At 37.5% G+C, this 48,476-nt stretch carries 23 protein-coding genes and 1 pseudogene; 5 read left to right on the top strand and 19 right to left on the bottom strand.

The features are described 5' to 3' along the window. Positions 1–194 precede the first annotated feature (194 nt). A complete protein-coding gene (locus DMB71_RS01140; RefSeq protein WP_111362940.1) occupies positions 195–2,126 on the bottom strand; it encodes a glycoside hydrolase family 97 protein in 1,932 nt (643 codons plus the stop codon). A 36-nt stretch (positions 2,127–2,162) separates the two neighbouring features. Then, positions 2,163–3,185 (bottom strand): aldose epimerase family protein, encoded by a 1,023-nt coding sequence (locus DMB71_RS01135; protein ID WP_111362938.1) that lies wholly within the window; start codon positions 3,183–3,185, stop codon positions 2,163–2,165. 138 nt (positions 3,186–3,323) lie between these two features. On the opposite strand from DMB71_RS01135, the gene DMB71_RS01130 reads away from it, so the two are divergent. The 3 genes from DMB71_RS01130 (at position 3,324) to DMB71_RS01120 (ending at position 9,102) form a co-directional block, all read left to right on the top strand. Further along, positions 3,324–4,232 (top strand): AraC family transcriptional regulator, encoded by a 909-nt coding sequence (locus tag DMB71_RS01130; protein WP_111362936.1) that lies wholly within the window; start codon positions 3,324–3,326, stop codon positions 4,230–4,232. A 127-nt stretch (positions 4,233–4,359) separates the two neighbouring features. After that, positions 4,360–5,769 carry a sugar porter family MFS transporter gene (locus DMB71_RS01125; protein WP_111362934.1) on the top strand — a complete coding sequence of 470 codons (1,410 nt, stop codon included), beginning with the start codon at positions 4,360–4,362 and terminating at the stop codon, positions 5,767–5,769. An 18-nt stretch (positions 5,770–5,787) separates the two neighbouring features. Further along, complete coding sequence (locus DMB71_RS01120; RefSeq protein WP_111362933.1) at positions 5,788–9,102, top strand: DUF5107 domain-containing protein; 3,315 nt, start codon at positions 5,788–5,790, stop codon at positions 9,100–9,102. Between the two features lie 163 nt (positions 9,103–9,265). Here the strand turns inward: DMB71_RS01120 and DMB71_RS01115 are convergent, their stop codons facing one another. The 11 genes from DMB71_RS01115 to DMB71_RS01060 all read right to left on the bottom strand — a co-directional run bounded on the left by DMB71_RS01115 (position 9,266) and on the right by DMB71_RS01060 (position 34,205). Continuing rightward, complete coding sequence (locus tag DMB71_RS01115; protein ID WP_204251754.1) at positions 9,266–11,533, bottom strand: GH92 family glycosyl hydrolase; 2,268 nt, start codon at positions 11,531–11,533, stop codon at positions 9,266–9,268. Positions 11,534–11,617: 84 nt separating this feature from the next. Further along, a complete protein-coding gene (locus tag DMB71_RS01110) occupies positions 11,618–13,957 on the bottom strand; it encodes a glycoside hydrolase family 95 protein (protein WP_111362929.1) in 2,340 nt (779 codons plus the stop codon). A gap of 79 nt (positions 13,958–14,036) precedes the next feature. Then, positions 14,037–16,985: a discoidin domain-containing protein gene (locus tag DMB71_RS01105; RefSeq protein WP_111362927.1), complete on the bottom strand. Its 2,949-nt coding sequence runs from the start codon at positions 16,983–16,985 to the stop codon at positions 14,037–14,039. A gap of 194 nt (positions 16,986–17,179) precedes the next feature. Continuing rightward, positions 17,180–18,712, bottom strand: a complete 1,533-nt coding sequence (locus DMB71_RS01100; RefSeq protein ID WP_111362926.1) for a RagB/SusD family nutrient uptake outer membrane protein — start codon at positions 18,710–18,712, stop codon at positions 17,180–17,182. 26 nt (positions 18,713–18,738) lie between these two features. Further along, complete coding sequence (locus tag DMB71_RS01095) at positions 18,739–21,765, bottom strand: SusC/RagA family TonB-linked outer membrane protein (RefSeq protein WP_111362924.1); 3,027 nt, start codon at positions 21,763–21,765, stop codon at positions 18,739–18,741. A 469-nt stretch (positions 21,766–22,234) separates the two neighbouring features. After that, positions 22,235–23,827 carry a solute:sodium symporter family transporter gene (locus DMB71_RS01085; RefSeq protein ID WP_111362920.1) on the bottom strand — a complete coding sequence of 531 codons (1,593 nt, stop codon included), beginning with the start codon at positions 23,825–23,827 and terminating at the stop codon, positions 22,235–22,237. 3 nt (positions 23,828–23,830) lie between these two features. Continuing rightward, on the bottom strand, positions 23,831–24,847 hold the full coding sequence (locus tag DMB71_RS01080; RefSeq protein ID WP_008469304.1) for a GntR family transcriptional regulator: 1,017 nt from the start codon (positions 24,845–24,847) through the stop codon (positions 23,831–23,833). Between the two features lie 70 nt (positions 24,848–24,917). Next, the gene (locus DMB71_RS01075; protein WP_111362919.1) at positions 24,918–27,122 is read right to left on the bottom strand and encodes an alpha-galactosidase; all 2,205 of its coding nucleotides are present in this window, start codon (positions 27,120–27,122) and stop codon (positions 24,918–24,920) included. A 19-nt stretch (positions 27,123–27,141) separates the two neighbouring features. Continuing rightward, entirely contained in the window at positions 27,142–29,112 is a 1,971-nt protein-coding gene (locus tag DMB71_RS01070) for a sialate O-acetylesterase (protein ID WP_111362917.1), read from the bottom strand. An 11-nt stretch (positions 29,113–29,123) separates the two neighbouring features. Then, positions 29,124–31,079, bottom strand: coding sequence for an alpha-amylase family protein (locus tag DMB71_RS01065; protein WP_239452893.1), 1,956 nt, complete (start codon positions 31,077–31,079; stop codon positions 29,124–29,126). Positions 31,080–31,523: 444 nt separating this feature from the next. Further along, the gene (locus DMB71_RS01060) at positions 31,524–34,205 is read right to left on the bottom strand and encodes a T9SS type A sorting domain-containing protein (RefSeq protein WP_111362914.1); all 2,682 of its coding nucleotides are present in this window, start codon (positions 34,203–34,205) and stop codon (positions 31,524–31,526) included. Positions 34,206–35,280: 1,075 nt separating this feature from the next. Between DMB71_RS01060 and DMB71_RS01055 the strand changes: the two genes are divergently transcribed. After that, the gene (locus DMB71_RS01055; RefSeq protein WP_111362912.1) at positions 35,281–35,529 is read left to right on the top strand and encodes a DUF6965 family protein; all 249 of its coding nucleotides are present in this window, start codon (positions 35,281–35,283) and stop codon (positions 35,527–35,529) included. 202 nt (positions 35,530–35,731) lie between these two features. On the opposite strand, the gene DMB71_RS22130 is transcribed toward DMB71_RS01055, so the two are convergent. From DMB71_RS22130 to DMB71_RS01025, 6 genes and pseudogenes are all read right to left on the bottom strand, one after another. Continuing rightward, the gene (locus DMB71_RS22130) at positions 35,732–35,920 is read right to left on the bottom strand and encodes a response regulator (protein ID WP_239452895.1); all 189 of its coding nucleotides are present in this window, start codon (positions 35,918–35,920) and stop codon (positions 35,732–35,734) included. 536 nt (positions 35,921–36,456) lie between these two features. Then, positions 36,457–37,008 carry an antibiotic biosynthesis monooxygenase gene (locus DMB71_RS01045; RefSeq protein ID WP_111362911.1) on the bottom strand — a complete coding sequence of 184 codons (552 nt, stop codon included), beginning with the start codon at positions 37,006–37,008 and terminating at the stop codon, positions 36,457–36,459. A 31-nt stretch (positions 37,009–37,039) separates the two neighbouring features. After that, the gene (locus DMB71_RS01040; protein ID WP_111362909.1) at positions 37,040–38,164 is read right to left on the bottom strand and encodes an FAD binding domain-containing protein; all 1,125 of its coding nucleotides are present in this window, start codon (positions 38,162–38,164) and stop codon (positions 37,040–37,042) included. Between the two features lie 484 nt (positions 38,165–38,648). Next, positions 38,649–38,975, bottom strand: coding sequence for a hypothetical protein (locus DMB71_RS01035; RefSeq protein ID WP_317048390.1), 327 nt, complete (start codon positions 38,973–38,975; stop codon positions 38,649–38,651). A 302-nt stretch (positions 38,976–39,277) separates the two neighbouring features. Further along, complete coding sequence (locus DMB71_RS01030) at positions 39,278–39,643, bottom strand: hypothetical protein (protein ID WP_111362907.1); 366 nt, start codon at positions 39,641–39,643, stop codon at positions 39,278–39,280. Beyond that, a pseudogene (locus DMB71_RS01025) lies at positions 39,640–40,178 on the bottom strand (site-specific integrase); the annotation flags it as partial. The pseudogene DMB71_RS01025 and the gene DMB71_RS01030, both read right to left, overlap by 4 nt. Positions 40,179–41,075: 897 nt before the next feature. Here DMB71_RS01025 and DMB71_RS01020 point away from each other — a divergent pair. After that, positions 41,076–48,476: GEVED domain-containing protein (locus tag DMB71_RS01020; RefSeq protein ID WP_162614746.1), on the top strand; the 7,401-nt coding region annotated here is incomplete at its 3' end.

Below are 48,476 nucleotides of genomic sequence, written 5' to 3'. Positions count from 1 at the left end.
ACTAACTAACTAACTAACTAACTAACTAACTAACTAACTAACTAACTAACTAACTAACTAACTAAGGACTATAGATCTGCTGTTCTAGTGACGCGAAAAATTTGTGCATTTCCATCTCATTATTCTTGTTTTTTCACGCAATAAATAAGGCGCTTAAAAAAATAAGCGCCTTTTCTCCTTCCATTAGTCAATTATTACTTCACAAACTCAATAATAAATCCGCCTTTTCGAGCCATACTGTATTTCCACTTAGCATTTATTGGATGAGTTTCCACTTTAAAATCCATCAACGGGTCCTTACCTTCAGAGATGATTCTGAATTTTGAAAAGCCTTTGCCGTATTTTTTAAGATCAATTGTGATAGGCTGATTTGCATTAGTTCCATTGATGCCAACAACATAAGAAAGATTATCTTTTTGGCGTGACAACACTAGAGCCTTGCCTGGTTCACCAATGATACATTCTGTTTTATCCCAAGTCGCAGGCATTTCTTTTAATAAATTCTTCAATTCATTCGGAAGCGAATTGAAAACTTCTTCTGAATCGGCAAAATGAATAACTCCCGAAGTGTAAATCATTGCCATAGCCAATTCGTGCGCAGCTGTATTTAAACGAGTGTATTTTCTAAAAGTCAAAGCAAATGGCGTGTAATCTGCTGGACCTGCAACGTTTCTTGTAAATGGCAATACGGTATTTTGCTCTGCTGCTTTTTCAGGAAATCTTGGCTCATAAAAATAACTTTCAGTTCCTAAAATAGCCTCTGCTGTTACAAAATTTGGCCATGTTCTATGCCAGCCTCTTGGCACAGTTGTACCGTGCAGGTTTACCAAAAGATGTTCTTTGGCCGCATCTTCAAAAACCGATTGCAGCGTTCCCATAACTTCTTGTCTATCCGAACACCAAAAGTCGATCTTAACTCCTTTTACGCCCATATCTGCCAACTCTTTGAATCTTTTCTTTCTCTTATCTGAATCAAAATATTCGGCCGAATATCCCCAAACCAATGGCAGAACTCCTTTTGATAAAGCGTGATCAATAATTTTTCCTTCTTTGTTGGCTTTTTCCCATCCAGCATCAAAAAGCGTATATCTAAATCCAAATGACGCCGAAACATCCGTAAACTTTTTATACATCTCTGGTGTAAAATCTTCAGGATGCGACCACCACGACCAAGCCGCTTTTCCGGGAACAATCCATGAGGTATCTGCAATTTTAGAAGCTGGAGCCAAATCGGTAATCATCGTTGACAATAATATATCTCCCGCTTTATCGCCAATCATGATTACTCTCCACGGCATTGTCCAAGGCGAGCTTGATTCCGGATAAGCAATTCCTTTATCGGCTAAAGGCAGTGTGAATTTTTCATCATTTTTAGCAAAAGCAATGCTGTAAATTCCGTCTTTAGAATCTGGATCTAAGTGACAGCCCGGAAATGAGCCGTCTGTTCCTGATTCTGCAATTAAAACCCAATTTTTAGTTTCGTTTACATTAAAAAGCGCTGGCATGCACCAGCCGACTGATTCACCTCTTGCACCTTTTATAGGATCTCCAGGCTTTACATTAATATAAAAATCCTCATAACCTGGCGTATAATCTCCTGCTTTGTTATAAGGCTGCAACCATCCTTTTGCATTCTGAGCTATATGAAAACCTGTCAATTCATTCTTAAGTATTCTAGTTTGTTTTTCCTGCTCAGGAAACTTATACCTAAAAGCAACACCTTCCTGACCTGCAATTAAATCTATTGTCATTAAAGCGCCTTTGCTATTTTTGAATGTAATGCTCTTGCTCTCAAAAATATGATCTGCAACTTTGTTATTGGCAACTTTAAGCTCGTATTTTTCGCGCTTTTCTTCAATTGGCGAAACTTTTACAACAGATAGTCCTGAAGTAAAATCATTATTCTCGAAATTTAATCCAAGAGGCGAATCTAAAATTATCGCTTGGTCTTTGCGGGTAACTCTATAAGACAATTTCCCGTCTTGGCTTAAAGACAGCTCAATCCTATTTTGATTGTCCTTAGACTTTAAAGAAAGTTCTTCATTTTGAGCGACACAGCTCGTCAGTATAAAAAATACTGCGGGTATCAGCATACTTAAAGATCGGTTAAGAAACATTTTTTTCATTTATATAATTATTTAGAGGTGATAGTTCTTTTTTTGTTATTGGATTACATCAAAAGCATAAATTATAGTTTCGTTATAAACTTGTCCCGATTGGAATATCGTATTCGGAAAATGTTTATGATTAGGGCTGTCAGGATAATACTGGCATTCTAAACAGAGGCCATCAAATGAGCTGTATCGTTTATTATGTTCTCCGATACTATCACAGTTCAAATAATCTCCAGTATATAATTGCACTCCTGGATAAGAGGTGTAAACATGCATTATCCTTCCCGATTTTTCATCATACAATTCACAGACAGGATTTTCATTTTTAGCATTTCTATCAAAAATATAATAGAGATTAAGTCCGCTGTTTTTCATCACGTCTTTCAGCTTATCCTTAAAAAACAAATATTTGTCGGCAAGTAAAATTTTTCCGGTCGGAATATAATCGGCTGTACTTTCCAGAATTTTAGATCCTTGAATAGTAAGCTGATGATGGTATATTATTTCTTTACAGGCAGTCAAATTAAAATAAGAATGATTGGTAAAGTTTAGTGGAGTTGCCTCATCGGCTTCCGCCAAAAATTCAATTTTGAGTTCGTTTTGATCTGTCCATTTATAGATCACTTTGGTTTTCAAATTCCCCGGAAAACCTCCTTCTCCGTTTTCAGTTTCAAGAGAAAAAATTACGGCATCTTCTTCTACAATAAAATCAAACACTTTGTTATTAACCCCAGCTGAACCACTATGATTATTGTTTTTACCGTCGTTTTTATCGAGATGATACGTTTTATTTTCAATAGAAAATGCCGCATTATTAATTCTGTTGGCAAAACGCCCAACAGTTGCTCCTATATAAGATTGATCTTTTACATATCCTTCTAAAGTTGGGAATCCTAAAACCACATTTTCTTTGTTTCCCTCTTTATCTGGCATCACTATGGATTTTACTATGGCTCCATAATTAATAAGTTCGGCACAATTGCCGTGAATATTTGTGATCTGAAATTTGAAAATCTCTTTCCCATCATGCCAGCCAAAAGACTCACAAACAATATTATTTGTAGGATTCATATCGTTTTACAAAAAGGTTAAAATCTGAAGTGTTAGTATAGAATTTCAAATTTAGTTTTGATTATTGTTCTCAAAATGGACATTTTTTGCGAAAGCATGGATTAAATTACGATATTTGAAAAACAAGATTCTGGAAAAATGAAAAATGCATCTCAAAAGGAAAAAATAAAAGTCAAAGAAGGTTTTCTAGGACAGCGAATGATCGTAATTCCAAAGAATATACTTTCGATCATAAAAAAGAATCCGCTTATCGCGAGTTTGTATTTTACAGATATTGGCGTGTTTCCTAATGCAAGCCATCATTCCATGAAACGAAAACACGGGAGCAAGCAATACATTTTAATCTATTGTTATAAAGGAGAAGGCATTATAAGCAAAGAAAATAAAACAATAACGCTAAAAGCCAATACCTTTTATATAATACCTCCTGAAGTTGCACATGATTATTATGCTTTAAAGCAAAATCCGTGGAGCATTTACTGGATTCATTTTACAGGAATTCAGGCTCCTTTTTTCTATGATAAATTTATTGCCGAACATGCTGAGACTGCCTCTCAATTATCACTTGAAGAAAGACGCCTTGAACTTTTTGAAAACATTCTCGATGTTATGGAAGACGGTTACAGCGCCAGCAATCTCGAATTTGCCAATCTTTCGTTATGGCAGTTATTAAATACCTTTTTGTATGAAAAATTCTTCATTCAAAAGAACCGAAAATTTTCAGAGGATAATACTATAGAGTCGGCTATTGACTATATGAAAAAACATCTTGATCTTTCCTTAAAAATCAATGATGTTGCCGCTTATTTTAACTATTCTCCTTCTCATTTCTTTACGCTATTTAAGAAGCAGACGGGATATTCTCCCATACATTATTTCAATTATCTAAAAATGCAGAAAGCCTGCCAGTATCTCAGTTTTACCACTATGAGCATAAAAGAAATCAGTTTTAATTTAGGGTTTAACGACCCTTTGTATTTCTCTCGTTTGTTCAAAAAAATCATGAGTACTTCGCCTATACAATATCGAACCGAATACAAGCAGTAACGCAATTGTTTTCGCATTTAAGCATTCAATACCCAAAAATCAGATTATAATCCATCTATTCAAAAAAAATATCCATAAATCAAAGGTTCCTATTCCGCTAATTTTACAAAAGCTATAAAACCTTTTTATGAAAAACTATAATTATACCTTTTTATTATCAATCAGCCTTGTTGCGGCATTGGGCGGATTACTCTTTGGTTACGACTGGGTTGTAATCGGCGGTGCAAAACCATTTTATGAACTTTATTTTGGCATTACAAATTCTCCGGCTTTACAAGGCTGGGCAATGAGCAGTGCGCTTGTAGGCTGTGTCGCGGGTGCGGCCGTTGCGGGAAAATTAGCCGACAGTTACGGAAGACGTCCTGTCCTGATCATTGCTGCCGTATTATTCTCCTTATGCGCTCTTGGAACTGGAGCATCTGAAACCTTTACCGTATTTATTATCTGGCGAATTATCGGTGGAGTCGGAATCGGGATCGCTTCTACCATTTCTCCTTTATACATTGCAGAAATTGCGCCTCAAGAAACCCGTGGATTATTTGTTTCCATCAATCAGCTAACAGTTGTGATTGGAATTCTTGCTGCGCAGATTACCAATATGCTAATTACAGAAGTTATTCCTCCTGATTATTCTCCTGCGCAAATTCTAGCTTCATGGAACGGACAAACAGGCTGGAGATGGATGTTTTGGGCAGGATTTTTCCCTGCAGTACTTTTCTTTATATTAATGTTTTTGATTCCTGAAAGCCCTCGCTACCTTGCAAAAAAAGGCAGTCATGACAAAGCAGAAAATACTTTAGCCAAAATTGGCGGATTAGCCTACGCCAAAGAAGCAATCACAACCATCAAAGAAACTTTTACTGAAGAAACAGAAGGTACCGATTTCAAAATGCTGTTTGACAAAAAAGCTTTGCCAATTTTAGTTATTGGAATTGTTTTGGCTGCTTTCCAGCAATGGTGCGGTATCAACATTATCTTTAACTATGCTCAGGAAATCTTTGTTTCGGCAGGTTACAGCATCAACGATTTGTTTATGAATATTGTAATTACCGGAAGTATTAACCTTATTTTTACTTTGGTTGCCATGGGAACTGTAGACAAACTTGGGCGTAAAAAACTAATGCTTTTTGGTTCAGCTGGACTTGCTATAATTTACGCCTTACTTGGGTACTTTTACTATGCCAATGTTACTGGTTTCCCTTTATTATTATTGGTATTATTAGCTATTGCTATTTATGCCATGTCTCTTGCTCCTATTACCTGGGTCATTTTATCTGAAATTTTCCCTAACCGAATCAGAGGTGTTGCGATGTCTGTTGCCACATTTGCACTCTGGATTGCATCCGCACTTTTGGTACAAACATTTCCAATCTTCAACGAATACCTTGGCACATCTGGAACTTTCTGGATCTACGGAATTATCTGTGCTTTAGGGTTCTTGTTTGTATTCAAAAAACTTCCTGAAACCAAAAACAAAAGTCTCGAAGAGATTGAAAAACTGATGGTTTCTGATAAAGAATCAAAGAATATTCAATAATTTAAATTTCATTACATCATGCAAAAAGTAAATGTTTGGAAGGAAAAAATAATCCTGCCAACTTATGAGGTGGGCAAACCTGAAAAAAATCCTGTATTTATTGAGAAAAGAGTTTATCAGGGAAGTAACGGATCTGTATATCCTTATCCGGTTATTGAGAAAATCGCTGACGAAAAAACCAACAAAGAATACCAAGCCGTTTACCTTGAAAACGAGTTTATTAAAATAATGATTCTTCCAGAACTTGGCGGGCGTGTTCATATGGCTTATGATAAAACCAAAGAACGTCATTTTGTATATTACAATCAAGTGGTAAAACCCGCATTGGTTGGACTTACCGGACCTTGGATTTCTGGCGGAATCGAGTTTAACTGGCCTCAGCACCATAGACCAACCACTTTTGATCCTGTTGATTTTACGGTCGAAGAACATGAAGATGGAAGTGCAACCGTTTGGTGCAGTGAAGTAGAACGTATGTTTAGAACCAAAGGTATGGCTGGTTTTAGATTATATCCTGATAAAGCTTATCTGGAAATTAAAGCACAATTGTACAATAGAACATCGTTTCCGCAGACTTTTTTATGGTGGGCCAATCCTGCTGTAAAGGTAAATGACGATTATCAGTCGGTTTTTCCACCGGATGTAAACGCTGTTTTTGATCATGGCAAACGTGACGTTTCGTCTTTTCCAATTGCAAAAGGAACGTATTATAAAGTAGATTATTCGCCGGGAACTGATATTTCTCGTTACAAAAACATTCCGGTTCCAACATCTTACATGGCAATTGCTTCCAAATATAATTTTGTAGGCGGATACGAAAATGATTCAAAAGGCGGTTTATTGCACGTTGCCAATCATCATGTTTCTCCTGGAAAAAAACAATGGACTTGGGGGCACGGCGATTTTGGACGTGCTTGGGATCGTAATCTTACCGATGAAGATGGTCCGTATATCGAATTGATGTGTGGTGTCTATACTGATAATCAGCCTGATTTTACTTGGATTATGCCAGGCGAGCAAAAAGAATTTACACAATATTTTATGCCATATCGCGATTTGGGAGTTGTAAAAAATGCTACTAAAAATGCAATGGTTAATCTGGAAAGTATTGACAACAAACTTGTTATTAAAGCTTACACAACAGGTGTTTATCCAAAAACAACCGTTACTTTAAAAAACAACGATATTGTATTATTCCAAAAACAGTATGATGCGTCTCCATATAATTCGTTTGACGAAGCTATTGATTTTAAACACAATGCCTCTTTAGAAGGCTTATCAATTTCTGTGACCGATGCAGATGATAAAGTTCTAGTGGATTGGAATTACGAAGCTCAAAACGAAGACGAAATTCCGGAAGCTGCAAAACCTGCGCTTTCTCCTACAGCTATCGAGAATAGCGAACAATTGTTCCTTACAGCACAGCATTTAGAGCAATACAGACACGCCACTTACAGTCCGATTCCATATTACGAAGAAGCTCTTAGACGCGATTCTGGCGATGTTCGTTCCAACAATGCAATGGGATTATGGCTCATGAGAAGAGCAAAATTTACTGAAGCTGAACCTTATTTTAGAGCAGCCATAAAAACATTGACACAGCGAAACCCAAATCCGTACGATGGTGAAGCTTATTTCAATTTAGGGTTATGTCTTAAATATCAGAACAAAAACAAAGAAGCTTACGATGCTTTCTACAAATCGACTTGGAATGCAGCTTGGCAAAATCAAGGCTATTTTTATGTAGCACAGCTTGATGCTTTAAATTGTGATTTTGAATTGGCTTTGGAACACATCCAAAAAGCTATTTCTAAAAATAGTGAAGACCATAAAGCACTGCATTTGCAAGTAGCGTTTCTTAGAAAATTAAATCAAAAAGAAAAAGCGCTTCAACTTGCAGACCATTATTTGCAGAATGATTCGTTTAATTTTGGATTGCTATACGAAAAGTATATTTTAAGTACCGATAAAAAAGATCTAACGTACCTAAATGCATTGATCCGAAACAACATTCACACGTATATCGAATATGCTTTAGATTACAATGCAGCTGGTTTATACGAAGAAGCCGCGGCATTATTAAATGAAGGTTTGAAAGATGAAAATACGTATCCAATGGCGTGGTATTTTGCAGGTTCATTTTATGAAAAGTTAAATGATTTCGGTCAAGCCGAAAAATGTTTCAAAATGGCTTCCCAAGCAAAACCAGACTATTGTTTTCCAAATCAGATTGAGGCCGCTTTAGTGCTTTCTGAAGTAATTAAAAAACAAACCAATGACGCAAAAGCGTTGTATTATTTAGGAAACTTTTGGTATGCTTCAAAATTCTATGATGATGCTATTTCCTGCTGGGAAAAATCGGTTGCTATCGACGACTCTTTCCCAACTGTTCATCGCAACTTGTCATTGGCATATTACAATAAATTGAATGATGAGCAAAAAGCACTTGCAAGTTTAGAAAAAGCATTTTCTTTGGATACGGAAGATTCCAGAATTTTAATGGAATTAGACCAATTGTATAAGCGTTTAAACAGAGATTTGGTCTTTAGACTTGCTTTCTTAGAAAAGCATCTAGAATTGGTTATTCAAAGAGATGATGTGTATTTAGAAAGAGCCGCTTTATATAATTTACTAGGGAAACATGATAAAGCCTTAACATTATTACAAAATAGAATTTTCCATCCTTGGGAAGGCGGTGAAGGAAAAGTAAGCGGCCAATACCTGATTTCTTTGACTGAAATTGCTAAACAGCACATTACTGAAGGGAGTTATGATAAAGCCATAGCGCTTTTAGAACAAGCGCAAACGTATCCTGAAAATTTAGGTGAAGGAAAACTGCCGGGCGCACAAGAAAATGATATCCATTATTGGCTTGGAGTAGCTTTCGAAAAGAAAAACAATCTAGAAGAAGCTAAAAATTGGTGGCAAAAAGCAACTCAGGGATTGGAAGAACCTACAGCAGCGATTTTTTATAATGATCAGCAGCCAGATAAAATTTTCTATCAAGGATTGGCTTTCTTAAAACTAAACAACATTCCAGAAGCCAATAAACGCTTCGAGAAGTTTGTTGCCTATGCAGAAAAACATGTACATGATCATGTTACGATTGATTATTTTGCAGTATCACTTCCTGATCTTATGATTTGGGAGGATGATTTAGACAAGCGAAACAAAATTCATTGCTTGTACATGAAAGGATTAGGTCTTCTAGGTCTTGATAAAAAAGCTGAAGCGGGACAGACATTTAAAAGTGTTCTTTCTGAAGAGAAAATCCATTCGGGTGTAACGATACACCTTTCGCTATTAAAAAATGAGGAATCGGTTTCAGTTTAAGTTATTTTAAGTAGTAGACCCGACAGGTTTTAAAAGCCTGTCAGGTCTTGCTTTTAGTACTCCTGCAAGGTGGTTTTCACAACCTCGTAGGTTTGCTCTACTTTGGATTACAACTTATACGCCTACAAGGTTTTGAAAACCTGCAGGAAATTTGAAGCAAAAATTAATTAATCGGTTTATCGTCTCGCTTAACTCCCCAATTTTTATTTGGTTTTGATCCCATTACAAATTCTAAGACACCTCCATTATCAATATCAGATTGGTAAATAAAAGTCTTTGTATAGGTTTTACCATTTAATTTGGCGCTTTGGATATAAATGTTTTCATCTGAAACATTTTTAGCACTAACTTTAAAAGCCTTTCCCTTTTTCAATTCAATAGAGGCTTCTTTCAACAGCGGAGAACCTATAACATAAGTACCGCTTGCTGGGTTAACAGGATAAAATCCAATGGCGCTAAAAATATACCAAGTCGAAAGTTCGCCACAATCATCATTACCAGAATAACCCGAAGAAGTTGTATTGTACATTTTCTTCAATATATCAGCAGTATATTGTTGGGTTTTCCAAGGCTGGCCTGCATAATTGTATAAATAAGCAATATGATGGCTTGGCTCATTTCCCTGCGCATATTGGCCAATAAAACCCGAAGCATTATCATTTACTTCTTCTGGCTTGTCTTCTAATGTGAAAAAAGCATCTAGTTTTTTGGCAAAAGCATGATCTCCTCCAACCAAATTTATAAGTCCTTTTAAATCTTGAGGAACATACCAAAAGTACTGCCAGCCATTTCCTTCAGTAAACGGATAACCTCCATTTGCTCCATACTTCAACGGATCAAAAGGGCCAATCCAATTGCCTTTGTCATCTTTTGCCCTGAAAAAACTTATTTCTTTATCATACAGATTTTTATAAAACTGAGAACGTTTTGCAAAATGATTATAATCATCGATTTTAACAAGTTTCTTTGCCAATTCAGCTACACACCAGTCGTCGTAAGCCATTTCTAAAGTCAATGAAACTGACTGTGATTTTAAATTTTCTGGAATATATCCATACTTTTTCCAAATATCGAATGGCGATCCAGGATGTTCTCGCAACGATGAATTCTTTACGGCTTCAAAGGCTTCTTCGGCATCGATTCCTGGGATTTTTTTCAGTACAGCATCCACAATAACCGGAATAGCGTGATTGCCAATCATACAGTAATTTTCCTGTCCCCATAACTGCCAGATTGGTAAATAGCCAAAAACTTTGTAATATGCCAGCATACTATTTACAAAATCAGCGGTTCTTTCGGACTGAATCAAAGTATATAAAGGATGTGCGCAACGATAAGTATCCCACAAAGAAAACGTCGTATAATAAGGCTTGGATGAATTTCTAACTGTAAAATCGGCTGCTGGATAATCTCCACTCACATCTGATAATGTATTGGGCTGAATGAATGTATGGTATAAAGCGGTATAAAAAATCTGCTTTTGTTCTTCTGTCCCTTCAATTTTTATCTTGCTCAATTCTTTTTCCCAAATGGCATCGGCATTATTTACTGTTCCGTCAAAATCCCAAGCTGGAATTTCGGTTTGCACATTCAAACGTGCATTTTCAATACTTGTGGCAGAAATTCCCACTTTCACCAAAATTTCCTGCTGTTTTGAAGCATTAAAATCTAATATTGCCCGAATTGCATTGCCATTAACCACTTTTGCATTGTTGTAAACATTACTTCCGTCTGTAATATGATTGCGAATTATTGGCTGTGAAAATTCGGCATGAAAATATACTTTCCTCATAGGTGCCCAACCCGTAATAATTCGAAATCCTTCAATACTATGATCATTTGGAAATGATAATTGAGATGAAATAATTCGAGTATTCCAATCCGATTTTTTCATTGAATGGTCTAAATCAACAATGATGTGCGCTTCTTTATTTTTAGGAAAACTGTATTTATGAAAACCCGCATGTGTTGTTGCTGTTAATTCGGCTTTTATTTGATAATCTAAAAGTTCTACACTGTAATAACCCGGTTTTGCAGATTCCTTATCATGCGTAAACTTAGATTGATATGCATTCTGTCCCGTTTCTTCTTTTACAATATTACCACTGAAAGGCATTAGCATAACATCAAATAATTCGGCTACTCCGGTTCCGCTTAAATGCGTGTGACTAAAACCTGCAATAGTGGTATCGTTATAATTATAACCGCAGGCAACACTCCAATCTGGTGTGTTTCGGGTGTCTGGACTTAGCTGTACCATTCCGAATGGCACTGTAGCACCAGGATAATTATTTCCTGAAAGCGGTGAACCTTGTGCTGCTCCTGTTCCAATAAACGGATTTACATGAGAAGTGATTTTCTCTTTAGTTTGTGCTCCAAGAATTATGGAACTCAAGATAGCGCCACAAAGTATCATTTTATTGAGATTCATTTTATAGAGATTTATGAAAATGAGCATAATAAATTAGACCTGACTGGTTTTAAAAACCAGTCAGGTCTAAAAAGTTTTATTAGATTACAATTTAGCAGAAGTAATTTTTTTTAATTCTCCATTTACTTTGATCTTCACTTTATCAGGAGCTGGAGATTTGATTTCGTACTGAACTACTTTTCCATCTTTCCACTTCATGTTTATAGTAAAATTCCCTTCAGCTTTAAGTCCTTTTACTTCTCCTTCTTTTAACCAAGCATCTGGCATTGCAGGCAATAATTCTATAAATCCAGCGTGACTTTGAATTAACATTTCACCAATTCCTGCTGATGCACCAAAGTTTCCATCAATTTGAAATGGCGGCCCTGCAGAAAGCAGGTTTGCATACACACCACCGCCAGGACCGTAATTAATATTGGTATCCTTTGTTTGCCTAAGTATGGTCTTAAATAATTTATATGCTCTGTTTCCATCTTTTAAACGGGCCCAAAATAGCATTTTGTATGCAATTGACCAGCTTGTTCCATCATCTCCTCTTACTTCAAGCGTTTTTTTAATTGCGTCTACAAGTTCAGGTTTGTTTTCTGGAGTAATTAAAGACCCTGGATATAATCCATACAAATGAGAAATATGGCGATGATGTGGGTCTTCTTCTTTATAATCTTTTAGCCATTCCATGATTCTTCCGTCAGGGCTGACAACTCCTGGAGGCGGTAATAATTTTAATTGTTTCTCCAATTCAGTACTTAAATCATTATCCAATCCAAGTTTTTTTGACGCGATAATAACATTATTAAATAGCTCGCGAATAATCTGATTGTCGATTGTAGGTCCCATGCAAACATGAGATGCATCTCCATTTGGAAGCAAAAATGAATTTTCTGGAGAGACAGATGGTGAGGTTACCAACCACCCTGTTTCTGGATCTTTTACCAGCATGCTTTTATAAAATTGTGCTGCTCCTTTTAAAACCGGATAAATTTCTGCCAAATAAGCTTGGTCGTTTGTATACAGATAATGACTCCATAAATTATTGCATAACCATCCTGATCCTGATTTTGTGATTCCCCAAGAAGCACTTTCTCCTGGTTCTGTAAAGCCCCACACATTGGTAATTACGTGTGCTACCCAACCATCAGCATTGTAATAGGCTTTGGCTGTTTTTTCTCCATTTGGCACAATCGCTTTAGTCAAATCTTTTAAAGGAAGATTTAATTCTGATAAATTGGCTGTTTCTAATGCCCAATGATTCATCTGAACATTTACATCCAAATGATAATCGGAATTCCAAGGCGTTTGTACGTCTTTCGCCCATAATCCCTGTAAGTTTGGCGGTAGCAATCCTAATCTGGTGCTGCTTATGCTCAAATAACGCCCGTATTGGTAAAATAAAACCGGAAGCGCCGTATCTGCATCTGGCTGCTTAATAAAAGCATCTAAACGTTCATTTGTAGGCAATGTTTTTTGCGCTGATTTTCCGAAACTCAAAGACACACGATTGAACAACTTTTGATAGTTCTCAATATGCTTTTTCTTCTGATCCTGATATTTGCTCAGCATTGCTGCCTCTAGAATTTTATCTACCGAAGATTCGAAGTTTTTATCTTTATAATCTGTTCCAGCAGAAATAAACAGCACTACTTCTGTTGCATTCTTTATTTCAATTGCATTATTGGCATAAACTGCATTTCCATCTGTTGTTTGGGCTTTTACCTTTACTTCATACTTCATTCCTTTTCCATCAGTTCCGTTATTCAACTGACCAGTCATTACTATCGAATTATCAGTGCCGTTTACAGTTTTAAAACGCTCTGGCCGTCTGAGCTGAACAGTGAAATTCAGCTTTCCTTTTTTACTTGACGTCAGTCTGATAAAAGAAGCATCATCACCAAACCCTGTAAAATATTCACGTTTATACGTTACGCCGTCAATTGTAAATTGAGTCGCGGCAACCGCAGTCTGCAGGTCTAGATTTCTAGTATAATTTTGGGCCTGCGCTTTGGTTTTGTAATCAAAATTCAACGTCATGTCTCCCAGAACCTGATAGGCGCCAAATGGCACATCGGCTCCATTTCCGCTTCCAGAACCTGCTCCTGTACAGATAAAATGCTCATCGATTAATTTTTGGGCCTCTTTATTTTTATTAGCCAATAGCAATTCTCTAATTTGAGGCAAAAAACTGTAGGCTTTATAATTGTTGGCATCTTGCGGAGATCCGCTCCATAAAGTAATTTCATTTAAAACTAATTTTTCAGTTGCAATTCCGCCATCAGGCATAAGACCTAATCTTCCGTTTCCTAAAGGCAGTGTTTCTTCCCATTGGGCTGCTGGTTTGGTATACCATAACTCTAACGGATTGCTTTGCGAATAGCCTAATAATGGCAATAATATAAAAAGCAGTGTTTTCATTTGTTTGATATTCATAATTGTTTGTTGTTTTTGGTCGCAGATTAAAAAAATTGGAAATGGTTTTAATCTGTGATAATTGTACTAAATTTTGGTATTATAATTTGTTATATGGAATCGCTTTTACAACAGGCTTTTCTCCATTTTTTAAAGCTGTCTCATCAAATTCGATTGTCACTTCTTTGCTTTCTCCTTTTAGCAAAGTGAAATAACTGTCACTCACAATTGCTGGCAAAATTTGAGTTCCCGATTTTTCGTTTAACGTCTGAATCTGAATTCCAAAAGCTATTCCCGACGGACTTGAAACTTTCGATTTAATGATGTATTTCCTGTTTTGTTTTATGACTTTACTTGAAACATTTATCTTTGCTTTTGGCAGCTTATTTAGTTCTGTAAAATCTTTCATATTGGTGCCTCTCCAATAAAAATTCTCACTGATTAATTTATCTGAAGCATCTTTTAGTTTTAGTCGAATAAAATGCACTGGACTTAAATCGGAAGTGTCAATATTGGTTTCGGCTCCAAAAATTTTGAAATCGTATAGAGAATATCCCCAGCCAGAACCGCGTTTTATGCCTAACATTCGAACGTAACGGCCTTTTGTTTCATCAAATGAAATAGTTTGAAGACCTTGCGCTCCATCTTTAATCACACTTATATCTGTCCAGTTTTTGGCGTCAGAACTAATTTGGATTTTGTATTCTTTTCCAAAGGCATTTTCCCAGTTTAAGACCACTCGATTCACAATATACTCTTTTTCAAGATCTACGTAAATCCACTCATTATCTGTCGAATTACTTGCCCAGCGCGTGTTTGAATCTCCGTCTGCAACATCTCTGGTATTTCCTCCATCAGTAGAGGATGCAGTAACATTTTTTTGAAAAGCCAAATCTTTCTGATTGGCGTAAAACGGAATTACAAAACTTTCGACAGCTGTATTTGAATAAGAATCTACTGCTGTATTTTGTTTGTACTTTTCTACCGATTTTCCATCTAAATTATACACAACGGCTTCGGCTTTTAAATTTTTAAAATCGGTTCCTGTTGTATTGATCACTTTTACCGAATTGTCTACAGGACTCCACTGAATATGCATAGGCTCACAAGCTGATTTTACTCCCCAATATGCTCCTGTCAAATCATAATAATAATCATAAGTCTGCCAAACCATACTAGGGTATGAAGACTGGCTCATCCAGATCATGATTCCAGAGGCATCTTCCCACATATGATCGAGCCATCCTTCGTACATGGCTTTGTTGGTTTCTATGTTTAACAGCTGTGCTTTTCTGGTATATTCTTCCAGATTATTTGGTCTGCCGTAACGTTCGGTAATGCTTTTATCATAATTATCTGGAGTTGCATTAAAGGCTTTTTGTCCAAAGAAATGTTTATCCCACATATCGTTTCTTGGCCACCAGTCTTTTTCGGGAATAAACTTTTTAAAGCTTTCGATATTAGGAAAAACAGCTGTACCAATTTCAGATCTTAATCCCCAGCTTGGCCCATCGCCTGTGCCTTGATAAGGTTCCGGGTATTTTGTAAAATAAAATCTGGGATCTTTATTGCCCCAAAGTCCGCTACCGCTTAAGTTTCCAGTATTGGAACAAGGCTGATAATAACGGTCGTTGTTGTCAAAAGTTTTGATATTTTCGGCAATCCAGCCATTTAAGGGTGGCTGCGGAAGACCCTCATTATTGCCGCACCAAATCGCAATGCTGGCATGGTTTCTCACACGTTTTATTTTTTCGATTACATTACTGTTGAAAACATGAATATCCAATGGCAGATTCGGATTGGCATTCAGCCAAAAATCATCCCAAACCATAATGCCATATTTATCGCAGGCTTCGTAAAACTCTTCATCTGTTGTTGAACCCAGCCAATTACGGATAATATTGTAATTCATTTCTTTGTGAAGCTTTACTTTAAGATCATATTCTTCACCTCTGCAGCGAAGCATATACTCGCTCATTCCCCAGTTTCCTCCTTTTAAGAAAACACGTTTTCCGTTTATGGCAATATGCAAAACGCCGCCGTCTGTATCGTAAGTATATTTTTTAATTCCGAAAGTTATTTTCTGGCTATCTGAAACTACATTTCCAATTTTAAAAGTAAACTGGCATGTATATAAATTAGGATCGCCGTAACCATTTGGCCACCATAATTTAGGATTCTGGATAGAAAGTTCCGGAAACTGTTCTTTTGTCAATTTTACACTTGTAATTGCATCAGCATCCAGATTTATTTTTTTAGAAAAGGTTATGTTGCCTGGCATTATCACTCCAGTTAGAACTCCTTCCTGATTTTGTGAAGATGTATTTTTCAAATCTACTTTTACTTCCAGATCTGCGCGTGCATTTGTTGGCAGATTGGTATGAATCCATGGATCTTCAATTGTGACTTTATCGGTATTGGTTAAAAAGACATCGTCGGTAATTCCAGAATTTAATCCCGGAACATAAGGCATCCAATCCCATCCTGCGCTAGAAATGTAAGTTGGACTTCCGTAGTTATTTAATGGCTGTTTCGGAATGCTTACTAAAATGTTTAAGACATTTTTTGCTTTACGGTTTACAAGCTTTGTAATATCAAATTTGCCGCGTTGCATCATTCCGCTTAAAACTGCTATTTTTTTTCCGTTAAGGTAAATTTCTCCTTCACGGTTTATACCTTCAAAATTTAGCCAGATGATTTCTTTGGTGAAATTTTCCGGAATGGCAAATTCAGAACGATACCAAAAACTGCGATCGTATTTTGATTTATCGACCTGATATATATTGTCTCCAAAATTAGGGTCTTTTTCTAATCCGCTTACGACATAAGAATTAAAGATTGTGCCTGGAACAACTGCTTTTACCCAATCGCTATCGGCATAATTTGGAGCAAACATTTTAAGGCTGTCTTTTCCTATTTCTGCTTGTGGCTTTACCTTCCAAACAATATCAGAAGAGTTTAGGCTTACTTTATTCTGAGCGTAAAAATTGAACGAAATGGCATTTAAAACAAATAAATAGAGATAAACCTGATAAGTATAAAATTTCATACTGTTATTTGAATGATTAAAAATTATTGAATTATAAGAAATAAGAATGCCATTTTGGAATAAGCTTTTTCGAACAGAAGAACTCAGTTCTGTTACTACCTATACCCAAAATGGCATTACAAATCAAAACTGTGGCATTAACCGAACCACATGAACCAAAAAAATAAAAATTACTATTGAATTTTTTTTAGATATTAATAGCCTGGATTTTGATCCTCTGGGCCAATCTCATCGTTAAGCTTAATCTCTCCAATTGGAATAGGATAACGGTTATGAAATGCTGCAATGGTACCGTTTTGTTTTGCCCATTTGTTGCGAGCGCCTACCAATTCTACCAATTTTCCTGTACGGATAAGATCCATTCTTCTCCATCCTTCAAAAGCCAATTCGCGCATACGTTCATCTAGAATTTGATCTCTAAACTGCGTTTGAGAAAGTCCGCTCCAAGCCATTCCTGCCGGCAATGTTCCTCCAAAAGCTCTTGTTCGAACTTGATTCACATAACTTTCAGCTTCTGTTGTGCTTCCTAATTCATTTAAACATTCTGCATAGCTAAGCAATACATCAGAGTATCTGATATAAGCTTTATTTTTACCAGAATTCCAAAATGATTGTTTTCCATCTACACGAATATCTTCGTATTTTTTAATGTGTGGATCTAGCTCATCACCACCAAAACCTGCAGGAAGTGTTGGCGTAACTCCCTTATAAGTAAAATCATAACGGATACTGGCATTTTTACGTGTGTCACCAGCTTCCCATAATCCTCCAGCCGTTTTGTCTTTATAGCAATATTGAGTAGGAAGTATCAAATCGTAACCTCCAAAATAGGCATATTGATCCATATTGGCCAAAACTCTTGAACCTGTCTGCCATTGTATCTGGTTATTATCTGGCCAGTTGTTGTTATACTGCCATTCGTATAAAGATTCTGAAGAATTAGCGTGGTCTGGGCTAAAAACATCTGCGTAATTAGGCAATAAACTATATTTTCCAGATTTAATAACTGCTTCAAACCATTGTTTTGCTTTATTATAATCACGGTATCCGGATGCTTCTGGCGCATATAGATATACTTTTCCTAAAAGTGCCTGAGCTACTCCTTTTGCAGGAAATGCAGGATTGCTTTGTGTTACAGGAAGTTTCTCTACTGCTCTTTCCAAATCGGCAACTATATAAGAATAGACCAAATCTAAAGGCTGACGCTTTAAACCAAACTCTGCCGATTTTGCTTTATCATTAATCGGTATTTCTCCCCAATATTGCGTAAGCTCAAACATTAGCGTTGCTCTCAAAAAACTAGCTTCACCCATTAAAAGATCGCGTTTTGCACTATCATCTTCGGTATTAATTCCTAATGCTCTGATAGACTGAGCTGCAACTTCTATTACTGGCCATCTGTCATTCCACAATTGCCCAATTGCCTGATTTTCCTGGCTTAAGAAACCATTGTACAAATCTAGTCCCGCTTGGTTTGCATCTCCTGTCACCTGCAAAGCTCCTTGTTGCGCTTCGTCTGTACCTAGAGAAGTATAAAGTCCTGCACGGTCTTTTTGCATATTTCTCCAATTTGTTATAGCTCCCAAAAGAACAGGTTCTATCTTGCCTAAACTTCCGTATGCTTGTGCAGCAGTAAGAGAACTTTTTGGTTCTTGATCTAAGAAATCTGAAGAACAGGAAGCGGATAATATCGTTAGGGCCATAAAGGCTATAATTTTTGCTTTCATAAAAATAATTTTTAGAATTAATTTGATTAAAGAGTTACATTTAATCCCATAACTATCGCTCTAGAAATCGGATAAGAATCTCCTCCTTCAGGGTCATATCCTTTATATTTAGTTATAATAAACAGATTGGATCCCGTCAGATAAAATCTTGCATTTTTAAGAAAAACACTTTCTGCAACTTTGTTTTGCAATGTATAAGATAATGTAAGCGCATTTAATCTAAGGAATGAAGCATCTTGTATCGCCTTATCTGTTTCTCCTAAAGTATATCTTCCTCCTCCATAATAAGCTCTTGGCACATCTGTATTGGTGTTTGTTGGAGTCCAACGATCCAAAAGATCTGTATGAGCCGCACTCATTCCTCCAGAGTTCATATAGCTTTCGTAAGTCCCACTTGGTCTCTTACCTCCTATTGAATACGCAAATACTGCATTTAATCCAAAACCTTTATAATTAAGATCTGTAGAAAAACCACCATAATAATCAGGATTCAAATCGCCAACCACATATCTGTCTTGATCGTTTATTACGCCATCTCCATTACGGTCTTTAATTTTAATGTCTCCAGGCTGAACAGTTCGGCTACCATAATTTACTTTAGTAAGATCTTCTCCCTGCTGCGCTATCCCATCATATTGAAATACATAAACCGTGTTTACTGATTTCCCTAAGAAAAAGTTCCCAGTACGCTGGATCTCATTGTTGCTGTAACCGCCTAAATTGTATATCTCTGTAGCATCTCCATAAAGTTTTGTAACCTTATTTTTTGCCGATGATATATTAGCAGAAACATTCCATTTAAAATCTTTGTTTTTAATAATGTCTCCGCTAAGTTCCAATTCAAATCCTTCATTAGTTGTAGAACCGATATTATCCAGTTTATATTTATATCCTGATGAAACTGGCATATTACGCAGCATCAAAAGATCATCATTATTGATGTGGAAATAGTTAGCACTTGCAGTCAATCTATTTTGGAAGAAACCAGCATCTAATCCAATATTAAATTGTTTTTGTTTTTCCCATCTTAAATCAAAATTATCGATGTAATTATCAGACACGTAAGTTCCAGAATTATTGCTCACTTGTGCATTATATAATGCAAAGTACCTGTAAGCATCTACATTCTGATTTCCTACCATACCATAACCTGCACGAAATTTAAGTTGGCTTAATTTTTCAAATCCAGAAAGGAAGTTTTCTTTACCAATATCCCAGCTTCCCGCTATAGAAGGAAAAGTTCCCCATTTGTTATTAGGACCAAATTTAGAAGAACCGTCTCTTCTGATTGTTCCTGTAATATTATACTTTCCATCAAAAGTATAGTTAGCTCTTGCAAAATACGATTGGTTTGTATAATCTGTAAAATTCGATCCTAACTGTGCATTGTCTTTTTGATAAGCTCCTGATAATGCCATGTATGTCAAGTCATCACTAACAAATCCGCGAGCTCTTACATCTGTACTATTACCTGAATTACTCAGTACAGAAAATCCTCCCATTATACTTACGTCATGCTTTTCAGCAAAAACTTTACTATAGCTTACGGTATTATCCCATTGATAATTTAATTGCGAATATCTATAATGGTGCGCCTCGCCATTCATAGAATTTCTAAGTGATTGCCCAGTATAACTTGGCACATAATCAAAATTTGCCTGATCTATAACATCCACAGAAAGATTCGTTCTGATATCAAGTCCTTTTACTGGTTTTGCGCTTAAAAAATTACTGCTTGTAAGTCTATTGCGCGTACTTGTATTTATGATGTCAAGACTTTTTATTGGATTGTAAAGATTTTGATCAAATACTTCACCATATCTCAGATAAGTAGCTTTTGGGTCTATAGGCAATAGCGGGTTTGCTCCCAATGCCACACCAAAGGCACTTCCTTCTTGGTAATTGCTCTGACTTCTTGAAAAGGTCGTATTTGTACCAAACTGGAGCCATGATTTTAAATCCTGAGTAAGGTTAATTTTTCCATTATACCTTTTAAAATCAGAATTTTTAAGAAGCCCTTCCTGATCAACATAATTAAAACTCACAAAATAAGTCCCTTTTTCTCCTCCTCCGCTAAAGCTTAAATTATGATTGGTTTGAAAACCTGAACGCGTTACCTGATCTAGCCAATTGTAGCTTTTACCAGTTCTGTAAGATTCCAATTCATAAGGTGCAAATACAGTCGAACCATCTGACTTAATTTGATTAATATAAGCAGCACGATCAGCACCAGGATTCTCATCCATATAACGATTTGCATAAGCGTCAACTCTTAAATCAAATAACTGCTGGCCGTTCATCAGAGGAATAGTTCTTGCAAATTCAGATACACCAGTCCATGTGTCATACTGTATTTTTGCTTCTCCTGATCTTGAACCTTTTTTTGTTGTGATTACAATTACTCCATTTGCAGCTCTTGAACCGTACAATGCGGTAGCAGAAGCATCTTTAAGCACTTCCATACTCGCAATATCATCAGGATTTATGTTTTCAAAATTGCTATCTGTAATCAAACCATCAATTACAAATATTGGGTTACCGCCAAAGTTTAGAGAATTATTCCCTCTAATTCTTATTGAACCAGTTTGGCCAGGCACTGCGCTTTGCTGCACATATACCCCTGACGCACGGCCTTGCAGCGCTTGGACTACGTTTGGAGTAGGAACCTCTCTAAGCTTATCTCCAGAAACACTGCTTACGGCACCTGTTAGATCTCCCTTTTTCATAGCGGCTCCAACTATTACCACTTCTGTCAGTTCCTGAGTGCTTGGAGTCAAAGAGATATTAATTTCAGACTTGTTCGCAATTGCAGTTTGCTTATCAAATCCAATAAAACTAAACTCAAGCGTGGAGCCAGATTTTACGTTTAATAATTTGTAACTGCCATCAATGTCTGTTACTGTCGAATTCTGAGTACCTTTAACCTGAATAGTTGCCCCTGGTAAAGGTAAATTTTGTTCATCCTTAACTTTACCAGTTATGGTTTGGGAGTAAAGTGTGCCGGCATACAACATAACTACTAAGAAGCATAAGTATCTTATTGCAATTCTCATAATAATTTGGTTTTTAGTTAATAAATTAGTTAGTTAGTTTTTTGTTATTTATTGAGCATTTAAAATACGAGAAAACGAATTGACTTATATTATACTATACTATACTACAACATTACAAACATACAAATATTTTCATTACATCCAAATTTATGTTTTAAGAATTTGCTATTTTTTTTGTTGATTTATTTCGGCTTTGCCACAAATACGGCACATAAAAAAGGAAAAAGAAAATAAAAGATATGATAATTTAAAGAAATGTCAGACAAAAAAGAAAAAAGGTTCAATTAAAACCAAGGAAAAAAGTGTACAAATTAAAGAACTCATTCTCAAGAAATTTATCTATAAATTAAACCTGACAGGTTTTAAAAACCTGTCAGGTTTAACCTAAAAACATAAAAAAAGACGCACTGAAGTGCGTCTCTACAGATAAACCTTTGAACCTTTGTCCCTCGGAACCTCTGCACCTTTACTAAGCTATTCCCCATTTTGAGAATAGAATAAAAAGACCAATCATTCCGATTATCAAAGCGCCAAAATACCAATAACGATTTTTCCAAGGCGATAATTCTACTGTTTCTAATTTGATTTCCGAATAATTGTAAGTTGGATAAAATCTGGAAACCAAAAGCATACATATTGAAGTCAGCACAAAAAGAAGAGCCAACATATGCAGATAATGCAATTTAATATCTAATACATAATTAAAGAGAATGTAACTCAAAATGAAGAAAATCATACCTGTTTTTGCTGCCTGAGGCGGTACTTTTTTAAATACAAAACCAATCAGAATAATAGTAAAAATGGGCACACAAAACATACCGCCTAATTGCTGCAGGTAAGTGTAAAAACCAGCTTTACTAAAAATGATAAATGGTGCCGAAAACATAGCCAAGGCTGAGACAATAATTTCAAATTTACGTCCTGTGTAAACCAGATCTTCCTCTGTTACTTCTTTATTTCTTTTCTCCAGCCATGGTTTGTAAAGATTAAGGACAAATAAAGTACTGCTGCTATTAAGTCCTGCATTAAAAGTACTTATTGCTGCCCCTAAAACAACTGCTGCTGTTAGGCCAATCATGATTCCCGGCATTGTATCCTTGATGACAAGAGGAAAAACTTCTGCTGTATTTTCTAGATTTTTATAAAGATGAGTTCCAACCAATCCAGGAATATTGATAATAAAAGGACATAAGAGCTTTCCTAAGCAAGCCAGCCCCATACCTTTTTGGCTATGAGATAAACTTTTTGCCGAAAGTGCCTGCTGGACAATAAACTGTTCCATTCCCCAATAATACAGATTCATGATAAACATACCTGTAAAAATAGTGCTGAGCGGAATTTCATCATGAGGCCCACCGATTGCATTTAAGTGCTCTTTATTTTCTGAAAGCAAAATATGAAGTCCTTTGAACCAATCTCCGTTTCCTAAGAATTTAAATCCGAAATAAGGAAACGCAATACCAATAGTCAGCAGACCAACGCTCAAAACAGTATCGCTGATCGATATGGCTCGCAAACCGCCCAAAACAGAATAAGCGCAACCAGTAAGACCTATCAGCCAGACCATTACCCAGATACTCTGCCAATAACTAAACCCAAACGGATCTAAAAAGTTAAACATTCCAGTCAGTGCGACTGCGCCACCGTACAATACGGCTGGAAGCAGATTAACAATATAACTGCATAGAAATATAATCGATACGAGCCTCTTAGTCGATTGATCGTAACGTTTACCCAAATAATCGGGAATTGTCATCGCGCCAGTTCGGAAATAGATGGGAAGAAAAAATTCCGCCACCAAAAGCATGGCCAGCACAGAACTTACGCCCCATGCCATAACACTCATGTTGTTGGTATAGATAGATTCGTTCTCACCTATAAACTGATTAGCGCTTATATTACTGAGCAGTAAAGCACCTCCAACTATAAAAAAATTATTGTTATGGTCTGCAAAAAAAAGTCCGCTTGTTGTCTGTACCTTTTTTTTTCGCGTTTTTATTGCTGAGATAACGGCAACTAAACCCGTAATCAGTAGGAAACTAACAATCGATAAAACATTCATAAACTACAGCGAATTTCTATCGATAAGAACTGTTGGAATGATTTCCTGCGTTTTTTTTCTGTTCAGCACAAAATCGGCTGCTCTTCTTCCCATTTCAGAGAAATCTGTAGAAAACGTGGTTACTCCGTCAAAAATTATCTCTTTTACAATATCATCGTTATGTGAAATAAAACCAATGTCTTTACCTATCTTAAGTCCTTTAATTTTAGAATCTTTAAGCATTTCCCAAAGTTCCAAATTGTGAATCGTAAAGTATACTTTTCCTTTTTCTAATGAACCCGCAGTATATTCTTCTTTTATAACTCCCTTGATATCATAGTCTTTCATAAATCTTTTAAAAGAATTTAAGATTTCATTAGGTTCTGCAGACGATGGCTTGAAGAAGAAAACAAGTTCATCGTACTTTTTAATTTTATCTTTAAGCTGCACAAAAGCGTTGTAAGACGAATCTCCAAACTCTTGTGCAACATAATTATAATCTTCATCTGTTTCTATAAAACGGTCTACCAACAGCACTCTGTTTGTAGGCAATTGTTTTAAGACAGCAGGTGTTTTTTTATTCGGAATCGGAGCGATAACAAACATTCCGTATTTTCCTTTTATGCTTTGAACTATATTCTCGAACGTATCAAAATTGTTATGATGAAAGAAAATATCCAATTGCACATTTTTGCCAAGTCCTTTTCTAAAATTCTCGTAAAACATTTCCTGAAAAATATCAAAAGCAAATATCAGCAATGCCACTTTTAACTCCTGCTTTACATCATTGGTAGCTACAAAATACCCCAATCGGTTTTTCGATTCAATAATTCCTCTGTGCACCAATTCTTTATAAGCTTTTGCAATGGTTTCTCTCGCAAAACCTAGTTCGCTTATAAAAGTATTTACAGACGGAAGTAAATCGCCTTTTACGACTACCTTTTCATCAATGGCATTAATTATTCCCTGAACCAATTGCTCATGCTTAGATAAGGAATTTATAGATTCAAGATTTTTGATCTGCTGAATAATTTGCTTCATAAATCGTTTTAATAAGTATTTATTTAGAAAATATTGTATTACAAATATATACTAATGTTTGAAATTTAGTTTAGGCCTTAGTAATTTTTAAAACAACACTGCTGTTTGATGCTGTAACATTCGGATTAATCCCAACTTGCATTAAAAAATCGCCCGAATATACAGCAGTTTCTACCACTGGTTTTTTATCTGGATACACGTTAATTTCTTCTACTTTATAGTTTTGTCCAGCCTGCAATCCTTTTAGTTTAATTGGAAGATGAGTTCCTGCTTCATATCTAGAGTTAACTGAATAGCTAAAAACCACAGCTTCATTACCATTTTTATTGACAAACATTACAGAAGCGGCATCATTTTCCCACGGATTCTGTAGACGATATTGGTCTCCCTGCCAGATGGTATTGCTTAATTCGTTATAGTTTTTTATTGCTTTTTGGGTAAATGACAAATCTTTCTCATTTAAATCTTTTACGACAATATCAAAACCTAATCTTCCCATCATAGCTACATCTGTACGGTATTTTAGAGGCTGCTTTCCCCAGTCTGTAACGTGTGCCGCGATAGTAAGCGCAGGATAAAAATACGAGTATTCCCATTGCATATAAACACGCTCTAAAGGATCTGTGTTGTCACTTGGCCAGAATTCAGTAAAATATTTCAGAGCACCATAATCTACTCTTCCTCCACCGCCAGAACAAAGCATCATTGGCACTTTTGGATATTTTACGCGTATACGTTCCAGCACTTTGTACAATCCGTTTACATAATCGGTGTAGAAATTATTCTGTTTGTCTTTCAAATAATTAGAATAAGCATTATAAATCACAGCATTACAATCCCATTTGATATAAGCCAATTCTGGATTTTCAGTAAAAAGATTGTCTACAACTCCATACACAAAATCCTGAACTTTTGGATTTGCTAAATCTAAAACCAATTGATTACGGAAATAATGTTCTGCTCTTCCAGGCTGTTTAATTACCCAATCAGGATGTTTTTTATACAGATCACTTGCAGGACTTACCATTTCCGGCTCAATCCAGATACCAAATTTCACTTGATTGTCTTTGGCTGTTTTCACCAAGGTTCCAATTCCGTTTGGCAATTTCTTTTTATTGACATCCCAATCACCCAAAGCTGCATCATCATTGTTACGAGGATATGTGTTTCCGAACCAGCCATCGTCTAACAAGAACATATCAACGCCCAGTTTTTTACTATCAGCAATTAAAACTTTAAGTTTTTCTTCATCAAAATTAAAATAAGTTGCTTCCCAGTTGTTCAATAAAGTCAAACGATCTTCTTTTCCGTCTAAGATTTTGTAGCTTCTTGACCAGTCATGCAGATTACGGCTTGCAGTTCCTTTTCCTGTTGATGATAAAGTGTACCAAAATTTAGGAGTCGTAAAAACTTCGCTTTTAGCCAGCTTATAATTTGCCGCTGCATTATTGATTCCCGAAATAACACGAAGGTTATTTAGCGGATCTAATTCTAAATCGGTTCTAAAATTACCCGACCACTCTAAACCTGCAAACAAAACTTTCCCCTCATCTTCAGTTGCTGGTTTGTCAAATGAAACCATAAATACAGATGGCTGAAATAAATTGGTGCGAGAACCTAATTTAGTGTCTAAAGTTTTAATTCCATGAGTAATTTTAGTTTCTTCTGGCTGCATTTCTTTTGCCCAATCACCATGATATTGGTTCAAAAAGAAATTTTTATATCCTTTCAAATACAAATTAGCCGAAGCATATTTATTCAAAGTGATGCTACCTTTTTCGTTATGCTGAATGGTTGTCCATTGCTCGATAACATCTGTATCGTAATAAGCTTGAATAAACAAATGAACCTCAACCGGATAAACACGATCTTTTAACGTAATTTCGGTTTGAGAAACTCCTGCACTTACCGTATTGGTTTTATGGCTTACATATAGCAAATCCAAAGAAGTATTTCCGTCAGCATGTGTTACTGTGATTGCTGGTTCCAATAAATTTTTTGATCCAGAAGCAGTGTAAGCCGCATTGTAAATCCCTGAATAATCTGTTCCCTGACGAAACTGACTTTGTATTTTTGAATAATCTGAATCGTTTGCAAGCTTTTCACCCAAATAAATGGTGTTTACCTCTTTTCCAGGTGTTACTTGTAAAACTAATGCATTAGTTTTTGTTTTTACAGCGATAATCTGTTGTGCTGCTACTGTACTGCAATAACTCGTGAGAATAAAAAATGCTATCGCAAAAGACTGCCTTAAATTGATACTTTGTTTTTTCATTTTATTATGTATTATATCTTTATTTTTTTCCTTCTGTAATTCCTTTCCAATTATCGGTTCTAAATGATGATGCTGGCAATCCAGATGCATTGGTTAAGTTTCCGTCTGGATTATCTGCCCAATTGTATCTTACCGCTACCGGATTTGAAACTTCCTGCGCATAAACCAACACTTTCCCATCCACTATTTTTGCTTCTGCCCAATAAAATTTCTGATCCGATCCTGCTATTGAAAACCCTTTTAGAATATTGTCTTTAGCTTTAATACCACCATTAAGATCAAAATCTAAAATAATGCTGTTATGCTCAATTTTATATGATTTGTAAAGAGGTCCCGAATAATCAATTTTGGTATTATACACTTTCGCTAGAGCAATATTGGCCAAGCGTCCGCCAACATCCTGTTTGTTTTTTGGATGAATGTCTTCTCCATTGCCAATATCGGTTGTAACAGCCATTCCTGTATTAGGCACTTTTAAAGTCAGGAATTGCGCTTCTCTTAATTCTGCCCAATCTGAATCTTCAGGCTGCTCTTTTTTCTGTTTGTAATTGGCCAGCTGCACAAAGAAAAAAGGAAGATTTTTGTCTTTAAATTTATCACGCCAATCATGTATCAAGAGCGGCATTATTTTTTGATATTGATGTGCTCTTTCTGCATTACTCTCACCTTGATACCAGATTACCCCTTTTATTTTATAATCTGCCAAAGGTGCAATCATAGCGTTGTATATAGCACTCGGCCTGTTTTGCCCCTGAGCCAGATAAGGTCGTGCAGGCAGATTTTTACTATCTGCACCAATATTGTATTTCCAGTCTCCAGATAATGCAATCGTTTCTTTTTCTGATTTTAAAGCGATATTTTCATCTCCATAAATTCCCCCATTTCCTGCTCCATCAAAAACTCGTATTGCTATTAGGTTTTCGCCTTTCTTTAAATATTTGGCAGGAATAATATAATGGCGTTCTACATTATAACCTTTGGTTTCTCCAATATAATTTCCGTTAACCCAAATCATATCGTCATCGTCAGCAAAATAACTCAGGGTGAAATCTTTACTAGCATCTGAAATATTCACTTTTTTTCTAAACCAAACTATACCATCAAAATTCCCTAATCCGTTGCTATCAAAAAAAGAAGGCACTTTCATTGTTTTCCAAAATGAATCATCAATTTTAGCCGTTGCCCAAACTGCTTTTTCGTTCTCATATCCTTTGTCAGCATTAGCAAGATGTTTTTCCCAAACTGCTAAATCAGCATTGTATTTTTTCTCTAAAGCTTCTCTGCTTGATTCAGATTTCATAGCTTCAATTTCGGCATCAAAATCATGAATGGTACTTAACGCTCCAGAACTTGTCCAAGCTTCTATTAATGTTCCTCCCCACGAAGAATGAATCAATCCGATTGGAATCTTTTTTTCCTGATAAATCTTTCTGGCAAAAAAATAAGCTGTCGCACTAAAATCGGCAATAGTTTTAGAACTGCATACATTCCAGCCATCGTGCTGCACTTTTAGCGTATTTAGAGGCAAAGTACTTTCGATATGCTCGGCTTGCAATAATCGTATTTGAGGATAATCGGCATTTGCAATTTCTTCTTTATAATTATCGATTTTTCCCCAACCTTCCAAAGGCATTTCCATATTGCTTTGTCCAGAACATAGCCACACATCGCCAATTAAAACATTTTGCAGTGTTTTTAAATCTCCGTCATTTATCGCAATTGCATAAGGGCCACCATAAGCAGGAGTTTTTAAAGCCACATTCCATTTACCGTTTACAACATTGGCTTTATAAGTCTTTTTATCCCATGAAGTTGTAACAGATACCGATTCTTTATTGCTTTCTCCCCAAAACAGAACTGTGCTTTTTTGCTGCAATACCATATTGTCTGTAAAGAAAGATGGTAATGTAACCGTTGCGTTTATTACGTTTGATGAAAGAATAAATAAGGTAAATATTAAAGCCGTTTTCTTAAAAAAAAGTTTTTTCATAAGCCTATCAATTAACGTTTTACTATTTTAAACAAACCTGCATCTTTAGCACCGAGATTAAAATCGATACTATTGTTCTTTACCTCACCAGTTTCGGCTGTAAAAAGATTTTGCAATTTATAATTACCGTTCTTAACGCCTAACCTTTCTAATGGCAGAGCAAAATTTTTAGCTGCTGAACCATAATTTAAAACCGCCACATACCAATCATTTCCAATTTTCTGTTCAAAAACTTCGGCTGTTAGTTTTCCTGTATTTCCTTCTACTGGGCGGAAAGCTACTCCATTGGCAACAATCTTAAGCAATTCCTGATTCTGAAGCCACTCTTTTGCGCGCTTACTCCAGATTCCATCTTTACTGTAATCATCTCCCGTAATTAATGTTCCCGTAATTACCGAAGATATTAATCTTGCTCGATTTTCGCCTTCTGTAACATCTGCAAAAACAACATGGTCTGCATCTATATAATCATACAAATATGTTTGCCACCAGCCATAATTGACGCTATTTAATGTGTATTGTGTTTGTTCGATTGTTTTCCAAGCGTCGCATGCAATACGACGAACGTGTGCGTAACGGCCTGTAGCCATATTAGGAGAAATTGCAGCATAAATTAGCATTTGCCCGTCTAGTGCTTTTACTAAATGTTCCATTCCTATTTTATAAGCCTGCATTCCTGTGGTTACATTTTTATCATAAAATGAAGTCGATTCTGCTGCGGCGTGACCTAAAAAGTCAATTTTTATCATTTTAAAACCACACGCTTTTAGTTTATTAATAACATAATCTACACGTTTAAGCGTTCCTGGATGTGTTGGATCTATGGCACGAGCGCCATCAAAATCAAAATAAGTATTTCCGGTTTTAGTCCACAATTGTCCAAAAGTATAATCACTGCCTTCTGCTTTGCGGTTTGGGCCGTCTTTCCATCCCCAATCTGTAAAAGGCGCCCAATAAGCTCCAGGCTCTAATCCTTTGCTTTTACAATAATCTGCAAATTCTTTTAATTTGCTGAAATCTCCTGTAAAACCGCCTTTCACCATATTATCCCAAAATGAATCAAGATCAATATAAGCGGTATTGCCTACTCTAAATTGTGGAATTGAAGTCGCAAAAAAATCGGCAACTTTAGTCGTGTTTTCAAAATTAATTTTCTCCATCAAAACACCCCAACTATTCCAGCCAACTGGAGTTGGTTTATCCCAAGTAAAAACAAAAGGTTTCTCTACAATACGGTTTGTTTTTGCATATTCTTCCATTCCCTCTCTCCAATCAGAATAATATCCTACGAAGAATTTAGGAGACAAAACTTTTTCACCTTTTATTATTCCGTGCGCAATACTATCTCTTGTTATTTCTTTTTCTGAAAATCCTGCCCAAACCGAAAATTGCGTTTCTTTATTTTTATGGATTGTTTTAACAGCGCTTTTCCAAATGGTATGTTCAAGCGAACCTACAATAAAACCATTTCTTGAATTATTATTGAATGTAATTCCAACTTCTGCACTGGTATTTTGCGAAATAGTGTCTAGTTTTTTAGAATTATAACTTATAAATGCATCATTATCATAAGGAACAAAAACGCTATGCAGATTTTCAACTTTATCAAAAGCAATTTTGCCTAAATCTAATGGTGAGATATAATTGGTCTCAATCTGTTTTCCGTTGCTTATTATTTCTGTTTGAGTTATAAAGTAAGATTTGTTAGTATAAGTATAAAAATTCTGAATTAAAGTAGGGTTATTTTTCTCTTTATAAGTTAAAGTGTATTTTAAACCATTTCCTAAATCATCCTTAATCGTCTGTTTTGCAAAAACAGCATCAGGATACGAATCTGCCGTTATTGTTTTACCGTTAACGATAACAGAAGTTTTTGCTCCGCTAAATACAGTTTTTCCAGATTGGCTTACTGAAATTGTTTTTTGTTTCGCATCATAAATAATGATTCCGTTTTTGCCAAAAGTCATTGTAACACTTTTTTGCGCCAAAGCTGACACAAAAAAAAATACAGCCAGAAAAATGGATAAAAACAGTTTGTTTAAAGGGAAATAATGGTGGTTCATTAGATAAGTTTTTTTATTTATTATACTATTCTATACTACAATAATACAAATTAAAATTAACCCCGCAAGAAGATATGTAAAAATAGTGCTCATTTTTTCCGATTCAAAAAACACAAACACCTAAAAATCAATAGGAAAAACAACTTTACAAGTATTGCTTTTTTTTCTCCAAAATAGTCATTCTGACAATAATGGGATAAAAATTTGAAAAATCGAAACAAAAAAAATGCATCTCTAGAACTATTATATTTCAAAATTGCCATTTAAAAATTCTAACATACCGGTACAAAAAATCCCGATTCTCGTCAAAATGAAAATCGGGACTTTTTAAAGGTTATTTAAAGATTTTTAATTCTTAACAAATTTGAAGTTTTGCTGCGGATGTCCAGACGCTTTTACTTTTACCAAATAAACGCCTTTTGCAAGACCATTTACCGGAATTTCTGAACTAATTGTTCCATTGGTTGTAACAGTGGTTTTCCAGACTTCTTTTCCTGCAATATTATGCACCGAAATTGCTGTTGGGCCATTAATTTCCTGATCAAACTTAATTCTAAAATTGTCTGATGCAGGATTAGGAAAAACATAATTAGTAGAAGCATTCGCCCAATTATAACTTGAAGCACTTAATGTTCCTCCATTATAAATAGCATAAAGCGCAGCATCTGCCTGAGGCAATTGAACACTTAATGTGCCTTGAGCTGTACTATTAGCCCCCGAATAAAGTTCTTTAACTGTATAGTTTCCTGAACCAAGCCCTAAACGACTTAAACTAATATTAGTGGTTGTTGTAATATTTCCGTAATTAAAAACAGCGACATAGGTAATATCATTGTGTGTCGCAGAAAAAATATTGGCCGCATTATATCCTGTATTTCCATCTGCAGGAATAAAGTGCATTTCGTTACGCGCAACATCCATCACATCATTATTTTGCAAAAGATTCTGCGCGGTTGTTTTCCATTGCCCAGCAACAGAAAAATCATCGCCTGCAATTACCGTTCCTGTAACTACACTGCTTAATAATCTTGCACGATTCTGTCCAATTGAAGCATTCCCGAAAACTACATGATCTGCATCGATATAATCATAGATTTGATTTTGCCACCAGCCATAAGTTGTACTATTTAAAGTATAATCTGTTTCGTTTATGTTTGTATAAGCATCGCAGGCAATTCGTCTTACGTGCGCAAAAGGACCGGTTGCCAGATTAGGAGATATGGCTGCCTGAACCAGCATCGTTCCTCCAATTTGGTCTATTAAAAATTTCATTCCTTCCTGATACGCTTCCATTCCTGTATGCAGCTGGTTATTTGCAAAGCTGTCTGCTTCAATGCTTGCATGAGTCAAAAAGTCAATCTTTATCATTTCGAATCCAGCCGTTTTAAAACGATTTATAAAATATTGAATTCTCGCTTTAGTTCCTGGACTTGTCGGATCCATTGCGTAAGCGCCATCCAGTTCAAACGGATTTCCATTGACTTTTGTCCAACACTGATTATAAGTATACGAACTTCCTTCAACCTGACGATTGTATTTTCCCCAATCTACAAACGGAGCCCAATAGATCCCAGCCTTATATCCTTTGCTTTTTGCATAACTAACAAATTGTGCCAATTCGGCATCGCTCATATTATCCCAATACGAATCCAAGTCAATAAACAAAGTATTATCTTCTGTTTTAAACGCAGGGCAATCATCATGAAAAAAATCTACAACTGCTTTTGCCTTCGTTAGGTTAATATTGGTCTGCATAGCTCCCCAACTGTTCCATCCAATTGGTTTTGGTGCTGTCCAATCAAAAATATATTTCGGCTGCATCGCTGCGTTAGCTTGTGCAAATTCTTCAAATCCAGTTCTCCAGTCGTTCGTAGCATTAATCATTATTTTTGGAGAAGGACAGCTCGTCTGCCCTACATTCACCCAACCATGTCCTCTTGCATCTCTAGTCACATCTTGTTTGGTCCAGCCTGCAATAACGGAAACATAAGCCGACGAAGCCCCTGCTCCGCTTACCGTAACACCTGTTTTCCATTTTGTATGTTCCAAAGAACCAATTACTAAACCTTTACGATTGGTATTGTTATAAATATTGGTTACTTCTGATGCTGTAAACTCCGCTGAGTTTAAACTATAAGCATTGTAGCGAATCCAGGCGTCATTATCGTAAGGAACAAATACTGCTCTGGTATCTCCTGTTCCAAAATTGGGCGTTATCTGGTTACTGGTTAAAGGCGACATTTTATAGCAGTTTGATCCGCTTCCTGTTAAGACTACTTGCACAGCTAAATAATTTTTATTGGTATAAGTGTAAAAAATCTGTTGCATTCCAAGATTATAATTCCCACTTAAAGTAAAAATATGTTTGGTGCCGCTTCCTATATTGTCTGCAAACGGTTCTGAAGTATAAACCGCTGAAGCAAAATTACTGCTTAAGTATTGCTGATCACTGTTTGCATAAGCAGATGCATTGCTAATTACAGTTGCACCATTAAACTTTATGCTATAGGTTTTATTAGTGAGGTTATAAACAATACTATTGTTTGTTCCAAAAGCGATAGTTTGGTTAGTTCCTGCCGCTAATGGTGTCAAAATAAACTTATCCAGATTGGGAGCCCACGAATTCGTATTATCCCAAAGCAGAGTGGTTGTTCCGCTGTTTAGATAGACGCTTATATTTTTGGAAGCCGCCGTACTCCATCCTCCACTTGGCTCACATGGAATTGCAATAGCCGTGGCTGAACCTGCATTTAACCTAATCGTGCGTGGATCTCCTGTACAGTAAAACAACTGCAGATTGTACCAGCCTGTTGCAGCTACGTTGACGTTTACAGAAACACTTCCTGTGCCTCCTAAATTGCCTACTATTTTTCCTGAACAGGAATCGCAATTCTGAATGTCGGCATTTCCTGTACGGGTGCCGTTTTCAAATTCGTAAGTCTGGCCCCAACTGCATACCGTTAATAAAAACAGCATTAAGGCCAGTAGCTTTTTAACGGATACTTTTTCTTTTGTAATTTTTTCTTGCATAGTTTTATATTATTATTAGTTAGTAAGATTTAATACTATTCTGTACTATACCACAATAATAAAAAAAATATTAGTATAACGTTAAAAATTAGACGATTTAATTATTTCCTTTAGACAAATTCAATATGGAACAAATAAAACTAAGACATTCTCCCTCCTAAATATTTTTAAATTGCAAAGTCCCCTTCTTCGCAGACTTTGCCCCCCTTAACCTTATTAAGCATTATTCTTTTTTATAGTCAGTTATTTTCTTTAGAAATAATTCAAAAAAAAATATTCACAACTAAAAAAATGCCTGTGATAATTCTGTAGCCTTATGAAGTTTCTGGAAATATACTTTACAAGAGAAAGTTACTTTATAATGCCATTAAAAGAGCTAAAACAAATGCAATTATAATAGTACAAAACAAAACGATGGCCTAATAAAGTTTATGTAAAGCCGCTTTGTTTGGACTAATACTTGACACGGAATAATTTGACAAACACCTTTCACAAACTATAATAAAAAAATGCACTAACTATCCTGTAATCATCACTTCAAATTAGATTCTGGCAACGATGGGCCTGCAAATCAAAACAGAAAAAGCTCTATTTTCCCCGCATCAAAACAAAAAATCCTATTTAAACTTTAAAATTATGCCTTCCACTCCTGCAATAATATTCTATTTTTGCCGTTTAGATCCACAAGCATAAACACCACAGGGCACAGCCATGCCAAATCGGATACGGCTTTTGGGCAGATAAATAAAAATGAAGAAGTTTGAAATAAAAAAAATAGCCCCAGAGAGCTGGATAGTCTCCCATAACGAAGTGCCCAGGTTCACCTGCCTCTTTGAGGACCGCAGATTCCATTACTCAAGAACCATAACAGGGCTTTCAGACCCGACGGGCGACCCTTAAGAAATCCAGCTGCTCCAGAAGATGGAAAAATGGCTCTCCCGCTACCATATGGACAAAATAAACGGCTGAAACCTTTATGATCTGAGGCACTGGCAATGGGCATTCATACGCGGATCCTGCCCATCCCCTTGTCCAGGACATTGACATGCTTCATTTTTTAGGCTAAATTTGCCTTATGAATCCCGAAGAAATAAAAAGATATTTTGACGCCAATCCCCCGCCCCTGCAGGCCGACTGGAAGCCGTGGGCAAAAATCACCGACTCGCAGCTGTTTTTGAAAAGCTGCTATACCGGAATACGCACTTTTAACGGAAGCCTTGATATGTGTCCCGCATGGTGGCATCTAAAGGACTTTTATCTGCTCATCAAACGCTCCGCGCCCCAGGATGAAGCTCAGGAAGGCCGACAAGAAACGGAATCCTAAAAAATACTTTGTCCGCTTCTGCCCGCTCAAGCCGTCAGACCCTGCCGATTGGGACCGGCCCCTCTTATGGTCCGCATCAGGCCGGAAGAAATTTCTCCCTTGTTTTTGCGAAACCGTCCCAGTCCCTTTCCAGAATGCTCCCGATCATGCTTTTGAGCTCCTGAAACGTGCTGGGCTTCACGGCATACAGATCGGCGCCGAGCTAGTAGGAATGGCTGATATTGAGCTGGTTTGCACTGGTGGAAAGCACCACAACTTTGATGTTTCTGAAATAATGGGCCGCCACGCGTATTTCCTTGAGGCAGTCAAAGCCGCTTTTGCCGGGCATATTGATATCAAGGAAAACAATATCGGGAAGTTTTTCTTTTAGGTCGCAAAGCGTCTTGAGCAGCTCCTGCCCATCCCGTGCCTCTCTGACCGCAATGGAAAGGCTTAAATTCCTTTACCGCATCGGAAAACAGCATTCTGTCATCTTCATCATCGTCGGCTATAAATATAAGTTTCTCTGGGAGATCCAGCTTTTTCATTGTTCATTTCCTTTATTGCAGACAGCAGAAGACAAGAATCTATGGACCGGGGGTGCGCCTACGGGAGGCCCCTTTGAATCGATAAACAATCGAATTACATCAGCGAATCGGTAATGGCTACAAGTTAGGCATAAAACCTAGATAAAATGCCCCAACACCTCAAAAAGACTGAAAATTCTGAAATATTTAACTCCATTTTTTGAATGCCTTAAAAGCAAAAATAATCTTTGCAGGCAGAATGGGAGATAAAATGAGGCCTGCAGATTGAAGCCATTGCAGCACTGAAATCCGGTCCGATCATAGGTCAATCCGTACTTTTGCTTGCAGCAGCAATTTGCGGGCCAATATCCTTAAGGCCAATCGATCCCTGGCAATAAAGCAATATTCCCTCATCACTCATCTATTTATAAAGCCATCCTCTTATCCATTTGGCATAGCGCGGCATAATTAGGTAAACCATCAGCAGCACGATAACGCCTGACACGAAAAACGAATCGACAAACCGCATAGGGGGCATCTTCAGAGCCCTTAACAACGGAATCAAAATCAATGGAATAATTGTGGACAGAGGATAGATTGCCGACCAGGTCACCAAAAACTGCTTCCATCGAACGGGAGGTACTGCTTTATCATTTTCTGTGACAAACAGAAAATCCAGGCCGCTTCTTATGTGGTAGCTGTCATCTTTTGCCAATAAGGGGCGGATTTTTTCAATAAGGCGCTTTCTGTCATCTGATTCCATCCAGCGTTTCAGGTTATCAATTGTGTCAAAACGGATAATGACCGTGTAAAGATAGGTCAGTCCTGGGATCGGACGGATGATCTGCCAATCGATATGCCCCTCGGCAATTCTGCAAAGCGGCGCTATTTCGTCCAGCCAATTTTCATATTCCTGATCCTTGCCTTCAATAATATGATGCGATATGACTGCCGTTGCTCCATCTTTTTCCATGAAATCGAATTTTAATTTTGGTGCCTTTTGTTTATTTCTCTATGCCGAGCCCGCTTCTAAGCGCCAGCTGCTTTCCGTATAGAACGAGATTTGATGCCTCCCTGACCTGCTGATCGTTCCAATGGGGCAGTGCCTTGTCAATATCGCCATTGTGAAAATGCAGGCAATTGGCAAGCGCAATCGCATCGCGATAGGCTTTAGCCGTACCTGAAGCGGTATGCGGCCTGACAACAAAAGCCGCGTCGCCCAGTATTGCAATGCGCCCGCTGTACATTCTGGGAACAGCCATATCAACAATTACCTGGACAAATGGATTTTCAGTCTGATGCACCCGGTCCCTTAAAATCTTGGGCAGCTCATTATCTGCAAGCTGATGCAGATCGCTGATGGCCTTGCTGCTGAGAAAGGTTGGCGGCACGGCATAAAGCCTTTTTTTTCCTTCCTTATCGATAAGTATTTCGCCCAACTCTTGGCCTGATTTATTGAGATACCAGACCCAATTGTATAAACGTTCCCCTTTGTCCAGTTCCCCCTTTGTTCCCGGAACCATATAACAAAGCAGATGGGAATTCCCATATGGATAAATTGAAAATTTGTTTTCAAAAAATGCAGCCTCCTCATCGATCATTTTGCTTTCAGGCACCAGTCCGCGGTAGGCAACATAGCCAGCGTACGCAGGTGCTATATCAGGCAAAAAATGTGCACGCATTACAGAACTGTAGCCATCTGCTCCAACGGCCAGATCGGCCGTTTTTTTCACGCCGTTGGCAAAACCCAGCATTACCTGGCTGTTTTTTTCTTCTATTGTTTCCAGCTGGTGCCCAAAGAAATACCGGTCTTCCGGGAAATAGTCCTTAAGCTGCTGCCAAATATAGTTCCATGAAGTGAACGATGTGTCATTCGGGAACGTGTAGGATGCCCTCCCATTGCTGTCAAGCACCTGCCTTTCATATGCAGGAATGCCAAAAACTTCCTTTGCCGATATATGATGCTCCTGCAGATAGCCCATCATATCGGGCTGAATGACCAGTCCTGCGCCCCTGTCCTGCATGCGGCTTCCCGAGCGTTCGTATATCTCTACATCATAGCCTCTGCACCAGAGTGCTATGCCTGCGCTAAGCCCGCCTATGGAGCCGCCAATAATGATTATTTTCATAAGCGTGTTGTCTGGTTATTCTGCCGTTTGGTAATCCTTAAAATATTAGTTTATCGTCTGGCGGGAGATATCCCAAGGAGAGCTGGGCAGTGTTTTCTGTATGCTTTCCAATCCTTTTAGCAAACGAAAAACAGCCCTTTGCATGCCCTTTTATCTCTCCGGCACAGGCTTTCAAAACATTTGATTCAGCCTCTGACTATTGTCCATCGGGCATTATTTATAACGGATGCCATTTTCAGTTTTATACTGAAAAGAGGCCAATCAATAATAATCAGGCAAGGAAAAAAAGGACCAGATTGTCTGTGAAATGCATTATTTTCTTTATCATTCCCTAATTTCTCTATACATCAAACAGGGCCGATGCGTCAGCAGCTTAAAATCCTGGTCCTAAAAGTCCCATCATAATATAGGGCATACTGCGCCATCAGACTGCAGGCCCGCCCATCTCATTCTGGCAGTTTGGCTTCCTGCCTTAATTTCAAGGCTATTTTATCGAAATGGTATCGGCAAGATTCTCCGAGCTGATGAATCCCGAAATATATTCCTGCACTTCCTCTCGATGCTCGGGCAGCGTTTCAAAGCTGTTGATATGAAACTCATCATCCTGGTCCATAATATGGATAATCTCTGTATAGCCCTTTGAGAAAAGGCTGCCCTTTAATCTGATAAAGTTGAGCTGCTGGCGCGGGTCCAAATCTTTTCTCACTTTTAACCGTATAGCTTTTTCCATAGCAAAAGATCTGTTGTCTGAAACTTTTTGTATTCTCATACCAAATATAAAATTTAATCTTTTTCCTTGATAATGAAGCATGTTAAAAATTTAAGCTTTTGCAATAAGAAAATCTCCTGGACATTCCGCATGCATTTCCGGATGATCTGCTCTGCAGCACCTTATGCCCCTATCCATATGGAAGTAAAGAGCTATTGTCTGAATGCTGCCATTCCAGGCAGTTGGGAATAATTCGAAAACGCATCAGCAAAAAAAGTAGTGTCAGGACGGCATTATTCCAAACGATTGCCTGCTTTTTGGCTCATTCCGGAAAAAAACTATTAAAAATCAGATCTTTTTCAATCGTTATGCAAGGATCGATCAAGGAATAAAACCCTGCCAGATCATGATTTGTTTTCAGGACTGTTTTTAGCTGGATTTTTATTTTCAGACAATTCGGCTTTAATCAAAGTATCCTGCTGCTCTTTTATTTTTTCAAAACCTTCAACTGGAATCTGGCTTTTTGGAGATTCATTTTTTTTAGCCTTCAAAAAATGATTCAGCAACCTATCAGCCAAATTGCTAATAAATAAACTTAGAATTGCAAACAGCAAAATTCCAATTCCCGTGCTGATCCAAAAAAATACACCAGCCGTATACTCATCAATACCTGCATCTATAAGCACAAATCTTACAACTGCGCCTAAAAAAATACAGACTAAAAGAACGGACAGATAAATAGCAATATATTCAAAGTATTTTATGTTCATTGCTGCTTCTTTTTTAAAGATTCCAATTGTATTGCCTGCGAAGCTTTATATTTCTTCTCATCTACTACTTTCGCATAAATTTGAGTAGTTTTTACATTGGTATGCCCCAGCATTTTACTGACTGTATAAATATCTGTCCCGCTTGACAGCTGCAGTGTTGCAAATGTATGGCGGAAGCAGTGGAAAGTAATATTTTTTTTAATGCCTGCAGACTCAACCCATTTTTTCAGAGGCCGCGAGATCCACGACGGATCCGGCAGATCTTCAAAAACAAGCTGCCCAGGAAGCCTCAGTTCTCCGCAGAGCTGAAGAGCCTGCTCAGAAATAGGCATATATTCGACACCCTTAGTCTTTTTCTGAGTGAAATGCAGTTTGGCCTTACCATTTTCCAGACTAATATCTTTCCAGCGGAGCTTCTGAATGTCCGAATCCTCAAACCTGTAAGCGCTGAGAAAAGCGCAGCTCTTTTAAGGACAACTTTTTCGCAGGGCGTTTCAGCCAACATGTTCAATTCTTTAATGGTAAGATATTCGCGTCATTTATTTTCTTGTTTAAAAGCGGATCTGCTACTTTTTGGGATCGCAAAAATTAGATTGGTTTTTTATAAATATTTAGCAATTTGAAATTTGTGGCAGAATCGTGCACATGCGATTTTATAAAACTATAATCTCAGCAAAATCAACATCTAACAAGCTTAGGTTCGAAACTTTTAGACACATCATATGTTTTATATCAGCTAACATAATTCTACATTTCAATTCTTAAAATTTGCTTAAGATGACGTAATTAAAAAGATTTTCATCTACCATAAGATATATAAAATCAATATTTTGAAATAGCAACATATAACTTAATGCTTGCAGTTATGCAGGAAATTCAAATTTTAACATATTTCTTGTTTTGTAAAGGATTTTTTACTATTTTAGTTAAAATTTTCTTAAGAAGAATTATCCTTTTTGGGTGCAGGAAGTAGCAATTTGCTCATTTATAATATTTTAAAAACGTCTTAATACTATAGGTCCAATGAAATCAACTTTAATAAAAGTCGCAAATTCTTTAAAATATACCCATCATTTAGGAAAATTATCGTATGCGCTTTCTAGACATTGCCCCAGAGGCAATAAGAAGGGGCTCCCATTTTAAATACAGCCCTACAGCCCACATCCCATTTGCGCTTTAAAGCCTTATAGCGAAAAGCCCTTTAAAAGCGCTCAGCGAAGTTTATGGATCATTATTTTGGTAACGAAAAGCCAAAAGATTAACCCAAAACGCAAAATATGACTTTAACTTGTAACCGAAAAATATTCAGCATCACGTACGCCAAAAATACCTAATGCCTTCAATGGAATAAGCTTCGCTTGTGATGAAACTCCATTGAAATTTTATTTATGCTCAATTTTTCCGAATCTCATCTTACTTAAATCTAGTTATAATGAAAAAAAACTACACGCTTCTCTTATTGTTAATGTATTTATTTTTATTACCGAGATTTTCAGCCAATGCACAAACAGGTAATCCAGATTTTGAATTCTGGTTTGGTGTGCCAGGATGGGCTCCTGGATATAACTCACCTCAAAAGATTCACTTTACTGGGGTTGGTTTACCCTCAGCAACCAATTATTATATCATCGACATGCCTGCTGCCACAACACAACCTACAGGATGGCCTCTTTCGGGTTCTGTAGCAGGTGGCGGATCTGCGATTGTAGATCTGTCTTCTGTTATCAGTAGCATAACAGTCGCCCCAGCCAATAGTGTAGAAAATAAAGGAATCCGCATTCGCATTTGGGGAAAAATGGGGGCTTATTATGCCAACGAAACAGGCAACAATTACGGCACTATTCCGTTGCGCGGACCAAATGCTTTGGGTACTTCTTTTATTGTTCCAGGACAAAATTTATATGCCATTGGTGCTACTTATGGCGGAGCAAATTCTGAGGCGGTAATTACAGCTACTGAAGACAACACGATTGTTACCATTACCCCTTCTGAAGCCATTATTGGTCATGGAGCAAATGTTCCTTTTAATATCACGCTCAATAAAGGGCAAAGTTATCGAGCTGAAAGCACTACAAAAACGGGCAAACATTTGGCTGGCACTACAATTACTTCCACCAATCCTGTTGTGGTAACTTATAGTGATGATTTGCTACAGGCAGGTGGTGCAGCTGATAACGGAGGAGACCAGTTGGTGCCCATAAGCAAATTAGGCAATGATTATGTGCATGTACGCACCAATCTTACAACAGCATCAGAAAGCATTTTCCTTACGGGAAGCCAAAACGGCACCACAATAACGATTTTTGACGGCACTACTACAACGACTTTAGTAGTGGATAAAGCGCAAATGGTTCGCTATACTTTAGCAGCAGGAAAAAATGTGGCATATATACATTCAGACAAACCAATTTCTGCCTATCAATTGGGAGGAAATGGAGGCGAATTGGGCTCAGGAATTCTTACTCCTGCTGCAGATTGTAAGGGTATTGATTTTCTAGCATTTCAATATCCTAGCTCTGCATCAACTACTTTTTTTAATATAGTAGTTCCTAGCAGTGCTATTGGAGGCTTTACAATAACTAGCAGTAGTGGCACTATGACAAGCCAGCCTATTACAGCTACTGATTTTATTGATGTTCCTGGTTTTACGGGCTGGAAATATGTGCGAAAACAGATCAACGGCTTTCCGGGCATTTCTCCTGGCAATACTTTAACCATACGAAATTCTATAGGCAAATTCCTTTTTTATCAAAATATGTATTCAGCTGCTGGAGGTGGCGGTGGAGATTTTAGTAATTTCTCTGATTTTGGAAATATCGTTCTATTCCCTAAAGCTGAACATGTCTGCGGGTCTAATACTATTGAACTAAAAAGTGGCATTATAAAATACAATACCGATATTTCCAGTATCAGTTGGACTGGACCAAATGGCTTTACCAGCAGTGCTGCAGATCCTGTTTTGAGCAATTATACCGCTGCTAATGCAGGCACTTATCATATAACTGTTATTGACGCCAATGGATGTCCATATTCTGAAGATTTGGTGGTAAATCTTCCAATAACCGATATTACAGTATCTCCAAATAATCCAACAGCCTGTACTGGTGCCGCTGTTCATTTCAGTTCTGCCGCTATTCCCGCAGAAGCCGTTCCAAGCAGCATAAGCTGGACGGGACCAAATGGTTTTACCAGCACTGAAGCCAATTTTGATATCAACGCACTCAATGCTTCCCATTCGGGCACTTATACCTGCACTTACATTGACAAATATGGCTGTCCAATATCAAAAAGCACTACTCTAACAGTAGATCCAAGCACAGTGACACCTTTTACCGTTACCGTATTAGGCCCTGATAAATTAAACTGCGGCATACCTTCTTTGACACTGAATGCTGCAAGCTACACAGCTGGCTTAGATTATGAAACCTTTAGGCCATATAATGCAACTTCGCTTTTTGCCAGCGGAGATTTTACCACTATAACTACTGGATTTTACAATCAGGCACCTACTAGCACAGGAGTGGTATCTCAAATGAACCTTACCGGTCTTAGTGGTATTACGCCTGCTTCTTCGACTGCTTATGGGGTAAAGTATAAAGGTTTTATTAATATTGCCACTGCAGGCACCTATATTTTTTATACCAATAGTAAGGACGGCAGCAATTTATATATAGACGGATCATTACGCGTAAGCAATGATGGCGGACATGCTGCAACAGAGGTTGCTTCTGCTGCATTTTCGCTATCAGCGGGCTATCATACTATAGAGGTAAATTATTTTGACGGTCCATCAGGAGCCGGTTCATTAACGGTCTCTTACGAAAGAACTTCTGCTCCTCTTCTAGCAAAAGCTGCAGTGCCTGCATCTGTTTTGTTTCATCCTGGAGGAGCTGCACCATCACTCACCTATACATGGACAAATAGCAATGATGCAAATGTAGTAAATGGGAGTTCGATCACTGTTACAACACCTGGCATCTATACTTTAACTGGTACTAGTGCTGGTGGAGGATGCAACTCATCGTACAACTATGAAGTAAAAAAAATTGATGATTACGATTATAGCGACTTAGCATCTCCATGGCCTGTAGCACAAGCGAAAATTTTGAGCTGTGTGACTGCAGGCGTGCCATCTGGCAATAATGGTGCTGTTTGGGCGGGAAATGGAATAAGCATTGAAACAAGTCCATTACGAAATGTAACAGGAACTGCCGATACATTTGATGATGGATTAACTTTCCCTTTAGTTTCAGGATCATCTATTACAGCCAATATAAGTTTAAACAGCAATACACCAGGAACAACCGTAAACTACGGTTTGTGGTTTGATTGGAATAATGATGGTGATTTTTCTAATGATGTTGACGGCAATGGCAATAATGCTTTTTATAGTGGCAGTGGTACTGCTGGAAGCACCGTTTCTAAAACAATTGTTGCACCAGCAGCAGCTTCCTCAACATATAAAGTCAGACTCATAGTGGCCAGCATACCAGTTGTATTTACTGGATTTGATGATATTTTTGATAATGGAGAGGTGGAAGATTATGCCAATTTACAAATAAGCGGTATTGTTTTTAATGATGCCAACGGCTTAAATGGAAGTCCTGCCAATACAGTAAATGGAACTGGCACCAATGCTGGCGGTTTGACAGCTGTATTGGTGAATAGTACAGGAAACGTAGTAGCCAATGCTGCAGTAGCAGCCAATGGCACTTATAATTTTTCTTTAGTAAGTCCCGTTGCAGGAACATATAGCATTGTTTTGAGCACAGTGGCGGGAATTATTGGTTCTTCTGCTCCAAATGCCAGTTTACCTGCTGGATGGGCAAACACAGGAGAAAACCTTGGAACTGCAGCTGGAAATGATGGAACGGTAAATGGCATATTGACCAATGTTGTTATAGGCACAACTGCTATTGCCAATGCCAATTTCGGAATTGATAATATACCAGTGGCAAATACCGCATCAGATTGTCAGGTTGATCCAGGCGGAAACACAAAAGTAAATGTGCCGGTTTTAACGGGTAGCGACGTCGAGGATGGCGCTTACAACGGCACTAGCAGTACCAATACCATAAAAATTGTTACTTTGCCTGCCAATGGAATTTTGTTTTATAATAATGTTGCTGTAACTGCAGGACAAATAATTTCAAATTACAATCCTAACCAATTAACTATTGATCCTAACGATGGTTTTGATACGGTATCATTTACTTTCAGTGAAATTGATGCAGCAGGTGTTGAAAGTTCTCCTGCAACTGTAACGGTATCTACTGCAAACGCTGGACCAGATCAGTCAACTTTTCCTGGATCTCCTGCTACTATGGCAGCTGTTGGAACAGGTACATGGACGGCAGATGCCAGCAATCCTGATCCTGTAACGATTACTGACCCAACAAGTCCAACAACTACAATAACAGGTTTTGACACCCCTTCTGGAGTTTATCATTTTACTTGGACAAGTTCTAATGGATGTACAGATACTGCTTTAGTGGGAACTCCTCTATCTGTAGTTATTGCCAACGATGATACAGGAAATACCGTAAACGGATTTACTGGCGGAACCTCATTTACAAATGTATTGTCTAATGATACTTTAAATGGAAATCCAGCAACAACATTAAATGTAAATGTTTCTTTTGTAAGCTCGACCAATGCAGGAATCACTTTATCGGGTACGAATGTTATAGTTGCTCCTGGCACACCTGCTGGAAATTATACCCTAACATATAGAATTTGTGAAACTGCAAACCCTACAAATTGTGATGATGCAATGGTTACCGTTCCTGTAATAGGCGCTGATTTAGCAGTTGCCAAAACTGCTGATAATGCTACACCTACCGTTGGCACAAATATCACTTTTACAATAACTGCTGCCAATAATGGTCCCGTCAACGCAACAGGCGTAAATGTTTCAGATGCATTGCCATCAGGATATACCTTGGTAAGCGCAACTCCAAGTATTGGAACGTGGACTGCTCCAAATTGGACTGTAGGCAATTTAGCTAATGGTGCAAGCGCAACCTTAACTATAGTTGCAAAAGTTAATTCTAACGGGCCTTATGCCAACACAGCCACCATTTCAGGAAATGAATCAGATACTGTTCCAGCAAATAATACAAGTACTTTTACTCCAACACCAGTATCAAGCAGTGATTTATCGGTTGTTAAAACGGTAAGCACAAGTTCTCCTACGGTCGGAGCAAATGTAACTTTTACAATAACGGCCACTAATAATGGTCCAAGTGATGCAACAGGAGTTAATGTTGCAGAAACATTGCCAGCTGGCTATACCTTAGCAAACTCAGTCCCTTCGATAGGAACATATAATGGAACAACTTGGTTTATAGGAAATCTGGCTAATGGAGCAACTGCCACTTTAACCATAACCGCTACTGTCAATGCTAGCGGTTCTTATGCCAATACGGCTACCATTTCAGGAAATGAACCCGATCCTACACTACCAAACAATATAAGCACGAGCATACCAACACCGGTGGCAAGCAGTGACTTGTCGGTAGTAAAAACAATTAGCAACCTATCTCCTACAGTAGGCACAAACGTAACATTTACCATAACGGCGACCAATAACGGTCCAAGTAATGCAACAGGAGTAAACGTTACCGAAACACTGCCAGCGGGCTATACTTTTGTGAGTGCAACCCCATCTGTTGGAACCTATAATGGCACTAATAATTGGGCTATAGGAAATTTGGCTAATGGCGTAAATGCAACTTTAACAATAGTTGCCACTGTTAATGCAACTGGTCCATACGCCAATACCGCTACTATTGCAGGGAACGAGACAGATCCTGAATTATCAAATAATACAAGTACAGCTACCCCTATACCTGTATTTAGCTCTGATTTATCAATTGTTAAAATAATTAATACTGGTTCCCCAATAGTCGGTACCAATGTAACCTTTACCATAACAGCTACAAATAATGGTCCTAGTAATGCAACAAATGTAAATGTTGCAGAAACGCTGCCATCTGGTTATACGTTTGTGAGTGCAACCCCATCTGTTGGAACTTATAATGGCACCACAAATTGGGCTATAGGAAATTTGGCTAATGGTGCAAATGCAACTTTAACAATAGTTGCTAAAGTTCTTCCAAGTGCCACCAATAGTTACGCTAATACGGTGACTATATCAGGAAATGAACCAGATCCAACAACGCCAAATGACACAAGTACAAGTACGCCAATACCTATAGCAAGTGCAGATCTATCGGTTGTTAAAACTGCGAGTATAGGAGATCCTGTTGTGGGAACAAATATAACTTTTACCATAAGAGCTACCAACAATGGACCGAGTAACGCCACAGGAGTCAGCGTTGCAGAAACGCTTCCTTCAGGTTATACCCTTGTGAGTTCAACACCATCAGTTGGTTCTTATAATGGCACAACTTGGAACATTGGCAATATGACTAATGGAACAAGTGAAACCCTAACCATAATTGCAACAGTTCTTCCAAGTGCGACCAACGATTACGCGAATACAGCTACCATTTCAGGAAATGAGTCCGATCCTTCCTTGTCAAACAACACAAGTACTGTTACCCCAACGGCAATACCAAATGCAGATATATCGGTTGTTAAAACGGTTAGTACCAACTCTCCAAGAGTAGGAACTAACGTAACTTTTACAATAACAGCTACTAATAATGGGCCAAGCAATGCCTCAGGAATAGTTATTGAAGAAATACTGCCAGCGGGATATACTTTTATAAGTGCAACACCAAATATTGGGAATTGGACAGAACCAAATTGGACAATCGGAAGTTTAACAAATGGATCAAGTGCCACTCTAACGATATTGGCTAAAGTTAATGCTACAGGTCCGTATGCTAATACAGCATCTGTTACCGGAAGCGTTCCTGTTGATCTTGTACCGGCAAATAACTCAAGTACAAGCACGCCAACTCCAGAAGCAAGTGCTGATTTATCAGTTGTTAAAACAGTCAACACACATACTCCAATAGTTGGCACCAATGTAACTTTTACGATAACAGCTGCCAATAATGGTCCAAGTAATGCTACAAATGTAAATGTACAAGATATACTGCCGTCGGGTTATACTTTTGTAAGCGCTACTCCAAGTACAGGATCATGGTCAGCACCAAACTGGACAATTGCTAATTTAGCCAATGGCGCAAGTGCTAGCATAACAATCATCGCAACAGTCATGTCAAGTGGCATATACGACAACACAGCCTCGATTTCAGGAACTGAAACTGATCCAGTATTGTCAAACAATACAAGTACAGTCCAGCCAATAGTTCCAATATTTAGATCTGACTTATCTGTGGTTAAAACAGTAAATACCAATTCTCCAATAGTTGGTACGAATGTAATTTTTACAATTACCGCTACTAATAATGGCCCAAGTGATGCCACAGGAGTGAACGTTGTCGAAACATTGCCAGCAGGCTACACTTTTGTTAATGCAAGCCAGTCGGCTGGTCTATATAATGGTCTAAATTCGTGGAATATAGGTAATTTATCAAGTGGAGCAAGCGGTACTTTAACAATAATAGCTACAGTAAACGCAACTGGCCCTTATGCTAACACGGCATTTATTTCAGGCGACCAGCCAGATCCATCTACAGCAAACAATACTAGTATAAGCACGCCAATACCAGTGGCTAGCAGTGATGTATCTGTCACTAAAACAGTCAATACCAGTTCTCCAATAGTTGGCTCGAATGTAATTTTTACAATTGCAGCCACCAACAACGGGCCAAGCGATGCCACGGGAGTCAGTGTTGCCGAAACACTGCCGTCGGGCTATACTTTTGTCAGCGCAACGCCATCGGCAGGAACCTAT

This window comes from Flavobacterium tistrianum (assembly GCF_003254545.1).
In the GTDB taxonomy this organism is placed as follows: Bacteria; Bacteroidota; Bacteroidia; order Flavobacteriales; family Flavobacteriaceae; genus Flavobacterium; species Flavobacterium tistrianum.
This window is presented reverse-complemented; position numbering and strand designations above follow the sequence as displayed.

What these genes read in the sequence shown, in the direction of transcription:
- DMB71_RS01075 (WP_111362919.1), bottom strand. Translation starts at nt 27,122, where the DNA reads ATGAAAAAACAAAGTATCAATTTAAGGCAGTCTTTTGCGATAGCATTT.
- DMB71_RS01120 (WP_111362933.1), top strand. Translation starts at nt 5,788, where the DNA reads ATGCAAAAAGTAAATGTTTGGAAGGAAAAAATAATCCTGCCAACTTAT.
- DMB71_RS01060 (WP_111362914.1), bottom strand. Translation starts at nt 34,205, where the DNA reads ATGCAAGAAAAAATTACAAAAGAAAAAGTATCCGTTAAAAAGCTACTG.
- DMB71_RS01035 (WP_317048390.1), bottom strand. Translation starts at nt 38,975, where the DNA reads ATGCTTCATTATCAAGGAAAAAGATTAAATTTTATATTTGGTATGAGA.
- DMB71_RS01070 (WP_111362917.1), bottom strand. Translation starts at nt 29,112, where the DNA reads ATGAAAAAACTTTTTTTTAAGAAAACGGCTTTAATATTTACCTTATTT.
- DMB71_RS01080 (WP_008469304.1), bottom strand. Translation starts at nt 24,847, where the DNA reads ATGAAGCAAATTATTCAGCAGATCAAAAATCTTGAATCTATAAATTCC.
- DMB71_RS01110 (WP_111362929.1), bottom strand. Translation starts at nt 13,957, where the DNA reads ATGAATATCAAACAAATGAAAACACTGCTTTTTATATTATTGCCATTA.
- DMB71_RS01095 (WP_111362924.1), bottom strand. Translation starts at nt 21,765, where the DNA reads ATGAGAATTGCAATAAGATACTTATGCTTCTTAGTAGTTATGTTGTAT.
- DMB71_RS01065 (WP_239452893.1), bottom strand. Translation starts at nt 31,079, where the DNA reads ATGACTTTTGGCAAAAACGGAATCATTATTTATGATGCGAAACAAAAA.
- DMB71_RS01030 (WP_111362907.1), bottom strand. Translation starts at nt 39,643, where the DNA reads ATGAACATAAAATACTTTGAATATATTGCTATTTATCTGTCCGTTCTT.
- DMB71_RS01115 (WP_204251754.1), bottom strand. Translation starts at nt 11,533, where the DNA reads ATGAATCTCAATAAAATGATACTTTGTGGCGCTATCTTGAGTTCCATA.
- DMB71_RS01130 (WP_111362936.1), top strand. Translation starts at nt 3,324, where the DNA reads ATGAAAAATGCATCTCAAAAGGAAAAAATAAAAGTCAAAGAAGGTTTT.
- DMB71_RS01040 (WP_111362909.1), bottom strand. Translation starts at nt 38,164, where the DNA reads ATGAAAATAATCATTATTGGCGGCTCCATAGGCGGGCTTAGCGCAGGC.
- DMB71_RS01100 (WP_111362926.1), bottom strand. Translation starts at nt 18,712, where the DNA reads ATGAAAGCAAAAATTATAGCCTTTATGGCCCTAACGATATTATCCGCT.
- DMB71_RS01045 (WP_111362911.1), bottom strand. Translation starts at nt 37,008, where the DNA reads ATGGAAAAAGATGGAGCAACGGCAGTCATATCGCATCATATTATTGAA.
- DMB71_RS01055 (WP_111362912.1), top strand. Translation starts at nt 35,281, where the DNA reads ATGAATCCCGAAGAAATAAAAAGATATTTTGACGCCAATCCCCCGCCC.
- DMB71_RS01135 (WP_111362938.1), bottom strand. Translation starts at nt 3,185, where the DNA reads ATGAATCCTACAAATAATATTGTTTGTGAGTCTTTTGGCTGGCATGAT.
- DMB71_RS01125 (WP_111362934.1), top strand. Translation starts at nt 4,360, where the DNA reads ATGAAAAACTATAATTATACCTTTTTATTATCAATCAGCCTTGTTGCG.
- DMB71_RS01105 (WP_111362927.1), bottom strand. Translation starts at nt 16,985, where the DNA reads ATGAAATTTTATACTTATCAGGTTTATCTCTATTTATTTGTTTTAAAT.
- DMB71_RS01085 (WP_111362920.1), bottom strand. Translation starts at nt 23,827, where the DNA reads ATGAATGTTTTATCGATTGTTAGTTTCCTACTGATTACGGGTTTAGTT.
- DMB71_RS01140 (WP_111362940.1), bottom strand. Translation starts at nt 2,126, where the DNA reads ATGAAAAAAATGTTTCTTAACCGATCTTTAAGTATGCTGATACCCGCA.